A 57,671-nucleotide genomic window follows, 5' to 3' on the forward strand; every position below is an offset into this window, starting at 1 on the left:
GCCCGTCCTTTTTGGACGGGCGGGACGCCCATCCCACAATAACAATTAAAATTGTAAGTTATTTAATTCGCGATCCTTAGCTAAAAATTGCTTTATGGGAAGAAGGGGGAAATTGAGCTTAACTCGATTTCCCCCCTCTTGACAAACGCTTTGTTTTCTGAAGCTTTTTCTCTAACAGACCATCTGTCTCGACTCAATTTCTAGCAAGCGCAGCAGTGTTTCATCGCCCTTGGCTTTGGCTGCTTCCTTTCTACGATCGAGAATATTGCAAATATTCGCCTGATGGACTTGCGCCACTTCCACAACTGTTGGGTAATAATCCACCGCCCCTGAGGCGCGAGCTGCTGCGACATCGCCAGCTTGAGCATCTCGCTTTTTGGTATGGTTTGGGCCGCCGTATTTTCTGGGGTTGGGAATGTGTCTCGGATACCGATAGTTCCAGTTTTGACCCCGATATTTGCCTGCGACTTCCCCTTCGATCATATCGACTGTCGGAATGTCGTACTCGTAGTTTGAACCGCGATAAGTGAGTTTCATATTTTTTGATCCTTATATTTATCGAGATAAAAAGGGCAATCAGGTCAGCTTTGGTTTTTTTCGCTAAAACATTTTTAGTTTCTGTATTCAATTATACTGTTTTTTTAGATAAATCGCTTTTTTTTACAAAAATTAATATTTTGAGGGAGAGACGGCAAGAAAAAACCCGCCGCAGCGGGTTTAATCGAGTTTTTGACTAATTCGAGCAGCACCCGGAGCGAAACTGCTGCGGTTCCGAAGAACTAGCCGACTGTCACCTGATCGGTTTGCACGTTTGTGGCACCTTCTTCAGCAGAGGCGATCGCCACCAACTTGTCGAGAATTTCCTGACTGGGAACTTGACCTTTGAGAACAACCGTGCTGCTGAGCTGAGCCACATAAACAGTCTCGATATCAGCAACTTCTGCATCGGCGTCAAAAGCTAAAGCCACCCGCTTAGCGAGGCCGCTTTCGTCAAAATTTCCGTCTGGGCCGACTTTAGCAGGAGCGATGGATTGCGCTTGGGCTGCTTGCTGTACTACTTGTGCCATCGGTTCAGCCTGGGGTGCAGGCTTTTCGAGTCCGAACAGTCTTTTAAACCAACCCATAGTATTTGAGTCTCCTGAAAATACACTTTTTACACAATAGCTCTAGAATTCCCAAAGACTCGTAATTGTTGCAAAACTCAGCGAAATTTATCAAAATGTTTTCCGGCAGACTTTCACAATCTCAAAAATCCTCTGATATCCAGATGTTTATTTGGCTATTTTATGTATAGGATGCTACGCCTTGGATTGCAGGCCAGTAGTCGAAATAGTTCCCACTTTTACCTTGCAAAAACTTCACAGCGCGCCGGAATACATTCCCGGTTTGTTTAACTACTGGGGACATCTCGTGCTGGTTATCGAAGTGTGTTCACTGATACAGGCGACGCTAAACCCGCGCTTAATTGGAGGTAGCGCTGCATATACGCTGTAAATCTAATTCTTAACTTTTTAGATAATATTGTTCTGCTTCCGACCAATTCAGTTTAAGCAACGAATCATCTCCCCATGTCAGCTTGAGACTTGGCTTAATGGCTGTCACGCCCAAAGCCCTAATAATCTGCGCTGCGACAGCTTTCGCCAATAGTGGCGGTACAGAATTTCCGACTTGGCGAAAACCGTGCCATTTTGTAACGTGAAATCTAAACCAGTCAGGATAAGAATGCAGTCGCGCAGCTTCTCTGACTGTAATGCACCGAGGGGCGATCGGGTGAATCGGCCTCGGCGAAGTATAAGCCCCCCTCGCCCTGTCGGTTCCCGCCCTGAGAGTGTTGCAAACTCCCTGGGGGTGAAGCTTGTAAAAACGGCTGATCGGCTCTTTTTCGCCGTGTTTGGCCGCCTGAAACCTTTCCATACATTCCTGAGAATGTTTAGTTCGCAAACTACAAGAGAGGATTTGTCGATCGTACTCGCGATCGTAGGAATAATCATCATCCAAACCATCAATTCCGCGCATTATACTCGCATAATTGCTGCACTTTCCGTACTCCGCCATTACCCAATCTCGGTGCAGCAACTCGCTGTACTTTTCCACATCCGGCAAATCTCCAATCGCATCCCAAACTGTCGGGACAGCAGGTAAATTAATTTTTTTATAGCGTTTAGGAATTTTAATTTTGGGCAGTATAGTAGTTTGCTGAGGGTATTTGGGTAGCTCATAACCTTCTTTGCACCCAATCAAAAACAATCGTTTGCGAGCTTGCGGCACTCCATAGTGAACAGCGTTGAGAACTTGATAATTTTCTTCTACTTTATAGCCACGTTTCAGAAAAGAGCTAATTAAAACATTCAAGAGTTCTTTGTGTTCTCCTGATGCAATCCCCGGCACATTTTCCATTACAAAAAACTTTGGTTTTAGCTCCAAAACTAAGCGCTGAAAGTGAAAAATTAGAGAATTTCGCGGGTCGTCCACATCGCGCTTACCCATCATGGAGAATCCTTGACAGGGCGAACCACTGATTACTACGTCTATCTCGCGCCGCCCGATCGCCGATTTTTTCCGAATTTCTGAGCCTGTAAGCGCTGTGACATCTTTGCACAGAATAGAACACAGCGGGAAATTAAACTCGTGTGTGGCGCAGTGAATAGGGTCAATTTCAACTGATGCAAGTACATCAAACCCTGCTTGTTCAAAGCCCAGGGTCATGCCGCCCGCGCCGGCAAATAAATCAACAGCGATCGGTCGCTTTTTCCGATTGCTTGGCATAACATTTCAATAACAAAGTTGCTTTAATAGAAATTAAGGAAATCCACCGCGTTTCTGGTAATAAATCGTGGGTTTGTCCACGATCCAGCCACAAAGTAACCGGGTTTATACATAACTTTTAAATACAAAAAATGCTTTAATTTGCTGTATTTAATTTGACATTTTTCATTATTTCCGCAGCGGCCCGATCGCACACACCCACATCTCCGAGACTTTCGCGCATTTCCCGATAACCTGCCAAAGTTTGCTGGCGTCGATCGGCATTTTGCAGCAATTCCAGTGCGTGATTCACTATATTTTCCGCAGTCGCCTCGTCTTGCAGCAACTCCGGGACGATCGGCTTCATTTGCACCAAATTGGGCGGAGACATAAAAGGAATCGAAAATTTCAGCACGTGGCGAGCAATAACAGCCGTAATCGGACTGACGCGGTAGGCGACAACTTGCGGAACGTCGAGCAAAGCTAGCTCCAGATTAACAGTACCAGATTTAGCGATCGCCAGATCGGCAGCAGCCAAGATTTCCAGAGTTTGATTTTCTAACAAAGTAGCCCGCAAACCGTAATTCTTGATCGCCTGTTCAATTTTGCTGCGAAAAGCTTGGTTAGCAAGCGGAATCCAAAAATGAACTTCCGGCAATTTAGCTTGAATAATTTGAGCTGCCTCAAATATAACCGGCATCAGGTACTTGAGTTCTTGGTGTCTAGAAGCGGGAATTAGGGCGATCGACACCTGTTCCGGAACAATTCCCAAAGTTTTGCGGGCAACTTCCCGGCTGGGCGCAGATTGCATTCTATCCACCAAAGGATGACCAACCCAACTCACTTCGGCTCCTTTTTTTTGATAATAACAAGCTTCCTCTGGGAAAATTGCCAAAAGTTGGTCGCAAATACTGACAATCAGATCAGTATTGCGAGGAGAAATCGACCAAACCCATTCTTGAGGTGCGATGTACCAAACCACCGGCAAATCAGGCAAACAGCGGCGGATATAGCTGCCAATACCGAGATTTGGAGTCAAATAATCAATCAATACAACAACATCGGGGCGAAAGTTTTTGAGATATTGTTTAGCTTTTTGCTGAACTTTGATCGTGGGCAAAATATAGGGCACAGATTCTATAAGGCCCATAGAACCAATGCCCACAGTATCGCCTAAAATAGTAGCACCAGCTTCCGCCATACGAGGGCCGCCCAATCCTGTTATTTCTAACTCCAAACCAGCGGCGACAGCGTGACGTTTTAAGGCTGCAACTAACAACGATCCTTGCAAATCCCCAGAAACTTCACCAGTGCTAATAAAAATTTTCATAAACTCCTCAATATCATCGGTAAGGTGCGTCAGACTAAAAAGTCTTTGAGTTACCTCTAGGTGGTGACTGACGCACCCTACAGCTTTCTTCTTCTACTTCTTCTACTTCTGCCTTCGTTTCCTTCGCGTCTTCGCGGTTCAATAATACTAATTCTTCTGGCCTGAAAGAATTAATATAAGCCTCATTCACTTTTTGCCAGGAATCAAACCGCGCCGCCCTTTGGTTATAGACTGCTGCACAAATCTCTGCAGGTGCTGCAAGTGGGGGTTTTCCGGCAACAAATCCAACTGTTCCAAAGCTCGATCTAGAGTGTAGCCAGAACGGTATAAAATACGAAAAGTTTTCTTCAAAACCAGCAAATCTTCTGCGGTAAAACCGGCGCGTTCGAGCCCTATTTTGTTGATTGCTCGCACTCTCGAAGGATTCCCCTCGACTAGCATATAAGGAGGCACATCTCGATCGATCCTGCTCAAGCCACCCACCATAGACAAGCGGCCGATGTGGACAAACTGGTGAACGCCCAAAACACCGCTCAAGCGGGCTTGAGACTCGATTTTAACGTGTCCGGCTAAGGCTACAGCATTGGCGATAATTACTCGATCGGCGATCGCGCAATTGTGTCCCACATGAACATAAGCCATCAATAGATTATGATTGCCAATAGTCGTGCTTTCCCCCGCTCCAGTAGCGCGGTTAATTGTCACGTATTCCCGAATGAGATTGTTGTCGCCAATTTTCACCCTAGTCAGAGAACCCTCGTATTTCAAATCTTGAGGTTCCAAACCAATCGCCGCACCGGGGAAAATTTGATTGCGAGCGCCTATTTCTGTTAGCCCGTCGATAATTGCATGAGCGCCAATCTTAGTCTCCGGCCCGATTTTCACTCTTTCCCCAATTACAGCATAAGCTCCCACTTCTACAGTCGGGTGAAGTTCAGCGCGGGGATGAATCACAGCAGTTGGGTGAATCAAAGTAAGCATTTTTTATTAGTCAGTTTTCAGTTTTCAGTTTTCAGTTTTCATACAAAATCAAGCTTAAATACCCCGTTTATTTCTTAGTCCGCGGCGGACTTCGTTTGTGTAGTAGCGATTTCAATCGCCGAATCATCAAGGAGTAACAAACCAGGATTTAGTATCAGTAGTCCCTTGTCAATTGTCAATTGTCATTGGTTATCAGGAATAGAGAGAAATTCCCAAATAACACATCACCAATCACCAATCACCAATCACCAATCACCAATCACCAACTTAATCTACCATCGAAAACGTCAATTCCCCTTCACAAACTTTTTGTCCGTCTACTTCAGCCAGAGCCTGCATTTTTGCGAAGCGGCGGCGTTTTACCCACAGCAATTCTACAGTCATCAGCAACTGATCGCCCGGTACAACCTGACGACGGAACTTGACTTGATCAATTCCGGTAAACATCCACAATCCTTGCTTGATGTCGGGCAACTGAGCCAGAACAATACCGCCAACTTGAGCCATTGCTTCGACAATTAATACTCCAGGCATAATCGGCCGTCCGGGAAAATGCCCTTGAAAATGCGGTTCGTTGAAAGTCACATTTTTAATTCCTACAGCCTTCTCGGACGGCACGTAATCAACAATCTTGTCAACCAGTGCAAAAGGATAGCGATGAGGCAATAATTTCTGAACTTCTTCGAGAGTAAAAGTAGATTTAACCGCTGGAGAATCTTCACCGTTTTTGGTGGAGACGGATTCAGAATTAGCAGTATTTAGGGTGTTAACTTCAGTCAGCGTAGACATTGCTTGAAGACTTTTGAGTGTGGTATTGCAGAAGGCAGAATGAAGAAGGAAGATGCAATCTTAACAGAAGATCACCTGTTTTTTCCTAACTTTTATCTAGGGTAGCTAGAGCTTCCGATTTCAGGGCTTGGGCGAGTTGGACGTGCAGGTTGTGACTGGCTTTGTAAGCCAAGTAGTGAGCTTTTGGCCAAGTTCCGAGCAGACTGAGGTCGCCTGCTAGGTCTAGGATTTTATGGCGCACTGGTTCGTTGGCAAATCTCAAAGGCGGGTTGAGCCAGCCGGATCGATCGCAAACTAGGGCGTTCTCTAGGGTACCACCTTTGATCAAACCTGCTTGTCGCAATTGGTCAACTTGGCGAGCAAGTCCAAAAGTGCGGGCTGGGGCGATCGCCGTCGCAAAACTTTCTGCCTCTGGCGACCAACTGTACCATTGATTGCCGATCGCCTGTTCCTCAAAATCAATTCCGTAACTAAATCGAGTTTCGGCTGAGGGTAAAGCCGCTGCAAAAGCATCCCCGTGGCGCACCCAAATTGGCTGTTCTACGACGACGAAGGAGGAAGTGGGGTCTTGCTTCGATTCTTGAGGCACTAAGCCGATATGGGCGATCGCCTCTACCCAAACCTGAGCCGAACCGTCCAGCAGCGGCACTTCCGGCCCATCAACCTCTATTCGAGCATTATCCGCTCCCATCCCCGCCAAAGCTGCTAATAAATGCTCTACAGTGCGAATTTGAGCATCGATACCGGCCAGTTCCGTTGAAAGTGCAGTCTGGCAAACCGCCTCAATTTTTGCAGGAATTATCGGAGCACCAGGCAAGTCAATTCTGACAAAATAGCGGCCTTCCCCAACCGACGCCGGCAAAACTCGGACGTGAGTCTGTTCGCCGCTGTGCAAACCGATTCCCGACAGTTCAAATTCAGATTTTAAGGTACGTTGAGTCATTAGTTATTGGGAATTGGGAATTGGGCATGGGCCAAACAGGGAATTGGTTATTGGTTATTGGTTATTGGTTATTGGTTATTGGTTATTGGTTATTGGTTATTGGTTATTGGTTATTAGTTATTAGTTATTAGTTAATTACTACCAATTACCAATTCTAAATGTCCAATGCCCAATACTTCGACTACGCTCAGTACGAGTGTCCAATGCCCAATTTCCCATGTCCTGTTTGGCCAATGCCCAATGCCCAATGCCCAATGCCCAATTAGAATCGCTCACCAATCCCAAAGTGAATTTGATTGTCGCCGGTGTCGTTGATACCGTAATCGATCCGGATCGGCCCTAAAGGAGATTGAACCCGCACGCCGAGACCGTAACCGTAACCGCTACCGGGCTTTTCGCGGATACCTGCAGGGTCGCCTGGGACATCTTTGCCTGTGCCAAAGTCAGTGCCAGCATCCAAAAATAGTGCTCCGCCGATAAACGAAATAATCGGGAAACGGTACTCAACGCTGGCTTCTAGGAAACTGCGGCCGGCTCCCAGGTCGCCTTCGGCGTACCCGCGCACCGAGTTGGCGCCGCCCAAGGCAAAGGCTTCGTAGGGAGGCAAATCTCCGAATACGGTACCGCCCCTAAAACTGAATGCCAGAGTTTGAGGGCCGGCGGTAAAGTTAGTGTACTTGACTGGTAGGTACAAGCTGTAGCTGGCCCGCAGACGGTTTAAGAGGATGCTGCCGGAACCGACAGGAATCGATTGTTCCATGCCAAATCTGAGCAGGGAACCGCTAGTGGGGCGGAGGGGGTCGTTGCGCCGATCGCGTACAACACCTGCTTGCAAAGTTGTCAAGTCATCCGAACCCGAATCGCTAAAACTTAACAGGTTGCCGAGTTCGTCTTCGGACTCGCGACGGCCTTTGCGATCGGTAATTGAGACTCGCTGGTACTGCAAACCTAGTGAAGCAGTCCACTCAGGATCGGCAAAAGGATTGCGCGACAGAGGACGGGTGAAATTGATGCCGGCCCCGGTGCGATTGATGCGGGGTCGATCGTCGTTGGGCAATCTGACTTCCCGTTCGCCGCCGTCAAAAATCACGCTGATCGATCGTCTTCTAAACACATTAATCGTATAAGAAGTCCGGTAAGGATCGCCCGCAATCCAGGGGTCGGTAAAACTCACGTCAAACAGATTTTGGCGTTCCCCGATTTGTACTTCAGCCCCCAATTTCTGGTTCCTACCTCTCAAGTTTTGCTGCTGGTAACTCAGCGTACCGAACAAACCCGTCGCGGAACTCAAACCCGCACCCGCCGCCAGAGAACCGGTATTTTTCTCGATGACGTTGACAATTACCCTTGCCTTGCGGGGGTCAGTCGTTCCCGGTTCCAAGGCAAGCCGCACGTCTTCAAAAATTCCCAAACCAAACACCCGTCTCAAATCCCTTTCCGCCTTGGTGCGGTTAAAGATGTCTCCGGGCTTGAGTTCTACTTCGCGGGTGATGACAAACTGACGGGTGTTGCCTCCGATCGGCTGACCCCTAGCATCTGTTGCCTCTCCCTCCTTGTTCAGGAAGCGGACATCAACGGATTCGATCTGGCCTTCTGCCACTACCAGGGTGACAGTGCCGTCGTCTGCTACTTGCGGGGCATCAGTGATTTGGCCCAAAACATAGCCGTTCTCTTGATACCACGCATTAATTTTTTTCACTCCCTCTTCAAAGCGGCGGAGGTTGAGAATTTTGCCGTATTGATCGCGGAAGCTTTCGTCAATTACGCTTTGGGGCAGCACTTGCTGACCGGTGATTGTCACTCCCCGCAGCACCGGATTTGGCTGCACAATAAAAGTCACCCGGACGCCCAACGGGGTGTCTTCCGGTACTGCCCGCACGTTTCTGAAAAAGCCCGTGGCAAAAATGGCGTTGATGTCTTGTTGCAGTTGGCTGCGGTTGGTTGTGCGTCCCGGTTGGGTGCTGATGACTCGGTAAATTTCGGTTTCCAAGTCTTCCGTCGCCCCGGTGACTGTAACTTCTGCTACTAGCACTTGCGGTTCTGCCGCCCCGGCGGGTGCAGGGGCTTGTCTGGGCTGCGGTGCTGGGCCAGGGGGCAATGGGGGAACCGTGTTAGCGGGCGGTCTGGTCGGGGCCGGTATTGTCGGAACTTGGGCGTTTTGAACGATCGTCCCTGATTCCTCTGGTTTCCCTAGCTCTGCTGCGATCCAGGCGGGCGTTACCGCCGCTTCCGATGGGGGGAGCGAGCTGTCCTGTTGTGCCTCTGGCAGGGCGTTTTGACTGCTAGAGGCGGGGGAGGGGTTGGATGCTAGCTGGGGTTGGAGTTGAAGGAGCGGAGGTGAAACCGGGGAGGGCGGGTCTGTGACTTGGTTTGGGGGTTCCTCGCCTTCTCCTCTGGCAGGTGCCGCAGCTATTTTTAGGGCTTCCCCTTTGCTGGTTTTAGCAGCTTTACGGTTTTGAGGAGGGTTTTGGGTTAATTCTGGAAGGGGGCGATCGGGTAATTCGATCGACGGGGAGGGCCCGGCGGCAGCCAAAGCTTCCTCTGCTGATTCAGAGTAGGATGTTTGGCCGTTTGCAGAATTTGATAACCCGAATGTTGCTGAGGCAGTAAAAACTGCCACCAATACAGCAGATAAACGCATTTTTGTTCACTTTTTTGGGCAATCCACACACCACATTAGTCATTATTCATTAGTCATTAGTCATTAGTTATATAAGTCGGTGGAATTTCGCGCTGACCGCTAATTGATGACTGTTGACCGCTGATTGCTGACATCGAAAACAGAAGGGTGACAAACTGTGCAATTCTAGCGCATTACCAAGGCCTCTAGACTTTCTGGGCGAGAACCCGTTGGAGAACTTGCTGGTAAGCGGTTTCTACCGATCCTAAGTCGCGGCGGAATCGGTCTTTGTCCATAACACGGGCGTCGGGGTCGGCTTCTGCGTTGTCCCAGAGGCGGCAGGTGTCGGGACTGATTTCGTCGGCGAGGATCAGATTTTGATGTTGGTCGATACCGAATTCTAGTTTGAAGTCTACCAGGGTGATGCCGCACTGGCTGAAAAATTCTTTGAGTATTTCGTTAATTTCGCGGGCGGCGATTTCTAGTTGGTCTACTTGTTCCGGGGTGGCTAGCTGCATTAGCAGCAGCCTGTCGCGGGTCAGCAGCGGGTCTCCCAAGTCGTCGTTTTTGTAATAAAACTCCACCAGCGGCGGATTGACAATTGTGCCGAGGGCGAGTCCGGTTTGCTTGCAAAGACTGCCGGCGGCAATGTTTCTGACTACGACTTCCAAGGGCAAGATTTGGACGCGACAGACTCGCATTTCGTTGGGGGTTGGCGTGTCTATGAAGTGGGTGGGAATGCCTTTGGCTTCTAGCATCCGAAACAGGTGGGCGGATACGGCGCAGTTGATTTCGCCTTTGCCGACGATGCTGCCGCGTTTCTGGGCGTTAAAGGCTGTGGCGTCGTCTTTGAAGTGGGTCAGCAAAATTTCGCTGTCTTCGGTGGAGTAGAGGATTTTGGCTTTGCCTTCGTAGAGTTTGCGATCGGCTGACATGGCGATTAATAATGTAGATGAGTTTTAGATTTTACCGTAGCTCGATCGGGCGTTATTGGCGAGTTTTTGGATCTCGGCTGCACCGCTCATTCTCTGACCAAAAATTTCTTGAGGGTACAAGCCCCCAGATTTATCCGTGGAATCAATCCAAAATCTAAAATCTAAAATCCTCAAGCCCCCGCATTTATCCGTGGGGTCGCCTCTAAAATCTAAAATCTAAAATCTAAAATCGAATGAGGGGCGAGTACACCTGTAGGTAGATACCGTCATCGGCCCCGGCATAAATGATTCTTGACAAAGGACAATAGAGATTAAACCTGCTGGGTTCGCGATCCGTGCTGACTAAACCTCGCAAACGAAACGGGCGCTTAAAAAACATCTATAAAATGGCTGATTTATGCAAGACAAAAAAATTCATATTCTCTTGGTAGAAGATGATGAGGTTGATGTGATGAACGTCCGGCGAGCTTTCAAAAAAAATAACATCGTCAACCCCCTCTACATTGCTGCCAATGGATTAGAAGCTCTAGCTATTTTGCGTGGAGAAGGAAAAATAGATCCTCCCATGCCTCAAGCGCGCCGATTGATTTTGCTGGACTTGAATATGCCTAGAATGAGCGGGATCGAGTTTTTGCAAGAATTGCGACAGGATGAATGTTTGAGGTCGATTCCGGTAATCGTCCTCACAACTTCTAATGAAGATAGAGATAAAGTAAAAGCTTATAATTTGAATGTAGCGGGCTATATTCTTAAACCTGTTACTTTTTCTAACTTTGTGGAAGTGATGGCTACCCTAAACAGATACTGGATGCTGAGCGAAATTCCCTAAAGTAGGGAAAATTCAATAAAAAATTTATTTTTTAATGTAGCTTGGTGATTTTTCAGCGCGGCAGTTATTTTAATTCCTTTTTCCAGACTGCTGCTTTTTCGGAGTAATCCACAATTCGCTTGTTATGGACAAAATTCTCACAATTCTGATAGTAGATGACGATGCAGTCGATAGAATGGCGATCAAACGTTCGCTCAAGTCTGCTGGTGTTTCTGCAGAAGTTACTGAAGCAGAAGACTGCGCGGATGCCCTGGTCCAACTCTCGGTCAGCCAAAATTCTATGCAGGCTACAGCGAAACTCTCCAAACAAAATAAATCTCAACCTTTAAGCGAGGTTGAGGAGACAGAAAAGGGGCTGCTATTAAATCAAATATTTGAGTGCAAATTTGACTGCGTATTCCTAGACTACGGATTGCCGGACGGAGACGGACTGAGTTTGGTAAAACATCTACGAGAAGCGGGGCTGAAAGTTCCCTTAATTGTGCTCACAGGTCAAGGCGACGAACAAATAGCTGTGGAATTGATGAAGGCAGGAGCTTCTGATTATATCGCTAAAAACAAGCTTTCTCCAGAAAGTTTGTCTCGCAGTTTGTCCAATGCGATGCGCGTTTACCGCGCCGAATTTCAGGCGTTTCATACCAGTCAAAAGCTCAAGGAAAGTGAGGAACGATACAGGTTAGTTTTAGAGGGAGTGAACGACGGAATTTGGGATTGGGATTTAAGTAAAAATGAGGTTTATTGGAACGATCGCCTTTTGGAAATTATCGGTTTGTCCCGAAAGCAATTTGGCAGGACTATGGAAGCTCTATACAACCGCCTGCACCCCGATGACAAGGAGGGAATTGTCGCGGCGATCGCCGCTCACTTGGAACAAGAAATAGACTATAATGTAGAATTCCGGCTGCTACACTCGAACGGTCTTTACCGCTACTGCACTTCTCAGGGAAAAGCTCAGCGGAATTCCCAAGGAAAACCGCTGCGAATGGCCGGCATGATTAGCGACATTACTGAGCGGAAACAGGCGGAATATGCTCTGGAAAGGGAACGGCAGCAACTGAGACAAATTATTACTTGCGTGCCTGTAGCAATGGCGATGTTCGATACACAAATGCGCTATATGGCTAATTCTAAAAAATGGGTTAGTCAATTTAATTTAAACTTGCCGTCTCTGAATAATTTTAGCCATTACGAATTGTTTCCCGATACACCGAATCGCTGGAAAGTAATGTACCAACAAGCGCTCAAAGGTCAGGTAGTTTCTGTGAGCGAAGATGCCTGGGAACGAGCCGACGGCTCTGTTCTGTACCTGCGGTGGGCTGCTCACCCTTGGTACGATCCAGACGAGAAAGTCGGGGGAATTGTGATGGTTGCCGACAAGATTAATGAGTTGGTGGAAGCGCGGGAAACTGCCTTAGAAGCTAGCCGGGTGAAGTCGCAATTCTTGGCGAACATGAGTCACGAAATTCGCACTCCGATGAATGGGGTTTTGGCAATGGCTCAATTGCTGCTGCGCGCTCCTCTGGAACAGAAACAGCGGGACTGTGCTCAGACTATTTACCGCAGTGCTGAACATTTGCTGAATGTTATTAATGATATCCTCGATTTCTCTAAAATTGAAGCGGGAGAAATGCGACTGGAAAAGGCTAATTTTGATTTGGATAGTTGCCTGGAGTCGGTGATAGAAATCATAGCGCATTTGGCAGAAGAAAAAGGTATTGAATTGAATATTTTAGTTGATAGCTCAGTGCCGAGAAAGTTGGTGGGCGACTCGGGCAGATTGAAGCAAGTTTTGCTGAATTTGACGGGTAATGCCATAAAATTTACGGATAGCGGTCAAGTTCTAGTTCACGTAACTGTGAAACAGGGCAACCGACGGGCAGACGGTAGACAAGAGGCAAGATTGCTATTTTCGGTGCGGGATACTGGCATTGGAATTTCGGCCCAAGGGCAAACAAAGCTGTTCCAATCTTTTTCTCAGGTAGACGATTCTCCTACTAGGCCTTACGGCGGGACGGGTTTGGGTTTGGCTATTTGTAAGCAGTTAGTGGAGATGATGGGAGGGGACATTGGAGTTCGCAGTTTGCTAGGTAGCGGTGCTACTTTTTGGTTTACTGTACCTTTGGAAAAACAGTTACCAGTTGAGCCTCATGATCCCGAACTTGCGGGCAAGAAGCTGTTAGTAATCTCTGGAAGTGCTTTGAGGAGGGCTGCGGTGCGATCGCTCGCTCAAAGTTGGGGTGCGCGCTGCGATGAGGCAGAAACTGCTTCTGAGGCTTGGAGTTGGTTGAAAAATGCCCAGGGCGGGATTTCTCAGAATTCGGGACAGGGGGGAAAAAGCTGGGATGTGGTGCTGGTGGACTTGCAAATGCCGGAGTTGGATGCGGAGGAATTTGCTAGGAAAGTGCGATCGACCTCGACAGTTGGCTCGTTAATCGCTATGAGTGGTTTGCGAGAACAGCCGAAGGCTGAATCGCTTTGCAGTCGGGGTTTTAATGGATATTTGATCGAGCCGGTGCGACCAAGCCGCCTGCTTGAGGCAATGCTTGCGCCGGTGAAGGGAACGGGAGATTTTGGGAGAGTGGAGGCTGCTAATACTGGCAAGTTGCCACCAGTTAATTCTCAATATGTTACTCCCAATTCGCTGTCCTCGCTGAGGATTTTGGTGGCGGAAGACCACCCGATCAATCAACAAGTTCTTGTCGAACAGTTGGCAGTTTTAGGCTATCAGGCTGACTGCGTGGTCAACGGTCAAGAAGCGCTGGATTTGCTGGCAAAAAAAAGCTATGATTTAGTGCTGATGGACTGTCAAATGCCCGTACTTGATGGTTACAAAACGGCGCAAAAGTTGAGGCAAATCGAAGGAAGCGATCGGCATACTTTTGTGATGGCTTTAACTGCTCATGCTATGCCGGGGGAACGAGAAAAGTGTCTGGCGGCGGGGATGGACGATTATCTCAGCAAACCTGTAGATTTAGATGCTTTGGCGGCGGCCCTGAAAAAGTATGAAGCCCTCAAGGTTCAGGGTGACAATAAGTATGGAGTTAAAAGTATAAATTCGGAAAATAAATCTCAATTAGCAACAAATTATACAGAAGTTGTGGAAAAAACGCAGGTTGTGGCTGGGCCGACACCAAGGGCGATCGCACTTCAAACTTGGGAACATAGAGACTACGACGGACTGTTCGACAAGAGCAGATTGGAGCAACTCGGACGAGTTAATATTAAATTGCCAGAGCGACTTTTGCAAGCTTTTGTGGCAGACGCCCAAGCTGATATGGCTGCTGCCAAACTAGCTCTAGAAGCTAAAGATTGGCAAGCTGTGGAATATCAAGCACACCGTCTCAAGGGAACTTCGGCTAATGTGGGAGTTGCTCTGATGTCGGATTTGGCCGCACAATTGGAGCATCAAGCGCGAGGCTTTCAATCTGAACCACCAGAGGTGGAATTGTTAAATATTGAGAGGGTTGAGAACCTATTAGTAAGTTTGTCCAGTCATTTAGCCCGGGTTCAAGAATTTGTGGAAACTCGAATGTTTGGTTAATATCTTACTCGATCATAGTCGATCGTAGTCGGCGATAAAAATCGCCATAACAAAAACGAAGTCTCTTTCTAAGAGGCAAATAAATAAAGCGGTACAGTACGGAGGGTGCATCCTAGATATAAAAATTATAGTAGAGAAAATTTGTTTGTTTGTTTCTTCACTCCGTGTCCTCTGCGTTCTCTGCGGTTAATTAAAAAAACAATTAATTTAGCTATGAATTACGATACCAGTACAAACACTATTTTAGATAGCAATTCATTAGAAATTGATGAAAAACTGCTAACGCCTTTGATGGTTTTTGATCGAGAAGTTTTATTGTACGAAAACGAGGCTCTTGCTGAGCAACATTATGTAAATGCTGTGCCGTGCCCGCTCGATGAAATTAATAACTTTTCTGTTGAGAATTTGGTGGCAAAAGTGGCTCGCTGCTGTCGGGAAAGCAAGGTGGGAAAAAAATTACCGACGGCTTTTTACGTTCACGTTTCGGCTTTGCAGACACTCAACCCTGTCCTCAGAATTTACGAAAATTGTGCCAGACGCACTCTGGAAAATATTGATGAAGCAACTTTAGTTAAAGTTTCACTCCATCAACCTAAAATATCTTATCTTTTTTACCCTGATTTCGATACAGATGCTCATCCTGCTTTGCAAACCAGCATCCAAATTAATCTAGCAACAGGGGAAGTTAAATATTTCGATTACAGCAACAGCGAAAATCCTCCTGTTTTGCATCGTAAGGAAACTTTTGTAGCTGGGGATTATCCCCATTACGAAAAGTTTGCGAGGCTGACTCGCTGCGAGGAAAAGTGGGGGCTGCTTGACAATACTAGCGTTATCGGCACTCGCGAGGGTTGGCTCAAATATTTGGGATATTGCGGTGTAGAAATCCAAGATCATACTGTTGTCGAGCGTTTGAAACAGGAGAATAGTGAGCTATCAATTCCTAAAATCGAGCGACACAAAGCTGCAATGGTACGAAATTCGCTTTCTAAACCTCTGCGTCTGGTTTTAGAAGCTGATTTAGTGAGGGACGGGGCGACTTTTTTTGATTACGGTTGCGGTTACGGCGGGGATATTAAATATATTGCACAAGAGGGTTATGCTATTTCTGGTTGGGACCCATACTATCAGCCGGATACTCCGCGAATTTGTGCTGATATTGTGAATATTGGTTATGTGATTAATGTGATTGAATCTTTGGCGGAACGCCGAGAAGCTTTGCTGAATGCTTGGGAATTAACTAAGAATTTATTAGTTGTGGCGGCTCAAGTTTTGATTGATGATAGTGATCGAGGTCAAATTGCTTACGGGGATGGGGTGATTACTTCTCGCAATACTTTTCAGAAGTATTACGAACAGGAAGAGTTGAAGGTTTATATTGACCAAGTTTTGAGTGTTGATGCAATTCCTGTAGCTTTGGGAATTTATTTTGTGTTTCGGGATGCTGCGGAGGGTGAAGGTTTTCGTGCTTCTCGGTTTCGATCGCACTTATCGACTCCCAGGGTGCGATCGCAAGTTAAGCGGTTTGAGGATTATGCGGATATGTTAGCTCCTTTGATGGCTTTTGTCAGCGATCGGGGTCGGCTTCCGGTTAAAGGCGAATTAGCGGAAGAGTCGGCGATTAAGGAGGAATTTCACAGTTTTAATCGCGCTTGGAGGGTGATTTTGCAAGCAACGGATGCCGATGATTGGGAGAAAATCGCTGACAAGCGCCGCCAGGATTTGCTGGTGTATCTCGCTCTCAACGGTTTGGGCGATCGGCCTTCAATCCGCCGACTCCCAGCTCAAATCCGCAATGATATCAAAGGTTTGTTTGACAATTATCAAAAAGCTTGCACGTTGGCTGATTTAATGCTATATAGTCTGAGCAAAGCTGATATTGTGGCTGACTGCTGCGAAGATAGTGCGATCGGCTACAAACAGCCCGGTACTCTTTCAGTTCACGTCTCTGCATTAGAAGAACTAGACCCTTTGCTCAGGCTCTACGAAGGCTGCGCCAACCGCACAATTGGCAGGCTTGACGGCGCGACAATTATCAAATTTTACGCTCGAAAACCTCAGATTTCCTATTTATTTTATCCCGATTTTGACACTAACCCGCATCCAGCACTTCACACTTCTATGCACATAGATTTGCGCGATCTTTCTGTGAGCTATCAAGACTTTTCAGATGTGTATAATCCGCCAATTTTAGTTAGAAAAGAAGCTTTTGTTACTGCTAGTTATCCCCATTACGACAAGTTTGCTAAACTCACCCGCCAAGAAGAAAAGTTAGGTATTCTCGATCGGGGCGCAGTTAAGAAATATCGGGAATGGGTGAAGTGTTTGGAGGAAAATTGCGTTAAAATCAAGGATCATAAGTTGTTTTGGCGATCGAATGCTGACCCAGAAAAATTGAAAATGCTGCAAAAAGCTGCGTCGGAACGTCAGCCGAAAAAGATTGAGGTTAATGCAGGAAAGATTGAACCAACCGCAGAGAGCGCAGAGGGCGCAGAGGATGGAAAAAAGGTTCAGATTGAAGCAGTTGAGGGTGATAATATTACGATTGAGACCTTGAATTAGAACGGGGCGAGATGCTATATTGAATTGAGGTTCACAGAGCAATTTGCTCTTATTCTTAACTAGGGTATTTTTATGCCTCAAGATTTTGAAAGTGATTTTCTCAAAGCAGCTCGCAAGTTGAAAGAAAAGAACAGAAAGGCTTTAGAGCAAAGAATCCGAAAATTTCTTCTAATTTTTGCTATACTGCTAGTAGCAATAATTCTGCAAGCGAATCCGTATTTATTCACTCATTCATCTCATTCATCTAAGGATTTCATCACTCGCTTAAGATATAATCCCATTCCACCTGCATTAAATTCGCCTTGGGCATGGAAAAATCATGAAACACTTCACCCAATCGTTACCAGCCTGACACCTGATATTGAAAAAAGTATTAAATCTGTTGCTGATTATATTGCTCAACAAGAATCAGATCCTTACTTACGAATTAAAGCATTACATGACTACGTTATTAGCCGACTTACTTACGATTTGAATGTACTTAAAACAGGAATACGACCTGCTCAAGATGCTCAAACTGTTTTTTCAACTCGGAAAGCAGTCTGCGAAGGTTATGCTAATCTCTTCATGGCGTTAGGGCGAGAAATCGGCTTAGAAGTTGTTTATATTCGAGGAAAGGTTCGTCGAGACTTGGCTCCTGTAGGTTTAATTCCCATGACGAGCAGGCTATTGAACTCTAATTATGATTGGACACTTCATGCTTGGAACGCAGTGAAGGTTGCAGACAATTGGCAATTAGTCGATACGACCTGGGATGACAGCGATTCTGGCAAATACAGTGCAGACTATCTCATGCCTCCTCCTGAAGTGATGATTACAAGTCATTTCCCTCAGCAATCAGATTGGCAGTTGTTACATAGTCCTAAAAACCAGGATTCCTTTGAGAAGCAGCTACTTTTAACACCTAAATTTTTTAGAGAAAAGTTGCAAATAATTTCCCCAATGGAGTATCAAACAAATGTTCAAAGAAAAGCTTTAATTGAGGTCAAAAAACCTCCCACATACCAAAATAAAATTGTAGCTTTCTTTGCTGAAAGGAAGAAATTAGGATTTTCAGTTTGGAGTTTGCCAGATAGTAATCCTTTTACACAGGAGAACCGAGCCAATGTAAAGAGATGCCAGAGTCAGTATAATGAAGGAGAAATAACCCAAATCTCCTGTCAATTCCCAGACAGAGGGGATTATCAAGTCATCCTATTCAGTTTGGAACAGGAAAAAGACAATGTTAGAAAAAAGATTAGTCCTATTGTTCAACTTAGATTTAATGTTCTTTGAGTCAATAAGCTGTTCTACATTTAAATTGTCTTTTAAAAAACAATTCCCCGTCTTGTGGGGAGTAGGGGTTGGGCGTCCCGCCCGCCCTGAATATACAATTTAAATACGCGACAGCTTACTCCAGACAGTTTTAAAATAGGGAAGCGATGCCTACGGCAAGCTTCGCTAACGCAGCAGAGCACAGCTAGAAAAAGTCGTTAAGGCAAGGTATTAGCACGGGACTCATGGAGTAAATCGAATCCTGCCTTGGGCAGGCGCAGCGTTTTGAATTGTTCACGGGGCACAAGAGCGATCGCCACATTTGTTTTTGTAAATAACGTATTGACAGAGACTGTTGGCGAATCAATAAACGGCTTCACCCCTCATCCCTAAAAATTTGGAGTTTAGACTAAATGTCTAATTGACCATATAGCTATTAACTACCAATAGTGAAGGGAAATACTTCCTCCCAGAGGTGAGGGGTAACACCCTCGGTGAATTCGCCAACAGTCTCTTGCAATCAAAGGTTTTAGAGCAGAGATGTATAGGTGAAGGGCTGAGTACATACGCGGAGGAGGTACGACCTGGTAGATATAAAAAATGTCTACAAGTATGCCACAGCAACCTATATGAGGCCGATTTGGAGGTTGGTTTTCATGGGCCGTGCTATAAACCCCAGTCAATTAGTTCTTAAAGACCCCAGTCAATTAGTTCTTAAAGACGACAAAACATGAAACTATTGATGTACAAAGCGTTGAGAGTAGTGCGGATAAAAGGACTTGAACCTTCACTCCTTTCGGAACCAGAACCTAAATCTGGCGCGTCTGCCAATTTCGCCATATCCGCATTTTGACATTTAACTACTATAGCACACAACAAAGCGATCGGTCAATCGATTTGAGATTTGAGATTTGAGATTTTAGATGGAAGAAAGCGACCCACTGATAAATCCGCAGGCTGATGACCAAATTGCTCGATCGCCCGATTTGAGATTTGAGATTTGAGATTTTTAGATGGAAGAAAGCGACCCACTGATAAATCCACAGGCTGATGACCAAATTGCTCGATCGCTCAACATCGAGAAACCCGGTCATTTTGGGACACCGGGTTCAATCATGAGTTATCGCCACAGCAATTTTCCGTATTTTTCACTTGTCACTTACTTTTGGCCGAGCGCCTTCCAGGTTGTTTCGTCCACCATGCCGTCAACCGTCAAACCCTTAAATTTCTGAAAGTTCTTGACAGCCGTAGCAGTGCGAGCGCCAAAAATGCCGTCGATCGGGCCCGGATCGTAACCCTGCATTTCCAAACGCACCTGTAGCGTCTTCACCTTGGAACCGACAGCGCCTTTATTTAGGAGAGTTGGAGGATTGCCGGCAACAGCAGCATTGCTCAGAGTTGGAGCATTGCTCTGCACAGTTTCAGGAGCCGACGCTGGATCTGCTGCTAAAGCTGTCCAAGTTTCTTTGTCCACAATGCCGTCTGAGTTCAAACCCTTAGACTGCTGAAAAGCACGAACCGCCGATGTAGTGCGAGAGCCATAGGAACCGTCGATCGTCCCCACCTTGAAACTGTGCACCTGCAAGCGCTGCTGTATGGCTGCAACTTCTGGCCCGTCAGCACCCGCCGAGATAGTTTTTTCCTTTTTCACTGGCGGCTGCTCGCCCGCGTAAAAAGGCTTGTTAAACATATCTGCTTGGGACTTTCCGTCAGGCGATGCTGACGCACCCGGATCGGCGGGAGCCGTAAAGTCTCTGCGGTACTCTTCCTGCACCAAGGGTTCGGAGTCAAAAGCAGCAATTGCCTTTCGGGTTAAGCCGGGAGCGAGCAGAGCGATCAAGCTGAAAATCGTAACAGTAGTCACACGCATAAATTTCATCCTGTTGGTAAGGTTTGACAAGGTTTCCCTGTTTTCTAGTTTCTAAATCTAATTGTATTACCCGGACTGCTTTATGAGACATATAGCAAAAGCAAGAAGGAAGAATGCCTTTCGACTTCGCGATCGGGTAACAAAAAGTCCTAGGGAAGGGGTAATAGACCGCATTGGTTTGGGCCATTAAGAAAGTTCTAAGCGTCTGGCGCGGTTGCTATATCTGCCCCGGTCTCTAGAACTTCGGCAATGGGGACACCAGCACTCAGAAGTTACGTGTTAGAAGTAGGGGCCGGTTCGCACTATTCCTAATAAAGCCAGTTGATTCCGAGATGTTTCGTTACCAAAGCTCATATTTTCGTATAAACCACGTTTTTTAGCCTCAGTCTTATGGTACAAAATCGGCTATTATTCACAAATCTTTACAGGCGGATTTTGTACAAAGTTGATCTATGAAAGGCGAAGTTTTTTCCTTCAATCCTCCCGTAATATCAATTTCGGTTGTATCTGAGATGTTGCACAATTCTCAATTACTTGTTTAGGAACAGGCAAGATTCCTGTTCCACAAGAAAATTCATCTCCTGTGGAATGGGTCGTTTAGGAACAGGCAAGATGCCTATTCCACAAGAAAATTTACTCTTTGTGGAACAGGCATCTTGCCTGTTCTTAAGAATGGTGCAAGATTTAAGTTATATCGGAATTATTAAACCCCTCTGGACGCCGAGGATAGAGAGAAAGGGAAGAGAGAGATGAATAATTCCGATACCAACGGATTTGATATAAAAAGCAAAACTCGGCAGTTATCGGTTGGCGTGTTCTGCCAATAAAGCCTTCGCTCTTGGCTTGTAAATGAGATAAAACAGCGATTCTATGTAGCGGAGCATATCTTCGCGGTTTTCCTTGGACGAGTAGTTCCAGAAACCGTAAGTCCGCGCCAGCGTCAGCAGCTTGGTAGTGTGATTTTTCCAGGTATACGTGCTGTAAACTCGGTCAATTCCTCGCGTTGAAATTTCATACCAATAGTTGGGATTGTGTTCGCATTTCGATAAAAAATCTAGAAGTTTTTGGGCAGTCTCCTGGTGGTTAGTCGGGTTGATATAAAACCCATTTACGCCATCTTGAATAATTTCCAGCGGGCCGCCAAACTGCGTCCCGAAAGTGGGAATGCCGGTAATCATTGCTTCGAGAATTGTCAAGCCGAAAGCTTCAAATAATGCTGGCTGAACAAATATACCTTGGGCGTCGGCGATTACCCGGTAGATTTCGCCGGACAGGCTTTTGGAAAGCCTCACTCCCAACCAGCGAATTTTACCGTGAAGGTTGTATTGGTCGATAATTGCGTAGAGCTTTTTAATTTCTTCTGCTTCTTCGTAGTCTTCGGTTTCTTCGACCCGCAGCTTGCCAGCTACTAGAATTAAGTTGCATTTTTCTTGCAATTCCTTGCTTTTTCCGAACAATTCTGCTAAGCCTGTCAGGTTTTTAATGCGATCGAGCCGCGCCATCGAAAATAAAGGGCGCTTGTGCGGGTCGTCGAGTTTGCCAAAGACTTGTTCGGGGTCTTCTAGAGTAAACAGCAGTTCGCCCGGCCGATCGCGATCGGCTTGCACCCGGTCTTCTATCCGCGTGTAGGGAAAGTACACACTTTCGTTGACTCCCGGCGGTACTACGTTGAATTTAGGGCTGAACAGTTCAATCCCGTTCACAACGTGGTACAAATCCGGCATGGTAAAACAATGGTAAGATTCGTACTGACCGACACTATCGGGTTGGCCCACAATCTCTTGATAGGTGCTGCTGACAATACAATTAGCTGCATTCATGGCAATTAGATCTGCCGTAAATTGCAGGGAAAAATGGTATTTTTCCTCGGATTCTTGCCAGTAGAGATTGCTCAACAAATATTTAGATTTTTCCAGCGCATGGGCAATATTGCACTGAGTAGTTTTGAGTTTGCGAGACAGCAAAAAGGCTACCAAGTTGCCGTCGGAATAGTTGCCGACAATTAAATCTGGTTTGCCCTGAAACTCAGCCAGCAATTCTTTTTCTGCATCGATCGCGTAAGTTTCCAAATAAGGCCAAATCTCGAATCTAGAAATCCAATTTTGAGTGAGTTTGGGATTGAACTCCCGGAAGGGAACCCGCAAAATCCAAGCATTTTCTGTGCCGTGAACTTTTTCCAAACGTTCGTTGCAGCGCGTGCCGTCGCTGTTAGGAATTAACCGGGTGAGAATAATTACTTTAGGTTTGACTCCTAAACTATCGAGACCGGCAAGATGAATGTCTTCTTGCAGTTGTTTCTCTAAACTCTTCGCTTGATCGAGGACATAAACTACCTGACCTCCCGTATCTGGTCGCCCCAAAACTCCTTCTTGGCCGAACCAGCCGTGAGGAGAAACTAGGACGATTTTGAAAATCATCGGGATGCGAGAAATAAATGCTTCTAGGGTTTGCGGATCGGGGGAATCAATTAATTCGTCAAGAATTCCTAGGGTTTCATGCACGCGGGCGGCGGTATTTCCCCAACCTGCCTCTAAACCCATCATTTGCAAAACCAGTCGAAATCTCTCGTAGGGTTCTTCTTCAGAAAGATCGCCGACAAAGGTGAGAGCTTTTTTGACTTGTTCTGAAAGTTGTTCTTGGGATTTTATGCGCTCATTAATTAGTAATTGTACGCCGTTGTAGCGGTGAATTCGCAAGAAATTAAATAGAGTTTCCTGGCACTGTCTGGGGTCTTGAAACAGTTTGCTGGACAGATATCGGTTGAGGAATTGCACTCCTTTGCCGATGTTTTTGGGGTCGCGAATTGTGGGGGAATAATCGTAAAAAGGGCCGAAATCTAGTTCTAGAATGTCGCCTTCTTGGGGGTGAAAGTGGTTAACGAAGCGATCGCGCACGTCGTGCAATTCTTGCACTGTCATCTGCTCAACCGTCAAGTCGTCTGCAACTCGCACAATTTCCATACTAGCAATTTTTGGCCGCAGCAGGACGCCAAGGCTGCCATCTTCGAGAATAATTTCCTGAACGTAGAAAATCAGTTTGCTTAAAAGAGAAGATTGATGGAACTGTTCGGGCTTTTCGTATTTGGTGCAGTAGGCGGCAAAAGCGTTAACTATGTCGTTTCGCAGTAAATAGTTGTTTCCCAAAGCGCGTAAATCGCTGGCAAACTGACGCAAGTCGGCTTTTTCGTCGCTGGCAATCACAGCCTGAAAAAGTTCAGACATACATACTCCCTTATTTAAGACTTTTTATTCCCGCTTCAAAAAAGGGCGATACTGTTTGAGTATCGCCCTTTTTTGAAGCGGCTACTTTTTTTGTAATTTTAAAGTCTACAATCTGAACTTGCTATCCCTCAAATGACATAAAACTCCCCGTATTTGTGACGAATATAACGGATAAAGGGATCGATAGTTAAAGGTGAACCTGTAACGCGATCGATCAATTCGACAGCGGTGTATTTGCGGCCGTGCTGGTAGATGTTTTGTTTGAGCCAGTCGTGGAGTACGGTAAAATTGCCCCGTTCTATTTCTACGGGAATTTCAGGATTAATTTTTACTGCTGTTTCGTAGAATTGGGCGCTCATCAAGTTGCCGAGGGTGTAACCTTGGAACATTCCGCCGATCGTACCAACATACCAGTGAACATCTTGCATCGCGCCTTCGCTGTCGGTAGCGGGGACAACGCCGAGGTCGTTTCTATAGCGTTCGTTCCAGGCTTCGGGGAGGTCTCGGACTGCTAGTTTTCCCTCTACCATTGCCAATTCTAGGTCAAAGCGGATGGCGACGTGGAGATTGTAGGTTACTTCATCGGCGTCGGTGCGGATGAGCGATCGCGAGACTTTGTTAATTGCCCGGTAAAATGCGTCAGTGGATACGTGTCCCAACTGTCGCAAAAATATGCCTTGGAGTTGCGGGTAGAAACATTCCCAAAAACCGCGGCTGCGCCCGACCAAATTTTCCCAAAGTCGCGATTGACTTTCGTGCACGCCGGAGGAAATGCCGCCTGCCAGAAGCGTGCCTTCAAATTCCGGGGAATTTCCCAGTTCGTAGAGGGCGTGTCCGGCTTCGTGGATGCTGCTGAACAGTGCTTGATCCAGGTGGTCTTCATAGACGCGGGTGGTAATTCGCACGTCGTCTATGGAAAAGTTGGTCATGAAAGGGTGCAGGGTAGTGTCTTGCCGTCCCCGTTGGAAGTCGTACCCCATTCGTTCTACGACTTTACGAGTGAATTCTAGTTGCTGGGATTCTGGGAAGTCTTGGTGCAAGCAGGAGTCGTCGGCGGGAGGTTGGGAGGTGATGGCTTCGACTATCGGCACTAATTCTTGACGCAGTTGGGCGAAAAGCGGGCGCAGCAGGGATACTTTCATGCCGTAGTCGCTACGATCGATCAAAGGATCGGCGATGTGTTCGTAGCCGGGGAAAAAGTCGGCGTATTGCCTGCTTAATTCTAGGGTTTTTTCGAGATACGGCTCGACGGCTGCGAAGTTGTTGGCTGCCCTGGCCGCGGCCCAAGCTTCGTAGCAGTCGGCTTGGTGGCGGCAGAGTGCTGACATGAAGGTTGCGGGGACTCTGGCGGCGCGATCGTAGTCTCTGCGGGCTATGCGGATCAGGCTGGCTGCGGTGGAGTCGTAGGGGAGGGTTTGTTCGTAGAAACGCAAGTCTTCTAGGAGTTCACCTATTTTTGGATCTGTAAATTTTTCGTGAGATATTTGTTTGAGAGTAGCCAACTGGCGGCCTCTGGCACTTGCACCTTTGGGGGGCATATAAGTTGATTGATCCCAATGCAGCAGCGACGAGGCTGATTCGATGTCGTTAACTTCTCTGAGATGGGCTGCCAGTTGAGCGAATTTTGCTTGAGTTTTGTCTAGGGTTTGCATGATTGGGGTTTATGGTGCTGTTTTGCCTACAAAGGTTGCAGTGCGGCATCCGTCTCCATCAATCATAGCTACCCTGAAATCAAGCTAAAAACCGCACTTCTTCCCGTATTGTAAGCAATTTAGAGTCATTTTTGCACAATTTCCGGTATTTCTGCGGATTGAGTTCGATCGCCTTGGATAAGTTTTCGATCGCCAGCCGGATGCTGGTAGCTACAAGTTCCTGGCTGTTTGTGAGCTCCCCTGCTTCTTTTTCCAGGGCGTAAAGGCAAGCTTTTTGATAGTACAGGTTTGGATCGTCGGGTGTGAGTGCGATGATTTTATCGTAGGAGGCGATCGCTTCGGTAAATCGTTGAATTTTTTTGAGGGCGACGGCGCGGTTGTACCAGGCTTCGGTGTTGTCTGGCTGCAACTCTACGGTTTTGTCCCAAGAGGCTATTGCTTCTTCCAAGCGTTGTAAGTTGGCGAAGGCTAAGCCACGGTTGTAAAAGGTTTCGCTGTCGTTTGGGTTGAGTGCGAGGGCTTTGTCCCAGGATGCGATCGCTTCTTCAAATTGTCCCATTTGGGCGATCGCCCTGCCGCGTTTGTTCCAGGCTTCGGCGGAATTCGGCCGCAGTTGCAGGGTTTTGTCGTAGGAGGCGACGGCTTCGGGGTAGAGTTTTTCATCGGCTAGGGCTAAGCCCCGGTTGTACCAGGCTTGATGCAAGTCTGGTTTGAGTTCGATCGCTTTGTCGTAAGAAGTGATCGCCGCTGTATTTTGGTCGGATTTTCTCAGGGCAAATGCTTTGTTATACCAAGCTTCGCAGTAGTCTGGTTTGATGGCGATAGCTTTCTCGTAGGAGGCGATCGCTTCTGATAATTTCTCTAAGCTGACGAGGGTGTTGCCGCGGTTCGTCCAAGCTTCGGGGTAGCTGGGATTGAGTTGGATCGCCTTTTCGTAGGATGCGATCGCTTCTGAGAGTCTGTTGAGCTTCCGCAAAACGTTGGCCCGATTATACCACGCTTCGGGATTGCTTGGTTTGATTTTTAGGGATTGGTTGTAGGCTGCGATCGCTTCTTCTAGCTGGCCCAATTTTCGGAGGGCTACGCCTTGGTTGTACCACGCTTCATAAAATTTTGGTTCAAGTTCGATCGCTTCTTCCCAAGATTCGATCGCAGCTTGGAATCGTCCCATTGCTTCTAGGGCGTTGCCGCGTTCGTACAAGGTTTGAGCCTTTTGGGTGTTGACTGCTATGGATTTTTCCCCTGAGTCGATCGGCTTTTCTATGCTGGCTAATTTTTGCAAGGGGTTTCACCTCTTTATTTTCTGTCTAATTGATTCTTTTCTTTTTTATATGCGATCTTTTTCGCCTTTGAGTGCTTTCGATCGCGACTGTTTGGTTATTTATGGCAATTTTACAGGAATTTGGGGACTTTTTCAAATTTTTTCATTATAATTTTAGACCGGGCATTTGTAAGTATAGATTAATACTAATTTTTTATAGGACTGCGTAGAAAAGAGGAAAGGGCGATCGTACTGAGGTGTGAGAAACCTCATCCAAGATATAATTTTCACGTAACCCTTTTGAGCGATCGGCGGTTAAAACCGCGTCTTGTCAAGCGAATTCCGCCTTTGCAGACTCATAAATAATAAGAGTATTTTTGATGCTGTAAGGGCGGGTTTTACCAAGAATAATTGTCTAAAACCGACAATCTCATAAACCCGCCTCGCCCTAGGGCAAATCCCTATTCTTGAATCAAGGCTTGAAACCGAGTATGCGATCGAATGCTGTCAAAATCCGAGTCAGTTTTTGCCATTTCTCGGTATTTGTCAGGATTCAGATTGATGGCTTGCTGCAAATTCTGAATCGCTTGGTCAATCTGACTCTGTAAGGCGTAATAGCAAGCTTTATTATAAAATGCTGGGTGATAATCTGGGTTGATTTCTAAGGCTTTGTCGCAGGAGGATCTCGCTTCTTCCAATCTTCCTAAATTACCCAGTGCAATGCCCCGATTGTTCCAGGCTTCGTATGAATCTGGTTTGATTTCTAAGGCTTTGTCGAAGGAGGCTATGGCTTCTTCCCATCTTCCTAAACCAGCCAGTGCACTGCCCCGATTGTTCCAGGCTTCGTCTTTATCTGGTTTGATTTCTAAGGCTTTGTCGTAGGAAGCGATCGCTTCTTCCCCTCTTCCTAAATTACCCAGTGCACTGCCCCGATTGTTCCAGGCAACGTGTAAATCTGGTTTGACTTCTAAGGCTTTGTCGTAGGAGGCTATCGCTTCTTCCCCTCTTCCTAAATTACCCAGTGCATTGCCCCGATTGTACCAGGCTTCGTGTAAATCTGGTTTGATTTCTAAGGCTTTGTCGCAGGAGGCTATCGCTTCTTCCACTCTTCCTAAATTACCCAGTGCAGTTCCCCGATTGTTCCAGGCAACGTGTAAATCTGGTTTGATTTCTAAGGCTTTGTCGCAGGAGGCTATCGCTTCTTCCCATCTTCCTAAATTACTCAGTGCATTGCCCCGATTGTTCCAAGCTTCGTATGAATCTGGTTTTAATTCTAAGGCTTTGTCGTAGGAGGCTATCGCTTCTTCCCATCTTCCTAAATTACTCAGTGCATAGCCCCGATAGTACCAGGCTTCGTCATCATCTGGTTTGATTTCTAAGGCTTTGTCGAAGGAGGCTATCGCTTCTTCCAATCTGCCTAAATTACCCAGTGCAATGCCCCGATAGTACCAGGCTTCGTGTAAATCTGGTTTGATTTCTAAGGCTTTGTCGCAGGAGGCTATCGCTTCTTCCAATCTTCCTAAATTACCAAGTGCAGTTCCCCGATTGTTCCAGGCTTCGTGTAAATCTGGTTTGATTTCTAAGGCTTTGTCGCAGGAGGCTATCGCTTCTTCCAATCTGCCTAAATTACTCAGTGCATTGCCCCGATTGTACCAGGCTTCGTATGAATCTGGTTTGATTTCTAAGGCTTTGTCGAAGGAGGCTATCGCTTCTTCCACTCTTCCTAAATTACTCAGTGCATTGCCCCGATTGTTCCAGACTTCGTATGAATCTGGTTTGATTTTTAAGGCTTTGTCGTAGGAGGATCTCGCTTCTTCCCACCTGCCTAAATTACCCAGTGCATTGCCCCGATTGTTCCAGGCTTCGTGAAAATCTGGTTTGATTTCTAAGGCTTTGTCGTAGCAGGCTATCGCCTTTGCATATTCTTCAGCAGAGTCATGCAATAAACCTTGTTCAAAAAACAATTTAGCTTTTTGTTCGGGTATTTGCCCATCCTCATCAATTAAAGATTGAATCCTCACCAATTCCCATTTTCTTTCTTGGGGAGTCAAAGCTAGATAATCTTCTTGCTTCCATCTTTCCCAACAAGCTTGCATTGATTCCACTTGCAGCAGTTCTTTATCCATTGACAACTTAAATAAACTCGATCGCCAATCAAAGAAATCAGGTGCCCGCTGAATAAAATAATCAATAGCAAACTTAGGCAACAGAAAAACAAAACAGATTTTGAAATTATCTCGAAATCGTTCTCGCTGCTGGTTTAAATTAATTAAAATAGGCGGCACTCCCCGCCAACTGTAAGAGTAAATATCCTTACTTTCCCAGCCGATATCCTTTTTCTCTTGTTCGTATTCATAAAGTGAATATTCTAAACCTTGGACAAAGAGGACATTGATGCGATCGCGATTTGGCAACTCTTCAATTAGATTGTAAAAATCATAAACCGATTCCTTCAGCCGCAAAACCTCAATATTTTGCTGCGGAATATCTGTTTTAACTCTAGTAATCCAGCGTTCTCCCTCCGCCGGTGAACACTCCACAAACAACAAGCTAAAGCCATCTGTCCGCTTGAGAGTGCGTACCAGAGTTAGATATTCTTCCTCCGGTTCTGCCGGTGGCAAATCTTCGTCCCAATCAATTGCTTCTGGTTTCATGGCTGAAGTAGAGCGACTGCTTCCCTAAATTCCTGAATGCCTTTAATTAGCGGATGAACATCATACCAAGGCTGCATTTCTCCTTCATCATCAAAATATCGGTATTCCAAAATACAGCGGTTAAATAGCAAATTGCGGTGCTTTTCTTCATTAAGTATCCGGTGAGAAATAGAGACTTTTGCTAAAATTGACCATTCATCTTGTCCGGGAGTTTTGCGGTAGACATTCCGCTCTTTCGTGATTGCTCTTTGGGCCGCTTTGGCAGTAATTGGCAAATTTTGTGTTTGATTCACAGCTTCTCGCATCATCTTCATCAAATCCCTAACGTGACCTCCACTCATCAAGCACAGCCGTTCTAGGGTTTCTTCGGTGTCAAACAATCCTGTTTCTAAAGATAGATTTGGATCTATTTTTTGCACGCGCTTCTTAATCAACTCTTTAATTTTAGCAAGTCCCGGTTGGTGAGCGCTACCATCTAGATTCTGTACCAGAATCATTGGCAGCACTTGCGGAGTATTGTACTTATCGCTTAAATCAGCAGCGCGGTTAGAATGCACCATCGAAATCGGTACAGTGTAAACGACGTGACAATCTAAAGCTTGGAGTTGTTCGCTGCGGTCTAAGAAAATTTGGTCTAGATTGCTGCGTCCTCCTGCGTCTGTCGCAGAAAATGGCACAATCCGGTCTAAATTATCGGCAATCGCTACCAGTTGCGAATATTTATTGGGCAACTTTTTTTTAGCGTCGCCAATAAACTCATTTAGCGCATCAATCAGCGTTTGTGTTTGGGGCTCAACTTTTTCTCGGATTTTTTGACGCAGACTCGGTTGAGTTCTCACATTCGCCGTCAACTTGGCAAACTGACTAATTTGCGCCTCTAAGCTCAATTTTTCAAAAGATATTTCTGTTAGCCCTAAATCTTTTAAATCGTCCCAGCGGTCTTTCATCCAATTGACCAAAGGCTTGGAGTCAGCCTCTTTAATTGCTTCTAATAAGTGTCTGGTGCAAGCTAGCAAAATATCTGTATATTCAGTATCTTCGGGATTGATATCTTCGGCGTCAGCCGCGAAATAAACTACAAAATAACCTTTGTTGTTCAAGTGTTGCTGTAGCCGCAGCAATTCGGTTGATTTTCCAGCACCGCGATGTCCTGCATACAACTGGCAAGTCATCGGTTCTGAACGCTCAATGTTGAGGCCCAAGTCTAGGGTAATATTGTCATCTCCTCGCACTTCCCCACAGTCAACATATTGCGGGTCGCCTGCTGGTAAAGGAGAAGATGGGTTAAAGGCGTTGTAGAGGTCTTTTAGTAGTTTTTCTGTATTTTGAGTCATAAATTTTTTTTAGTATTTTTGGTTTTTTATAGGCTCAACCGCAGATTTAAGGCAGATGAACACGGATAAACGCAGATAATTATAAGAAGAGCGATCGAATCTATGCAAAACGCTGGGTGCACATCGCGCACCCAACAATCACTACTTTTAGGCTTGATATTTTTTCAGAATAGCAACTTTTTCGGGGAAGATTTCGATCGCCATTTTGTCATCATAACGAGTCGCGAGCGATCGCCTCACTTCGCCCAAAAACAGCGGCTGCGACAGCCCAGGTTCAGGATGTACAACTGTACGAACCCGGATTGTCATGTAGTCTCTGCCCCTTCCAGAGCGCCCTGGAGAGTACAAATCCGCCGCCGCTTGCCGCATCGTTGCTTCTAATTCCGATTCCGTGATCGTAGGTGGCACAGTAACTACTGTTTGAGCGCCGCCAGTATCGTAAACTAAAGAATAGCGAACTGCACCGGGAATTTCTGTACGGGAAAACAGTCCCAAACCCAGACCAAATATACTCGCAGCAATTACTCCCATAAAGCTTGTCACTCCTACCAATCGGAAGCGAAAACCCCATTTGAAGATAAATGCTATAACAGTTAGAATAGCCAAGGCTGCTGTTAGAATTCCCGCCCATTGGGCGTACATTAAAAGGTTAGAATTTACGTTCATTTGATGATTGGTTGACTGTTGACTGTTGACTGTTGACTGTTGACTGTTAACTGTTAACTGTTGACTGTTGACTGTTGACTGTTAACTGTTGATATTAGTTACCGATACCCGATACCCGATACCCGATGCCCAATGCCCAATGCCCAATGCCCAATGCCCACTGCCCAATGCCCAATGATTAATTAAGCGTTTCGGGCCACAAGCAGATAAGTCATCATATCGCCTTTCCCCTTCACTGGAATCACGCCGCGCTCCTCAAAAACGTACTTACCCCGCAAGCGTTCGTAGGTAGCAACTGTCACCTGAATGCTGCCGGGGACGCCTTGAGATTCCATCCGGGAAGCTGTATTTACCGTATCTCCCCACAAATCGTAAGTAAATTTTTTAGTACCGATTACCCCAGCTTCTACCGGGCCTGTGTGGATGCCGATGCGAATGCTGAGCGGCTGACCTCCCTTGGTACGCATCTTAGTCATTGCTGCTTGAATTTCCAGCGCCATTTCCGCGATCGACTCGGCGTGATCCTCGCTGGGCGTCGGCAAACCGCCAACCACCATATAAGCATCGCCGATCGTCTTAATTTTCTCAAGTCCGTAGCGCTCGGCCAACTCGTCAAAAGCCGAAAAAATCTCGTTGAGCAACTCCACCAATTGGGCCGGCGATAAATGAGCCGAAAGCTTAGTAAAACCGACCAAATCGGCAAACATCACTGTTACCTCAGCGAAACTGTCTGCGATCGTAATTTCCCCGTGTTTGAGGCGCTGTGCGATCGCCTTCGGTAAAATATTTAACAGCAAACGCTCGGACTTTTCCTTTTCCTGAGCCAACTCATGTAAATACGCCTGTTCCTTATCCCGCAGTCGCTTCTTTTCCAGACAAGCGCTAATCCGAGCCTTGAGCAATACCGGATTGAACGGTTTAGAAAGATAATCCTCCGCCCCCAACTCTATACACCGGACAATACTGTCGATATCGTCCACCGCCGAAATCATAATCACCGGGATGTAGCGCAAATTATCGTCCGCCTTCAGACTTTCGAGCACTTGATAGCCGTTCATTTGCGGCATCATAATGTCTAGCAGAACCAAATCAAAAGGAACGCTTCGCAACATTTCCAGAGCTTGGAGACCATCTTCAGCAACAGTCACCACATGGCCTTGACGCTGAAGCCGGCGGGCCAGCAAATCGCGGTTTACCTCATTGTCGTCAACAACCAGCACGCTGCCCTCGTCACCTTTCATGTCAGGGCCTCTTTCAGAAGAGTTTCAATTTTACCCAAAAGTCGAGGAAACTCGACCGGTTTAGTGTCATAGTCATTGCAGCCTGCAGCAAGACACTTTTCACGATCGCCCGCCATTGCGTGAGCCGTCAGCGCAATCACCGGAATCCTGCTAGTTTCAGGAGCCGCCTTAATTTGCTGCGTTGCTTGCCACCCGTCTAGAACCGGCAGACTCATATCCATCAGAATCAAATCTGGTACTTTCGCGAGCGCCATCGACACTCCCTCAGCACCGTCAACAGCAATAAAGACCTCGTGTCCCTTGCGGGCCAGACGCCTGGAAAGCATATCCCTATTCATTTCGTTATCTTCGACCAACAGGATTTTAGCCATTGGTGTTCTCCTTGCCTTTCGAGTCGTACCTGCGATCGAACCTGTCATTGACTATAGAGCGAACATCGCGCAACAAACTATCGCAACTGTAGACTCCCTTTTGTAGCACCCGCTCGACGTAGCCGTTTAGTTGCTGGCTTTCGGCCGGTGTCAAGTTTTTCCCCGTGATCACAACAATCGGTATAGGATCTCCCGAATGGGATTTGCGAATTTCGCTGATCAACTCAAAACCATCCATTTCTGGCAACATCAAATCCAGTAATATCAGGTGCGGGCGAGCAACTTTTAGCCGATCGAGAGCAGCGCGTCCACTGTCAGCTTCCGTTACTGCCCAGCCTTGTGTTTCTAGTACGCATCGCAGTATTTCGCGCGTGGCAACGTCGTCTTCCACAATTAGAATCTGACAGGTCAAATTGTTACTTGCAACGCCGTCTTGGTCGCGTCGGTACTTGTTCAACAAGGCAGCCAGCCGTTTGCCGTCCACTGGTTTGGTGAGGTAGTCCGAGGCACCCAATGCAAAGCCGAGGCTTTTGTTGCCCACAAAGGATAGCAGGATTACGGGAATTTCGGCAAGGTCAGGATCTGCCTTCAGCGCTGAGAGTACCGCCCAGCCGTCCATTCCGGGCATGATCACATCCAGGGTAATGGCATCTGGCCGTAGTTGCTTAGCCAGCCGGAGAGCTTGCTCGCCACTGCCGGCGACTTCTACGTGCAGTCCTTGGCGACTGAGGGTGCGCTCGATTAAATCCCGCGAGATCGGGTCGTCGTCCACTACCAGCACCGTGCCGACAGCGGGGGCGTCGGGAGGGCTAGTGCTGTCGTGAACTTTGTTGGGGATTTCCGGCTGTTTGATGGCTTTGGGCAAGAGCACGGTGAAAGTGGTGCCTGCGCCCAAGGTGGTGCTGACCTCAATGCTACCGCCCATCATCTGACAGAAGCGCTGGCTGATTGCTAGTCCCAAACCTGTGCCACCGTACTCGCGGGTAGTCGAGGCATCAGCTTGGGTGAAAGGTTGGAAAACTCGCTCCAATTGCTCTTGTGTCATGCCGATGCCGGTGTCGGCGACGCGGAAACTTAAAAATTCGGAGTTGGAAATTAAAATTTGGGAAGATTCCTCTTGATTTTTCATTTTTAATTGTTCATTTTTAATTCTTTCCACTCCGATCGCAATTCTCCCGTTTTTTGTGAACTTGGCAGCGTTGCTGAGCAAGTTAAGCAGCACTTGCCGCACTTTTGTCATGTCCGCGTGCATGGTGTCGAGGTTGTCTGGACAGTACACTTCTAGGGTATTACCGTTTTTCTCGACCAGTGGCCTGGCCGTGGCAACAGCACTTTCAATTAAGTTATGGATGTCGAAGCTTTCTAAGTAGAGCTCCATTCGGCCTGCTTCAATTTTAGAAATATCTAGGATGTCGTCAATCAGGGACAGCAGATGTTTGCCGGCGCTGCAGATTTTTTCGAGGTCGGGGACGGATTCGCAACTCCCCAATTCTTCGGCTTCTTCTTGAAGCATTTCGCTGTAGCCGATGATGGCGTTGAGGGGTGTGCGAAGTTCGTGGCTCATGTTGGCGAGAAATGTGCTTTTTGCCCGGTTGGCTGATTCTGCTGCTTCTAGGGCCAACTGCATGGCGGATTCTGCCTGTTTGCGATCGGTGATGTCTTGGACTGTGCCTTCGTAATACAAAACGCTGCCGTTTTCGTCGCAGATGCTGCGCGCGTTTTCGGAAATCCAGATTGTGCTACCGTCTCGGCGGTATATTTGGGATTCAAATTTTGACACTTGGTGGCGCGCGCCCAATTCGGCCATAAACTCGGCGCGCCGATTGGGGTTAACGTAAAATTGACGGTTGATATCGGTGAGTTCGGCGAACATTTGGGTACAGGATTCGTAGCCGTAAATTCTGGCTAGTGCGCGATTGCCGCTGAGGTAGTGCCCGGTCGGCGTTGTCTGGAATATGCCTTCGACTGCGTTTTCAAAGATGCTGCGGTATTTTGTTTCGGATTGTCTCAAGGCGGATTCTGCTCGCTTGCGCTCTAGGACATTGGCGAGCATTTCTCCTATCATTTTTAGCTGTGTGGATATTGTGGATATTTCGGTTGCTCGACCTGCTGTTGGCTTTAAGCTATCGAAGCCGAGAAATCCTACTAGGTTTTTACTACTACAAATTAGGGGAATAATTATCAGCGATTTAATATTTTTTAGCTGTTTTTTAAATTCTAAATTATTTAGGGAAGCGCCACTCGAAGGTATTGAGGCGGTTGCTGTTTGATTAACTGTTTGGGATGGGGAGTCTGTTTGGAATTGGGCTGAATTTTGACCGATCAAATAGACAATTTCGGCGATTGCTGGGGGCGGGAGTTCGCCGATTTCGGGAATATAAAGGCATTCGGCGCGATCGAGTTTTTCTGCAATCCAAGGGATTTGTGCGATGTCTATTGGTTTGTCGGTGCTGTCTTTGACTGCCGGAATGCTTTCGCCACACCACTCGTAGGTTTTGTCGGCGCGGGTTTTGTCTTCAGATAACAGGTAGATGTAACTGCGGTCAAACCCGCTCAAGGTGGCTATCGCTTCCAGGGCTTGAGCGATGCCTGTGTCTATTTCTGATAAGGGCTGGCTGATGAAATGGGTTGACAAACTGGCAATCAACTGAGCAAATTCTATTCGATCCTGCAAAGATTGTTCTACTTTTTTTAGTTCGGTAACGTCTCGAAAGCTCCAGACTCTACCGACTGTTTTCGCTCCTACTTTTGATGGCAACGAATTTAATTCAAGAATTTTTCCGTCTTTAAATTCTAATAATTCGCTGATTTGAGTATCTGGATCTGCCGACACTTTGATCACGTTTTCGAGAAATCTTTGCGGGTCTTTTAATTGTTCCCTGTCGAAGGGGAATCCTGTTTGGATCGTGTTTTTGACTGTGCCGAAGGTCGATCGGCTCAACGTTCCTTGGCTGGCGGACAAACCCCACATCTCAAGAAATTTCTGATTATAATTACATATATTGCCGTTTCTGTCAACCGCCAGAATTCCTGCATCTGTAGATTTTAGAACTGCTTGCAGTATCGAGAGCGATTGCTTGTCTTCTCTAATGTCAAAAAACACCAAGACTGATATTTCGCTGCCCTCAACTGCGGGATGGAAAAAATAGGAAACTGGTAAAATCTTGCCGTCGCGACACAAAAACTCGTCGTCCCAATTATTGCAAGGTTGACCGGAAGCGATCGCCTGTTGTAAATCTAGTGTAGGTGCGATCGCCGCATCTTCACTCTTGCTTGGCGACTGTTTCGGAGCAGTCAAAACTGGGGATTTGTTGCCTTTGTTTTGCTTCCCGATGCGCTCTAGCAGACAAACGCCTGCAAGTTCCGACTCTCGCCACCCCAGCAAGCGTTCGGCCTCTGGATTCACCGAGATTACACAGCCCTTCGCGTCAAGGATACACAATCCTGCCCCCAAACTGTTGACACTCGCCCGCAGTCGATCGAATTCTGAAGCTGTTGGAGAGTCTTGAGGGGACTGGCGCGAGTCAGTTAAATCCTTTAATACCACCGTCTCCAAGTTAAAAGAATCTTCCTGCTGAAGTTCTTGCTGACTCTGAGCTCGGTCATAGCTACAGCTTACCTGCTCTAAGAATAGCTGCCACTGCTCGGCAGTGGGAGGGGGAGACTCGCTAGCTAAACCGAGGTGTTCGAGTTGGCGCTGGAGGTGGGGGTGCATATTTTCTGGCGCTTTGTAGGCAACTTTCTACAGTATATCTTTTTAATTAATAATATATATACGTAGGTATACGGTTAGGGTAAAAGTACGCGATTTAAGTCTATAACAGGTTTTCTTGAGAAGCCGAGGGATCATCTCTGCTATCCACAATCTTTCAAACTTCGCTAATTATATTTATATCCTAATGGCTTTATTGATTTGGCTATATGTGGAAAATTTCGATACGTGATAGCGGAATAATCAGCAAATTGCGGAGACCAATAAGATTGGCAACGCTCGAAAAGAAATGTCAATAAATTATGATTTATCAGAATTTTCAGTTGACATTGAAAGGTCGGTGAAAATAGCTGGCAGCCGAATGGTAAAGGTAGAACCTTTGTCGATCTCGCTGAATGCGGTAATGTCTCCGCCCATCATTTCGCAGAATTTCTTAGTAATCGTCAGCCCCAAGCCAGTGCCGCCGTACTTTTTAGTAGTTGAAGAATCGGCTTGCGTGAAAGGCTCAAAGATTCTGGCTAACTGTTCGGGACTCATGCCAATGCCGGTATCTTTGACCGTAAAAATGATCCAATCTTGAGCGGAAGATAAGAGAGACAAGCTATTTTCAGGTTGGCCACCTTCTCTATACGCTCCCAGTTTTTTGCCTTTCTTTGCAGCGTCGGCGGGGGTTCCGACGGATCGGGTAACGGCGAAGGTAATCGCGCCGGAGCGAGTAAATTTCGCGGCATTGCTGAGGAGGTTGAGCAGAGACTGCCGGAGTTTAGTCAAGTCGGTCTGCATCGAGCCAATATCCTTGGGGCATTGTATTTCTAGGATATTGCTATTTTTGTCGGCCATCGGCGCGATCGTGGCAACTACTTCTTCAACCAGAGTTGAAATGGTGAACGTTTCAAGGTCGAAGTCGATGCGGCCTGCTTCAATTTTGGTCAAGTCGAGAATATCTTTAATCAGCGCTAGTAGGTGCTGGCCGGCCGTGTTAATTCTCTGGAGGTCGTCGATGAACTCTTCGGCACCGAGGTCTCGCGCGTCTTCTTGCAGGATCTCGCTGTAGCCGATGATGGCGTTGAGGGGGGTTCTGAGTTCGTGACTCATGTTGGCGAGAAAAATGCTTTTGGATCTATTTGCAGCTTCGGCGGCTAATGCGGCCCGACGGAATTCTTCGGAACGCAAGCGTTCGGTGATGTCGGTGGTCATGATTAAAACGCACTGAGTGCTGCCGAGGTGGATGAGCTCCACTGACATCAGCCAGTCGCGCACTTCGCCGGCTTTGGTGCGAATTTTGATTTCTTGGTTGCTGATCGAATTTTGTGATTGCAAAATCTGGGAGAGTCGCCCCCCGTCTTCTGAATTGACAAATATTCCTAAGTCGCTGGGAGTGCGGCCGATAAATTCGTGCCGCAGCCAGCCTAATGAGCGCAAAAAGCTTTCGTTGGCATCGAGGAAGCATCCGTCTGTGAGGGTGCAGATGCTGATCCCGACTGGGGAGGCGTGAAAGGCTTTGGAAAATCTTTCTTCTGAAGAACGCAGGGCGGCTTCGGCTTGCTTTCTGTCTGTGATGTCTTGGACGGTGCTGGTGATGTAGAGGGAGGTGACGGCGGCTTGTTCGTAGACTGTGCGGTTGCTGCCGTCGGGGAGTATGAGCCTGTAGTCGATGCTGTAAGGCTGTTGCTGAAATAAAGCGGCTTCGATCGAGGTTTTGACTAATTCTCTGTCTTCAGGGTGCACGTATTCCAAGAAGGCTTCCAGGCTGGGTTCAAAACTTCCCGGTTGCTCTCCCAGGATGCGGTAAATTTCCTCTGACCATCGCAATTGCTGGGCGTTGCGGTCTAAGTCCCAGTTGCCTAGCTGGGCGATGCGTTGGGCGTTAGCGAGGCTGGCTTCGCTGGCGCGCAGGGAGACTTCTGCTTGGTGGCGTTCGGCGACAGTGGCAGCTAAGACTAAGCCAGTGACGGCGATGACGGCGATGAAGGCTTGCAGGGATAACAGCGCTTGGGGGATACTGCTGGCGTGTTTGAGGAAGGGGCCGCTGCCTCGGGCTATACCCCAGATGGCGAAGCCGCAGAGGATGAAGTTGGAGAGGGCGGTGTAGTGCTGACCGAATCGAAAGGCAGCCCAAACTACTAGGGGAAATGGTAAGTATTCGAGGGGATAGCGGGCGTAGGCGGCGCGGGTGCGGGAGCAAAAGACGAGCCAGCCGACTGCTAGTAGCAGCAGCAGCCAAATCGCTCGTTCAGCTATCTGTTTGGGACGTGTGGGGGATTTGGGCAATTGTTGCCACGTCAGCAGCAGCGGGGCGACGAGCACAATTCCCATAGCGTCTCCTACCCACCAAGTCCCCCAAATCGTGCCAAAATTGCTCCAGCTAGATAAACCGGTCAGGCATACGAGGATGCTGCCGATGCTGGAGTTGATCAGGGTAGATCCCAAGGCTGCTAGTCCGACTATTCCTAAAACGTCTTTGAGCCGATCGAGCGCGGCGTTAAAGTTAATGCCCTGGAGTAGATAAGTTCCCGTCCAGGCTTGCAGGGTTCGGGCGCCAGCCGAGATTAATGCCGTGCCGATGTTGGCCGACGGTACGCTCATACTGAACAGGAAGCCTCCGATCGCGATTCCCGGCCACAGTTGCCGCCCAAACAGCAGCAGGGCTGCTTGGGCAATTCCTGCTGCTGGCCACATCGGGTAAATTTCTGAACTGAGGGTGAGGCTGGAAATGGCGAATTGCGACGCCCAATAGTAGACCAGGGCGATCGCGCCTACTGCGAGGAAGTACCGCCAGGAATGTCCTTTGATTGCGTTAAGGAACTTTGTCTGCATGGTCGTTTGGGGAAAAGGTGGACTGTTGTTGGGGTCTCAGTAGGTGGCACGGGACAGGCAGAGGGTAGAGAAAATATTTCTATTAGGTGATGGTAGGTCATGGGTGGTAGGTACTGGGAGAAGCTTTTGAGCTAACTTTTTGTGGTGCCGTTGAGGGAGCGGTTTTTTTGTTCCATCAAATCTGCCCATGAATTTCGGGAGTATCGCTTTTTTGTAAATATATCTCTAATGGCTAAGCAATTGGTTTGTAAATTTTTGGTTTTTGTTAAAAATTTATTACCGAGCTACAGCGGGTGTCTTTTTGTGTCGGGCGATCGTAACTCTATTCACCCTAACATCTTGCACCATGCTCAATAATACCTAAAATACCTAAAATACCTAAAATACCAATAACAGCAACGTAAAATCTCTGCTTTTAGGTAAGTTTGGGGCAAGCAACACGGTTTCTGATTAGAAGTGCAGGTTGTAGAAATTTTCACTAGATTTTTAATCAATCAATCGATGCTTCAAGTCTTTCGCTCGAATACAGTGAAAGCGGATAATTTACAGCTAATATTTTTTTTTCTGGTCTATTTCTCTTTGGCTGTTGCAATATCTAAGGTTAGTGTCAAACGCTCTTGAGATTCTTTAAGAGCGTCTTGGGGGTTGCGGCCGAGAAGGGTTGCCTCTATGGCGCGACCGAGGTTTTCTGATAGGCGGGAGTAACCTGATATAATGGGTCGCGCTCTGGCTGAGTTCATTTGTTCTAAAAATACTTGCAAAACAGGGTTTTTTTCCACAAAGCTTTGATAAGCTTGGCTCTGTCTCGATTTTAAGTTAATGGGTAAATAACCTGTTCCCAATGCCCATGCTGTTTGGAATTCTTCACCTATAACGTATTCTAAGAATACTAGGGCTGCTCGCTCTCGTTCTGGCGAAGTTTTCATTAAAAATAGGTTTTCACCCCCTACGACGGCTGCGGGGCGTTTGAGGATCGGTAAAGGCATTGCTGCGTAGTCGATCGCGCTTTGCTGCAACTGTGCTAGCGTCCACGGCCCGGTGATTTGCATGGCGACTTTCCCGGCGATGAAATTGTCGAGTTCGTAGCCTCGTTCGGGTGCTGACAATATTCCTGAACCTTCTTTTAACAAGTCTCTCCACAATTCTAAGGCGGCGTGAGAACCGGGATTATCTATTTGGGGTACAGGACTTTGAGGTATTTCGCCTTTGAGTTCGCCACCTGCGCTGAACATGAATGGCAGCCAGGTAAATACTGTCCATTCTCCTTTGCCTAGGGGGAGCACTATGCCGTGTTGGTCTGTGCGGCCGTCTCCGTTGGTGTCTCGCGTGAGCGATCGGGCTGTTTGCTTTAATTGCGCCCAATTCTGTGGCACTTCTTTGATTCCTGCTGCTGCAAATAAGCTGGGACGGTAAAAGATGGCGACGTTGTTTGTCGCTAGGGGAACTGACCAAGTGTGCCCGCCGAGTTCCATTGACTCGAAGAGTGCCGGGTAGATTTCGGCTTTCCGGGGCGATTTGTCTAGCCAGTTTTCTAAAGGTTCAATGGCGTTGAGTTCTGCTAGTTTTCCTGAAATTGTGGCAGCATTCCACAGCAAATCCGGCGGTGCGTTTCCCACTATTGCTGTTAGTATTTTTGGCAGTTGTTGGTCGGGCTGGCCGATGTAAACTGGTTTGATCTGGATGTTGGGATGTGTTTTGTTGAATTGGTCTGTGAGGGTTTGAAATACGTCGCGATTTGGCGGGGGATTGATGCCATGCCAGAGTGTGAGTTCGATCGGTTCGCCGTTTTTGGATGCGGGTGTTGTGCTGTTTTGACAGCCGCTTAATATTAGCAGATTTAAGGTAAGTAAAATGCCGACAGCGAGTTTGAGTGGTCTTTTAATTGCTTTGGATAATTTGGATAATATCATTTTTTAGTTGGATTCAGGGAAGAAGATTTTTTTTTACCGCAGATGAACGGGGATGGAGGCGGGTAGTTAGAGGTTGGTAAAACGAGCTAAATCTAGAAAATCTGCTGGTAGCTGATTTCTCTCTCCATCCGAGGTGTTTTGAAACAAAACGGTGAAAGCTCCTGCTCCTAGTCTATCTTGCGGCCACATCCGATAGCAAGGAATTTCTGTCAGGTGCGATCGATATTTTTCTAAATGAGGAACAGTGACTGGCCGAAATTCGGGGAATTTGCTTAACAGCCATTCGCTGACTTGTTCATTTTCTGCGGTTGAATAAGTGCAGGTCATGTATGCAAGATAACCTTGGGGCGCTACAATTTTAGCAGAATTGGCTAAAATTCTTTTTTGGCGGTTGGCATTGCTGTTGATGGTGACATGATGAAAGCAGCCTGGTGCTTTGTCTCCTTTTGCTAAGAGTGATTGACCAGTACAAGGAGCATCTACTATTACTAAGTTAGCCGTTTGTGGCATCTTTTCGGCAAGTATTTTTGAATCGACGTTGGCGGCGGCGGATGGGTTAATTTGGCAGCGTCTTAAATTAGAGATCAGCATTCCCATGCGTTTGCCTATGGCTTCATTGCACAACACAAATTCTGGCTTTAAGGTTTTCCACGCAAATATACTTTTTCCTCCGGGGGCGGCGCACATATCTAAGATTAGTTTGATTGGCTGGGGTATTGTTAACAATGTGGAGGCGGCGAAGATTGAGGAAAAGTCGAGACAGTAGTAATGTCCGGCTTGATGTAAAGAATGTTTTCCCGGTTGGGATTCTAAGGCCAGTCTATCTACAAATTCTGGTTGCCAAGCAACTGGAATTTCGAGATTAAATGGGTTTTCTGTAGGTTTTGGTTGCACCCACAAGATAGCAGGATTAAAAGCTTGGGGAGTGGTGACGGCATGAATAAACTTTTCTTGTTCGGCGGTGTCGGCAAATAAGCTGCGGCTGAGTTTAAGCAGGAGATTCGACGGTTTTTCCATGTTCGAGGAGATATGATAAGATTGAGATTAGCAGTGACAAAGGTATATTAGAGGATAATTATTAGTGTAAAACAGTTATAGTTAACTTGGGAAGCATGGATGCAAATGTTGTTGCGTTTATCAAACTCATTGCTTTTGAGCGTTCGAGTCGGGCTGCACCTGAGTATCAATCGAGATTTTTTTTGCCGATCGCACAAGTCGGAACTATTGTCAAAGTGTATAATCTAGGAGCCAACTACTATTGTTTGAGCTGACAAATAAACATTACATGAGTCCGGAAGGTAAAAATACTCATAAAGTCGCTTGTATCATAGCTGCTACGCGCTGAATAGTCTGTATAATATACTAGGGTTTTTTGCCATTACTTACTTGATGACTAATGAGTAATGACTGAGGACTACTTACTAATAACGAAGAATCTATGAAAATTGTTTTTTTTGGCACTCCCGATTTTGCTGTTCCTACTTTATCCAGTTTGCTAAGTCACCAAGAATTTGAGGTTGTGGGTGTGGTGACTCAGCCGGACAAACGCCGGGGAAGAGGCAATCAATTGATGCCTTCACCTGTAAAAGATGTGGCTTTAAATCACAGTCTCCCAGTTTGGCAGCCGCGCCGAATTAAGAAGGATGCGGAAACGCTTGCTAAGTTGCGGGAAGCGGAGGCGGATGTTTTTGTGGTGGTGGCTTACGGCCAAATTCTGTCTCAAGAAATTCTGGATATTCCTAGTTTGGCTTGCGTTAACGTTCACGGTTCAATTTTGCCGAAGTATCGCGGTGCCGCGCCGATTCAGCGCTGTCTTTTTGACGGGGAAAAGACAACAGGAATTACTACTATGCTGATGGATGCTGGGATGGATACTGGGGCGATGCTATTGAAGGCTTTTGCTGGTATTTCACTGTTGGATAATGCTGATTCTTTGGCGGATAGGTTGGCGGAAGTTGGGGCGGATTTGTTGATAGAAACTTTGGTGAAATTGAGGGACGACAAAATTGAAGCTGTTGTTCAAAATGATGCTGAGGCGACTTACGCGCCGATGATTAAGAGTGCGGATTATGTGCTGGATTGGTCGAAAAGTGCGATCGACCTTCACAATCAAGTTAGGGGCTTTTTCCCGGATTGCACAACCAGTTTTCGCGGCAATTCTCTGAAGGTGATAGCTACTGTGCCCGTCGGGCCGGAATATTGGCTGCAAATGCCAGCGGATTTGAGAGTTTTGGAACGCGAATGGCCTGTTTTAGCCCAGTTGTCGGGCGCGAATGGGGAAGTTGTTAAGGTTGTGAAGGGGTTGGGGGCGATCGTCCAAACTGGCGATGGTTTATTATTGTTGCGGGAGGTGCAGTTAGCAGGGAAAAAGGTGCAGTCTGGGGTGGATTTTGCCAATGGAACTCGGTTGGTTGTAGGCGAAGTTTTTGGGAATGCGGGAGTTACAGGTTAGATAGAATCTCGAAGGGTTTATTAGTTTGTTCCCATGTCTGAATAGATATATAAAGTTGGGTCTCTCGGAAATGAGCAGACTCATAGGCAACCCTTAAATATTTTTCTAGTACATTTGGCTCGACTTCCTTAGAGTTGCACGAACCTAATGCTTTGCAAAGTGCGATCGACAAAATAGCAATCATATCGTGACCGCAACAAACGTGCCACATATCTTGACTATCTGTTTTTAAGTTCTCCATATTTGCTCTAATTTCGGGTTCGTCAAGTCCCGGCTTTTGAGAGTGGTTTTTCACAGTTTGAAGCAACTTCGATTCATTTAATATTAATGTGCGATCGTCCACAAATTTCTTAAAAGCTAAATCTTCAAACTTTAAACAATGATCAAACTTCAGCGAAGCCCATCGCAAATAACCGATAATCTTGGCACTTTCCAATAAAGTCTGGCGAATATCTTTACCAAAACTCTTGATTTTGTCTTCCGAACCGTGCTCCAAAAGTACCTTTTCAAGTGCTGGCGACTTCAGCAGCATAGTTTCCAAATCGTGAGTATCTGTAAACAGCAAGTTGGGACTAAGTGGAACAGTTCCTTCTAATATATCAAAATCAGCATCAACAACAGCCAAAACACCAGCAAAGTTACCTTGTTCAAGGATATTTAGCACTTGCACAGCTTTATCTTTATTGTAGGCATTCTCTACACGACACTTTGTGGAGTGTACCAAGTTTGTCCATACCCGCGCATCTGTATCTCCCTCAACAATTAAAAAAGATCCAGTGTATTGAGATTGAGTTCTCAGCAGGCGAATTCTGTTGGCAATGCGATCGGGCTTAAGGTTTTGTGGATCGAGTTTAAGGTTTTGGGTCATTCAACTGGCCCTTTTAATTCCACTGTCAAATTCCAGCTATCGTCAATAATATCTGGAGAATGAGTTGCTAATAAAACATCAAAGTTTGCCAGCTTAATAATTGCTTGCAAATCTTTGAGAAACTCGACTTGCCATGCTATATGCAGCGAAAGTTCGGGTTCGTCAATGAGAACAAGCGAGTTAGCTTGAACTTTGAATAACAACTGGTAAAGCATTACCAGTTCATGCTGTTCTCCAAAAGATAAGTCTGTCGGCGACAAAGGCTTACCATCCGCCGTTGTAAAGGTAAAACCTTTCTCTTTACTGATGCTCATGTTTTTATAGAGAAATCGCTGTTTAATAATTCCTTTGAAAAGTTCTATTTTAGTAGCAAGTTCCTTGAAAACCATGAGTTTTTGTTCTACATCTTCAACATAAACTGACAGAATGTTTTTTGTGACTCCATCAATATTTTGTTCTACTTGGAAATCAGAATTCTCGTCTTTATCTAAAAGACCAGTTTCTCTGAGACGAGAACGCTTTTCCTCAATTTCATTTAATTTGTTGCGAAGTGTTTCCTCTGTTATATCCGAGGGTGCTTTGTTGTTGAAAATTCTCGCAGGAAACGTTCTTTCAAGAGACTGAGACAATGCACCGTATTCAGCTAGTTTTGCTTGAATCTCTTCTACGAGTTCCTGAGAATATATATTAACTGAGGGAATCATTAATGGATGTTTTGTGTCTACCGCTGCTTCAGGAATATTTGAGGGAGTTAACAAGCGCTGAGTTTCTATAAAACGAATATCAATCGAGCTTTTTAGTTCTGATAGCCACTTTGGTTCTTTATTAACTTTTCTTGAGATTAAATGTTTAGTCAAGTCAGTCAGGGCCTTGGCAAGATTTTGAAAGGCGATTGATTCCGAATTTTTAGTTTGTGTTTCTATACCACCTGATGACTGTAGTCTCTCCTCTGTGATATCCAAAGAAACATTTGTTTCTGCCAATGAATCTATTAATAGATTAGGTAAAAATATCTCTGCTTCTGCACCAGGCTTAGAAAAATAAAATGTCAAATCTTTATCTTTTTTATCTTCACTGGTATCAATAGATTTAGTTATTTGCAGATAACTGCCATCATCAAAGTCTATTCTAAATTCTTCAAATGGAATAGTCCGAATTTCTGAGTAACGTGAATTAAAGAATCCATTAATCAGCCTAAGTAATGCTGTTTTACCAAATCCATTCGGACTATGAATAATCGTGATTCTATCTTCCATATTGAGCGAAACCGGATGGTTGAACACTCCAAAAAGTTTAGTGACAAAAATTTTATTGATTCTCATTTTTCCCTCTAGTTATATCAAATCCGTTAGTATTGGAATTATTCATCTCTCTCTTCTCTTCCTCTGTGCTCTGAAGCGTTCTCTGCGTTTAAATCATTCCCATACCTAAAATTCTACCACAACCTCCTCTTTCCCTCCCAACAAACCCTGGGCCGCCTCTAACATACTCTCCGCAACATCTTTCAAATCTTCGCGACTTGCCAGATAAGTTTTCAAAGCTTCTAACGGTTCTATACTATTATTAGCATTCAATTCTGGCAACCGCGGCCTCGCTAGCTGACTGACTAATTCCGGTTGAATTGTGTAGCTGTGCGCTTCGCCCAAAAGTGCGTGTAATTCTGCGTTGTCGATTAAATCCAATTGTTCCGATCGCAATTGGTAAATTAATCTCACAACCGAGTCTTGTATCTCTTTCTTGCCAATAGCTTTAACTAACTCGGATTGCGGATTTTCCGATTCGGAAACATTGACTTTAATCGTCTGAAACACCCGCACTGGCAAAGTGCAAAATTCCCACTCTGCTTTTCCCCGTTCTAAATTAACTAACACAAAACCTTTATCTTCTTTCTCTTCACTAAAGTCAACTCGTTCGATACTTCCGGGATAAATTACGGGCGGATTGTTGGAAGCATTGAGGTTTTGGTGTTTGTGAACGTGGCCGAGAGCAACGTAATCAAAACAAGGGCGAGTTAGCATGGAAACGGGTATGTTAAAACCTTTACCAACTGCTAAAAAACGTTCGGCGCCCAGACTCGCTTTATCTGCCATTAAATGCGCTAAAAGTACGGTTGGTATGTCGGGGTTGAGACGGCGAATTTCGCCTTCCATTGCGATCGTCAGTTTTTCGGTTAATAATTGGTTAACATCGCCCATAGACAGGCTTTCAGTCTCGGAACGTGTCATTAAGGTCGATCGAGTCAACCAAGGCAATGTTACCACCTGTACGGGCCCGCTGCGGGTTTGAATCAGGTGAGTGTCCAGGCGATCGCCTACAATAAACTTAGGTATCCCCAAAGTCCGGTAAATTCCCAAACTCGCGCCGCCTTGTCCCTGAGAATGTTGATCGTGATTTCCTACTAGCAAAACAGTCGGAATTTGCGCCTCCACCAAGCGGCTGAATTGGCGGGCAAAAGCCTCTTTGACAAAGGGTGGAGGCGTCGAATCCGGGAAAGCATCGCCGCCAAATACGACTAAATCTACGGGTTCAGAAATTGCTCTATCCATACATTTACTCAGCGTCGCCGCGAAGTCTTCCAGCCGCGTATTTAAACCTGTTTCGGGATTAATCCGGCCGTGGGAAAAGCCGCTACCCATGTGAATGTCTGAAAGGTGTAAGATTTTAATCATTGTTTTTTTCTTGGTAACTTATCATTTCGGTTCGTAGTAACAAGTTCAGTATTGAGCGGTTTGTAATTAGGACTTTCGTCCTGATTTAGCTTGTGAATAAAAACTAAACTATTTACTACTACGAACTTGGTTTAAGATTCTTGGCCAGCTAGATACGAGACAAATTTACTACTAAAAATCTGGTTTCATACATCACAGTACCATGCCTGGTACTTTTTGATAAACTTGTGCGATCGGGCAGCGAAAATCTATACTCGTTAACTCTAACTCCTCTCCTTGTCGGTAAGTCTGAGAAACCCAATTTCCCTCAGCGTTGACGCGAAAACACTCGATTTTAATCTCAGATTGAGTGATGAGTACGTATTCTTGCAAACTCGGAGAAGTTTGGTAATCGGCAAATTTATCGCCTCTGTCGAAAGCTGCCGTTGAGGGCGACAATACTTCAACAACTAAAGATGGATATAAAATAAAATCTTCAGTAGTTAAGGTATCCCTTTCGTCGCAAGTCACCGCTACATCAGGATAGTAATAGCAATTTGCCTCTTCCAGTCTGACTTTTATATCTGATGGTAAAACGATGCAGTTGGTGTCATCAAGATGATTTCCCAGCCGCCTTACTAAGTTACTCGCAATAATGATATGGGGCTTTTTTGCCCCTGTCATTGCATAAACGTGTCCGCGTCTGTACTCATGTTTGATCGGGCTTACTCGCTCGCCTTCTAGGTACTCTTCTGGAGAAATGTAGAAATTGTTTTTGCTGATAACCATTGATTTTTACTCCGATGATTTTATCTGATACTATGTGTTTGAACTCACATATTCGGGGAAGGAAACGGCACTGCCGTTTCCCTACAAATTTAACAAAACTCCAGAAATCGTGCGTGCCATAATTTGCCACTTTCCGTCAAACCCTGCGATCGCACTTTAATTTTGACACTTTTGGGGTTAGCCTCGTAGAGTCGGGCAATTTCCTGCATTTCCTCCCCGCTAAACCCGGTTCCCACGGTTCCTACTGGGACTAATTTGCCATCAATTTCTTGCGCTACTTTGACGGCACTAAACGGCCGGCCAGCAACTTTTGTCGCCGTCAAACCCACAATAAATAAATCGTGTTCTTGACAGTATTTAGTTCTCACCATCGAATATTTTTTAACATCTTTTCCGCCGACATATTGGCAGTTGTGTAATACCCAAACTTCGCCTTCTTTATTTTCAGATTCCTGCTGATTTGCCAGGGCGAGTTTTTCGGCGGTGGTGCGAAATGTCGGTACAACTTCAAAGGCTGGGGATATATTTTCCAGAATTTCGCCAACTTCAACTCCCGCTGCAATTCGTTCGGATTCAGCCACGGTAGTTAAATCATTGCCTTTGAAAAACAAACTTTTAAAAATGGCATAAATTGCGCTGGGCTGGATTGTCGGAAAACCGCTTTCAATATTAACTGTAGCAGCTTGCGCCCCCGTGCGGTGTTCGCTGCCCGTACAGCTTTTGTAATACAGTTCGCCGTCTAAAATAAAGATGCCAATTTTAGTGGCTATGTCGATTAATGTGCGATCGATCTCAATCGATGCCTGTTGCCGCAGGTTAGTCGATCGCGATTGGTAGTATACTTTATCGGGCGTCGCGATGACAACTACTCGATTGCCGTCGCGCTTTGGCTGTCCCCAATAATCAGGATTTTCGATGTAATAAGAACGTTCACTGGGCGCGTCTACTGGCTGCATGGTGACAATCCTTCCCGGTTGCAAATGCGGTGGTAATTCGGGAACAATCGGATTGTAAACAGTCTCTATTGTGGCAGCGTTAGTTGATTTTGCAGCAGGAGCAAGATTGGTGCTAGATTTGTTTGGAGGATTCACGGCGATCGGCTTTTCTCCGGTTTCCAATTCAAACGCTCTTTTCCAAAAACCGATCGCCATTTCGGGGTATCCTTCCGACTCCGCGCACAGTGCAAAACCAATAACTTTTGCCGTACCAATTCCGCGCCCGTAATCAGCTAAATACTGCACTGCCCCTGCTTCTCCCATCAAGTGCAATCCTCGCGTCACGATGCGATTGTTCCAGCGTTCTCGAATGTCGGCGCTAATTTTTTTAGCTGCTTTTCGCTTGGCTTCTGCGTATTCGGTGCAGTCCATACTGCCTCCTTTATGTAGGGCTATTTATATACTATACTAAAGATTGATTTATTAGTCAAGGTTGAGTTTACAATTAGGTTATGTGAATAAATTTAACTCTTTCATTTGTGAACTAGATTTATTTTTTAACCGCAGAGGCGCAGAGGGCACAGAGGAAGAGAAGAAAGAGATAGTCAAGCGCGGTAATCTGTTGGCTGCCAATGCTAAGATAACTTCGATCGCGCATTGCGACCAATAAAGCCGTGAGTTGTGTCTTACTCGCGTTGGGTTCGCCAACTGGCGATCGCGCGTTTGAGAATTTAAGATCGAGTTTAATCTTACTGTTATGATGCGATTGATTTTGTACAGCAAACCCGGATGCCACTTGTGCGAAGGGTTACAAGAAAAACTCGAACAGATTGAAAGCCTGAAGTTTCAACTCGAAGTCAGAGATATTACCGAACGCGATGACTGGTTTCAAGCTTATCAGTACGAAGTTCCAGTTTTGTTTAAAGTGCAGCCCCAGCCAATAAATTCTGCTGGCGAGGCTGCATTCTCCCCTGAAGAAGTGTTACCCCGTCCTTCTCCCCGCTGTAGTGTCGCCCAATTGGAGCAAATGTTACAGAAATATTTGCAAATTGATCGGTCACAATAATACGATTCACCCAAAAACTCAGGTTTTAATCCTGACTTCGGGGTGCTCGGTGTGCAGCTTACTCTAGGCCGATAGATTTTACAGCGCGCATATAAAAACCCCTAGGGTTTGCACCGCGCACAGCAAAAACCTGTAGATAGTGGCTCAAACAATGTGTTCCGCCAGTCATATTCAAGACATCCAAGTGAGGAGTTTTTCAGATGAAATTGAGAGAATTATTAGCAGCAGTTCCCAGCATTTCCTTTGATGCCAAACATCCCGCCCTCGATGCCGAAGTCAAGGGTTTATCCACTAATTCCCACGCTTGTCAGGCGGGGGATTTGTTTTTGGGAATGCCGGGAACTCGGGTTGATGGGGGAGATTTTTGGCAAAGTGCGATCGAATCTGGTGCAGTTGCTGCCATAATTTCCACCCAAGCAGCCGAGAAGACACCTTCCGAAGACGGGGGTAGTTGCGTCATCGCAGCAGCGGATATGGCTCAAGTTTGCGGTCAAATAGCAACTGCTTTTTACGGCAATCCAGCTAGCAAATTAAAACTTGTCGGCGTTACCGGGACTAATGGCAAAACTACAACCACTCATTTAATCGAATTTTTGCTCAATGAAACGCAGTTGCCGACGGCAATTTTCGGTACGCTTTACACTCGCTGGCCGGGCTTCCAACAAACTGCACTTTACACCACACCTTTTGCAGTTGACCTACAAAAACAATTAGCAGAAGCTGTAGCAGCCGGATGCAAACATGGCGTGATGGAAGTCAGTTCCCACGCTTTAGCGCAGCAGCGAGTTTTGGGGTGTAGTTTTGAAGTTGCTGTGTTTACAAATTTGACTCAAGACCATCTCGATTATCACCGCGATATGGAAGATTATTTTGAGGCAAAATCGCTTTTATTTGGTTCTGATTACCTCAAGAAGCGCGCTATAATTAATATTGACGATCCCTACGGGCAGCGGATAGTTGAAACCCTCAAATCTGACCTTGTTTGGAGTTACAGCACAGTTCTGAAAACGGCAGATTTGTATGCTTTTGATTTGGAGTATCAGCCCAATGGAGTTAAGGGAATGCTGCACACTCCGAAGGGTGAAACAGCTTTTTCTTTGCCTTTAGTCGGTCAGTTCAATTTATCAAATATGTTGGCTGCTGTTGGTGCTGTTTTAGAATTGGGTTTAGATTTGTCCGCAATTGTGGAGAAATTATCTCAGTTTTCGGGAGTTCCGGGACGGATGGAACGGGTGCAAATTAGTCCCGACCAAGATATTAGCGTTATTGTGGATTACGCGCACACTCCAGACAGTTTGGAGAACTTGTTGAAGGCGTCGCGGCCGTTTATTCCGGGTCAGATGATTTGCGTGTTTGGCTGCGGTGGCGATCGCGATCGCACTAAGCGGCCGATCATGGGTAAAATCGTTGCACAATTAGCCGATTTAGCGGTTGTTACTTCCGACAATCCGCGCACTGAAAATCCCGATCGCATTTTGGAGGATGTTTTAGCAGGAATTCCCGCCACAGTAAAGCCGATCGTGATGTGCGATCGAGCCGCTGCAATTCGCACTGCTATTATGGATGCTAAACCGGGAGATGGCGTGCTGATTGCAGGGAAAGGACACGAAGATTATCAAATTTTGGGCACCGAAAAAGTCCATTTTGACGATCGAGAACAAGCGCGAGATGCCTTAAAAGCCAGAATGAATTCAGTTAAATGAATTCGGTTAACTGTTAACGGTTAACCGAATTCGGTTAACTGTTAACGGTTAGCTGTTCGCGGGCTGCGAAATTTGTTATATTTTTAAGTATTAATACGAAGCTAGAATCTGATTTGCACTAGATTATAATAGTAAAACAAAATATTTTAACAGCAAAATAATTATTGTTATGATAGAACTAACTGGCTATCAAATTCTCGCTCGAATTTATTCAGGCACTCGCACCCTAGTTTATCGCGGAACGCGCCTCTCGGACCAAAAACCGGTCGCCATCAAAGTCTTGCGAAACGAGTATCCCAGCTTCAGCGAACTCTTGCATTTTCGCAATCAATACACGATCGCCAAAAACCTAAATTTGCCCGGAATCATCCAAACCTACAGCTTGGAACCCTACCGCAACGGCTATGCGCTGATTGTGGAAGACTTCGGGGGAATTTCTCTGAAGGAATGGACGGGGAAAGGAAAAACCGTGCAATCTCTGGTTGATTTTTTCCAAATTGCGATCGACCTAAGCAATACATTAGATATACTTTACCGCCACCGCATCATTCACAAAGACATTAAACCCGCCAATATTTTAATAAATCCTGAGACTAAACAAGTCAAACTCATTGACTTTAGTATTGCATCTTTGCTGCCGCGAGAAACTCAAACACTGATGAGTCCCAACGTAATTGAAGGAACACTCAGCTATCTATCTCCCGAACAAACAGGAAGAATGAATCGCGGCCTTGACTACCGCACAGACTTTTATTCATTAGGTGTAACCTTTTATGAATTGCTGACAGGAAAATTGCCATTTCAATCTACAGATCCAATGGAATTGATCCACTGCCATATTGCCCAGCACCCACCATCTGTACGTGAAATTAATCCTGAAATACCCCTTGTTCTCTCGGAGATGGTCAGCAAATTAATGGCAAAAAATGCCGAATGTCGCTATCAGAGTGCATTAGGACTGAAAGCAGATTTAAAAACTTGTTGGCAACAACTCAATGAGACAGGTAAAATAGAGAGTTTTGCCATTGGGCGACGAGATTTTTGCGATCGCTTTATCATACCTGAAAAACTCTACGGTCGAGCAACCGAAGTTGCTGCATTATTAGCAGCATTCGATCGAGTAGCAAACCCCTCTAAATCTCGTTCTACAGAAGAGCCTGCAACCGAGAAGCAAGAGGTAAAAGAAGACCTCGCCTTGATTAATGAGGACTGGCGTGACTCGAACTTATCCCGCAGCGAAATGATGCTAGTAGCCGGATTTTCCGGCATTGGGAAAACCGCTGTAGTCAACGAAATTCACAAACCCATAGTTCGGCAACGCGGTTATTTTATCAAAGGCAAATACGACCAATTTCAACGTAACATTCCCTTTAGTGCTTTTGTGCAAGCCTTCCGAGATTTAATGGAGCAATTACTCTCAGAAAGCGACGCTCAGCTAGAACGATGGCAAAGGAAAATTATCAATGCTCTTGGCGAAAACGGTCAAGTTATTGTAGAAGTAATTCCCGAACTGGAACGAATTATTGGGAAACAACAGCCTGTCTCTGAACTTTCGGGAAGTGCCGCCGAAAATCGTTTCAATTTACTATTTCAAAAATTTATCTCTATTTTTGCCACAAAAGAACATCCCTTAGTGATTTTTTTGGATGATTTGCAATGGTCAGATTCAGCATCTCTGAAGCTTTTGCAAGTCTTGATGAGTGAAAAAGATAGTCAGAATTTGCTGGTAATTGGGGCATATCGAGATAACGAAGTATCTCCGGCTCATCCATTTATGTTGGCAGTAGCAGAGATGGAAAAATCCCAAGTAACGGTAAATACTATTACCTTGGAACCTCTGAGTAAAGCCGATATTAACGATCTGATAGCAGATACGCTCTCGTGCGAGATCCTTCTTGCTCAGCCATTAACCGAGTTAGTTTATCAAAAAACCAAAGGCAATCCATTTTTTGCCACGCAATTTCTCAGGGCGCTACAGGAAGATGGGCTGATTGTGTTTGATCCCACCCCCCTTACCGAGGGGGGAGAGGAAGCGGTAACATCCCCCCTTATCAGGGGAGAACACAGGGGGGTAACAGGGGGGTGGCAGTGCGATATCGCCAAAGTCAAAGCCCTAACTATCACAGATGATGTAGTGGAGTTTATGGCGGTGCAATTGCAGAAGTTGCCGCCAGAAACTCAGGATGTGCTGAAGTTGGCTGCGTGCATTGGAGCGCAGTTTGATTTGAATACATTGGCGGTAGTTAGCGAGAAGTCGCCGGAAGAAACTGCTGCGGATTTATGGAAATCCTTGCAAGAAGGATTCATCTTACCAACCAGTGAAATTTACAAGTTTTATATAGGAAAAGAAGAGCGGAGAACCAGCCCCGCATTGCCCACAACAGCCGCTCAATTACCTCACTACAAGTTTCTCCACGATCGGGTTCAGCAAGCTGCTTATTCATTAATTCCTGATGACCAAAAGCAAGCCACCCATCTCAAAATAGGACAGTTACTTCTGCCGAATTTCTCTGAAGTTGAAAGAGGAGAAGAAGTGTTCGATATTATTAATCATTTTATCATTGGCTCGGAGCTAATAACCCAGCAAGAAGAACGCACCAAGCTCGCTAAGATTAGCCTTTTTGCAGGGCAGAGAGCCAAACTATCAACGGCTTATGAATCGGCGACAAAGTATCTCGCTTTTGGTTTAAGTTTCCTACCCAGGAACAAATGGAAATCGGTCTATGAATTAACATTTACGATGTATTTAGAAAGCGTCGAGTCTGAATTTTTGGCAGGTAGTTTTGAGAAAGCAGAAAAGTTGATAAAAATTGCCTTTAGTTCTGCCAAGTTTAGTCTAGATCGAACCAAAATTATTGCTATTCAGCTCACTCATTATCAAAATAAGGCTTTGTATCAAAAGGCGATTCAGGTAGGAATAGAAGGGCTGAAACTGTTAGGCTTAGAACTAGCGATTATGCCAAGTGAAGCAGAGTTAGAAGGGATGGCTCTGGAAGTTAAAAAAACCTTAAATCAGCGCGCAGTTGCAGGACTAATCGACGCACAACTCATTGTCGATGAAGAACGCCAGATGCTGATCAAACTACTAATGAACATGGTGCCGCCAACTTACCTAATTAATCAGGAGTTGTTAGTGTTGGTTGTGTTACACATGACCAATCTCTGTTTGCAATACGGGAATACCAATGTGGCGGGTTTTGTTTATGTTTGGTATGGAACAATTCTCTGCCAACGCTTTCAAGACTATGAATTGGGCTATGAGTTTGGACTTTTAGGGTTAAAGGTGAATGAAAAATTTCATAACACCAGCCTGAATGGCAAAATTTATATGTCCTTCGGCAACTTTATCAACCATTGGCGCAAGCACGTCAGTTCCAATCTTGTTCTGCAACAAGCTGCTTATCAGGGGGCAATGGAGGTAGGGGATTTTTCTTGGTGTCATCACAGTGCTCTGTTCAGTTTCTGGCAGCAGGCGATCGTATCAAGCGATATTCACAGTTTGCTGGCTCGACATGAAAAGTACATCAGCTTTGCGGAACGAACGGAGATTACGACAGCCTTTGCCCTAATTCTTCAGTGCAAGCTCCTAGAGAATTTGCAAGGGCTAACGATAGGGAAGTATAGCCTTAGCTCTGAAACATTTGATGAAGAGTCGGCGCTAGCAACGTTCAATGAAATTGGCTATGGCTATGGCAGTAGCACTTACTATTTCGCTAAAGCCTTTTTGTTTTTCACCTATGGTGAGTATGCTAAAGCTTATGAAATGTTAGTAGCGGCGGCAGAGTTTTCTAATACACTTTTTGGACAGTTTCAACGTATTTTACATTGTTTTTATCAGTCCTTGAGTGTATTGCAACTTAATGGGAGAGGGCCGGAAAAACCACCAAAAGATTATCAAGAAGTTGTTCAGAAGAATCGCGAACAACTTCAAATTTGGGCAGAGAACTGTCCTGAAAACTGTTTGTCTAAATTTCTGCTTTTAGAGGCGGAGATGGCTCGTGTTGCTGAACAAAAATGGCAGGCTGCTGAGTTGTACGATCGCGCCATTCAACTCGCTAAAGAAAACCAATTCCTCAACGAAGAAGCCCTCGCCCACGAACTGGCCGCTAAATTCTACCTCGGTTGGGGGAAAGAAAAAGTCGCTGCAGGCTATATGCAGGAAGCCTACTATTGTTACGCCCGCTGGGGAGCAAAAGCCAAAACCGATGACCTAGAAAAACGTTATCCCGATCTGCTGCGCCCCATCTTACAACAGTCCGCCCAACCCCTCACTATTTTAGAAACCCTATCCACCCTCACCAATCCCACCTACTCAATTCATTCGAGCACCCACCACACTACCTCAAGCACCTCCATTAACCAGGCTCTAGATTTTTCGACTCTGCTGCAAATCTCCCAAATGATCTCCAGCACGATCGACCTGGATGAGTTGCTGCAAATTCTGAGTCAAACCATGCTACAAAACTCTGGAGCCGATCGCTGTGCACTGATGCTGTGCCAAGATCAACAATGGCAAGTGCGGGCGATAGCTACCTGGGAAAACATTAGCCTGCAAACGGAACCCCTAGAGAACAATCCCACCGTTCCCGTTAAATTAATCCAGTATGTCAAAAACACCCTAGCAGCAGTTGCCATCGATCACCTCAAAACTGATCTGCCTGTGATTGACGATTATTTAGAGCACCACCAACCAGAGAGTTTGCTGGGTTTGCCAATTCTAAATCAGGGGAATTTGGTCGGCATTTTGTATCTAGAAAATCGGATAACCAGTGGAGTGTTTAGTCGCGATCGCCTGCTAGTGCTGAATTTTCTCTCTAGTCAAGCGGCGATCGCTCTGGAGAATGCCCGTCTCTATCACCAAGTGCACCAGACCTTGAATGAACTTCAGCAAACTCAGATGCAAATGATCCAAAGTGAAAAGATGTCAGCATTAGGTAATCTAGTGGCGGGGGTTGCCCATGAAATCAATAACCCCGTTGGTTTCATTGCCGGGAACATTAATGAAGCTCATGCTGGAGTCCAAGACTTAATTGATTATTTGCGCCTCTATCAAGAAAAATTTCCGCCATCCGAAGCAGAATTGATTAAGAAAGCAGAGGCAATAGATTTAGATTATTTAGTAGAAGATTTACCCAAAATGTTGAGTTCCATGAAAATAGGATGCGAGCGCATCAAAAGCATCAGCACCTCCCTCCGCACTTTCTCTCGCGCCGATACGGCCCATAAAGTTGAGGCTAATATCCACGAAGGTCTCAATAGCACTTTGATGATTTTACGCCATCGCCTGAAAGCGAACGACAAGCATCCTGAAATTAAAGTCATTAAAGACTACGGCAATATTCCCAAAGTAAAATGTTATTTGGGACAATTAAACCAGGTATTTATGAATTTGTTAGCAAATGCGATCGATGCCTTAGAAGAATCGAATCAAGGACGAAGTTTTGCCGAAATTAAAGCCCATCCCAATCAGATAACTATTCGGACAAAAGTAGAAAGTGAAAAGGTAAAAATTTCCATCGCCGATAACGGAAAAGGAATGTCGGAAGAGGTGAAAAATCGTATCTTTGACCATCTATTTACCACTAAAGATGTGGGCAAAGGAACTGGGTTAGGACTAGCGATCGCGCGTCAAATTGTAGAAGAAAAACACGGCGGCAAACTGAGTTGTTTTTCTACACCGGGAGAAGGAACCGAGTTTGTTATTGAGATTTTAATTGACTAAAGATTAGTTGTCCGTTGTTAGTTGTCGGTTGTTGAGCGATATTATTAATCTCTCTCTCCTCTTCCTCTGCGTTCTCTGCGTCCTCTGTGGTTAAATCATTCCGATGCAACCGGAATTGATGTAACAACCGACAACTGACAACCAACTACGGACAACTGACTACTATTGCAGCGGCAAAAATACCGTCATCACCTCGCCCTTTTGGGGTCGCTGGCGAATTACCAACTTCCCGCCAGCAGCCCGAAATAAA

39 protein-coding genes and 1 tRNA gene (1 of these 40 running past the window's edge) are annotated in these 57,671 nt (G+C 46.0%); 9 read left to right on the forward strand and 31 right to left on the reverse strand.

Annotation, left to right across the window (positions count from 1 at the left end; genetic code table 11):
• Window positions 1–171: 171 nt before the first annotated feature.
• The 10 genes from QUA83_RS04895 to purC form a co-directional block, all read right to left on the reverse strand.
• Window positions 172–537 (reverse strand): DUF4278 domain-containing protein, encoded by a 366-nt coding sequence (locus QUA83_RS04895; RefSeq protein WP_333291909.1) that lies wholly within the window; start codon window positions 535–537, stop codon window positions 172–174.
• A 242-nt stretch (window positions 538–779) separates the two neighbouring features.
• Window positions 780–1,124 carry a BON domain-containing protein gene (locus QUA83_RS04900; RefSeq protein WP_333082559.1) on the reverse strand — a complete coding sequence of 115 codons (345 nt, stop codon included), beginning with the start codon at window positions 1,122–1,124 and terminating at the stop codon, window positions 780–782.
• A gap of 379 nt (window positions 1,125–1,503) precedes the next feature.
• Entirely contained in the window at window positions 1,504–2,766 is a 1,263-nt protein-coding gene (locus QUA83_RS04905; RefSeq protein ID WP_333291910.1) for a DNA cytosine methyltransferase, read from the reverse strand.
• Between the two features lie 136 nt (window positions 2,767–2,902).
• Window positions 2,903–4,075 carry a lipid-A-disaccharide synthase gene (gene lpxB / locus QUA83_RS04910; RefSeq protein WP_333291911.1) on the reverse strand — a complete coding sequence of 391 codons (1,173 nt, stop codon included), beginning with the start codon at window positions 4,073–4,075 and terminating at the stop codon, window positions 2,903–2,905.
• A gap of 34 nt (window positions 4,076–4,109) precedes the next feature.
• Window positions 4,110–4,265 carry a hypothetical protein gene (locus tag QUA83_RS04915; RefSeq protein ID WP_333291912.1) on the reverse strand — a complete coding sequence of 52 codons (156 nt, stop codon included), beginning with the start codon at window positions 4,263–4,265 and terminating at the stop codon, window positions 4,110–4,112.
• Window positions 4,262–5,056, reverse strand: a complete 795-nt coding sequence (gene lpxA, locus QUA83_RS04920; protein ID WP_333291913.1) for an acyl-ACP--UDP-N-acetylglucosamine O-acyltransferase — start codon at window positions 5,054–5,056, stop codon at window positions 4,262–4,264. Before lpxA ends, QUA83_RS04915 begins: the two co-directional genes overlap by 4 nt.
• 267 nt (window positions 5,057–5,323) lie before the next feature.
• Window positions 5,324–5,845 carry a 3-hydroxyacyl-ACP dehydratase FabZ gene (gene fabZ / locus QUA83_RS04925; protein WP_333163518.1) on the reverse strand — a complete coding sequence of 174 codons (522 nt, stop codon included), beginning with the start codon at window positions 5,843–5,845 and terminating at the stop codon, window positions 5,324–5,326.
• Window positions 5,846–5,930: 85 nt separating this feature from the next.
• Window positions 5,931–6,788: a UDP-3-O-acyl-N-acetylglucosamine deacetylase gene (gene lpxC, locus QUA83_RS04930; protein ID WP_333291914.1), complete on the reverse strand. Its 858-nt coding sequence runs from the start codon at window positions 6,786–6,788 to the stop codon at window positions 5,931–5,933.
• Window positions 6,789–7,050: 262 nt separating this feature from the next.
• On the reverse strand, window positions 7,051–9,429 hold the full coding sequence (locus QUA83_RS04935; RefSeq protein WP_333291915.1) for a BamA/TamA family outer membrane protein: 2,379 nt from the start codon (window positions 9,427–9,429) through the stop codon (window positions 7,051–7,053).
• 185 nt (window positions 9,430–9,614) lie between these two features.
• Entirely contained in the window at window positions 9,615–10,343 is a 729-nt protein-coding gene (gene purC, locus QUA83_RS04940; protein ID WP_333291916.1) for a phosphoribosylaminoimidazolesuccinocarboxamide synthase, read from the reverse strand.
• 397 nt (window positions 10,344–10,740) lie between these two features.
• Here purC and QUA83_RS04945 point away from each other — a divergent pair, with 397 nt between their 5' ends.
• The 4 genes from QUA83_RS04945 (at window position 10,741) to QUA83_RS04960 (ending at window position 18,550) form a co-directional block, all read left to right on the forward strand.
• Window positions 10,741–11,172, forward strand: coding sequence for a response regulator (locus QUA83_RS04945; protein ID WP_333291917.1), 432 nt, complete (start codon window positions 10,741–10,743; stop codon window positions 11,170–11,172).
• A 124-nt stretch (window positions 11,173–11,296) separates the two neighbouring features.
• Entirely contained in the window at window positions 11,297–14,713 is a 3,417-nt protein-coding gene (locus QUA83_RS04950) for a response regulator (RefSeq protein WP_333291918.1), read from the forward strand.
• Between the two features lie 213 nt (window positions 14,714–14,926).
• On the forward strand, window positions 14,927–17,275 hold the full coding sequence (locus tag QUA83_RS04955; RefSeq protein WP_333291919.1) for a DNA phosphorothioation-associated putative methyltransferase: 2,349 nt from the start codon (window positions 14,927–14,929) through the stop codon (window positions 17,273–17,275).
• Between the two features lie 72 nt (window positions 17,276–17,347).
• Window positions 17,348–18,550, forward strand: coding sequence for a transglutaminase domain-containing protein (locus QUA83_RS04960; protein ID WP_333291920.1), 1,203 nt, complete (start codon window positions 17,348–17,350; stop codon window positions 18,548–18,550).
• 743 nt (window positions 18,551–19,293) lie between these two features.
• Here the strand turns inward: QUA83_RS04960 and QUA83_RS04965 are convergent.
• The 15 genes from QUA83_RS04965 to QUA83_RS05035 form a co-directional block, all read right to left on the reverse strand.
• Window positions 19,294–19,375 (reverse strand) — tRNA-Leu (locus QUA83_RS04965).
• Between the two features lie 17 nt (window positions 19,376–19,392).
• The gene (locus QUA83_RS04970; RefSeq protein WP_333291921.1) at window positions 19,393–19,623 is read right to left on the reverse strand and encodes a hypothetical protein; all 231 of its coding nucleotides are present in this window, start codon (window positions 19,621–19,623) and stop codon (window positions 19,393–19,395) included.
• Window positions 19,624–19,688: 65 nt separating this feature from the next.
• Window positions 19,689–20,399: a peptidoglycan-binding protein gene (locus QUA83_RS04975; protein WP_333291922.1), complete on the reverse strand. Its 711-nt coding sequence runs from the start codon at window positions 20,397–20,399 to the stop codon at window positions 19,689–19,691.
• A gap of 800 nt (window positions 20,400–21,199) precedes the next feature.
• Entirely contained in the window at window positions 21,200–23,620 is a 2,421-nt protein-coding gene (locus QUA83_RS04980; protein WP_333291923.1) for a sucrose synthase, read from the reverse strand.
• 128 nt (window positions 23,621–23,748) lie between these two features.
• Entirely contained in the window at window positions 23,749–25,272 is a 1,524-nt protein-coding gene (locus QUA83_RS04985; RefSeq protein ID WP_333291924.1) for a carboxypeptidase M32, read from the reverse strand.
• A gap of 79 nt (window positions 25,273–25,351) precedes the next feature.
• Window positions 25,352–26,554 carry a tetratricopeptide repeat protein gene (locus QUA83_RS04990; protein ID WP_333291925.1) on the reverse strand — a complete coding sequence of 401 codons (1,203 nt, stop codon included), beginning with the start codon at window positions 26,552–26,554 and terminating at the stop codon, window positions 25,352–25,354.
• Between the two features lie 440 nt (window positions 26,555–26,994).
• Entirely contained in the window at window positions 26,995–29,187 is a 2,193-nt protein-coding gene (locus tag QUA83_RS04995; protein WP_333291926.1) for a tetratricopeptide repeat protein, read from the reverse strand.
• Complete coding sequence (locus QUA83_RS05000; protein ID WP_333291927.1) at window positions 29,184–30,521, reverse strand: ATP-binding protein; 1,338 nt, start codon at window positions 30,519–30,521, stop codon at window positions 29,184–29,186. Before QUA83_RS05000 ends, QUA83_RS04995 begins: the two co-directional genes overlap by 4 nt.
• Window positions 30,522–30,668: 147 nt before the next feature.
• Window positions 30,669–31,187 carry a Ycf51 family protein gene (locus tag QUA83_RS05005; RefSeq protein ID WP_333291928.1) on the reverse strand — a complete coding sequence of 173 codons (519 nt, stop codon included), beginning with the start codon at window positions 31,185–31,187 and terminating at the stop codon, window positions 30,669–30,671.
• A gap of 182 nt (window positions 31,188–31,369) precedes the next feature.
• Window positions 31,370–32,428, reverse strand: coding sequence for an adenylate/guanylate cyclase domain-containing protein (locus QUA83_RS05010; RefSeq protein WP_333291929.1), 1,059 nt, complete (start codon window positions 32,426–32,428; stop codon window positions 31,370–31,372).
• A complete protein-coding gene (locus tag QUA83_RS05015) occupies window positions 32,425–32,799 on the reverse strand; it encodes a response regulator (RefSeq protein WP_015177895.1) in 375 nt (124 codons plus the stop codon). Before QUA83_RS05015 ends, QUA83_RS05010 begins: the two co-directional genes overlap by 4 nt.
• Window positions 32,792–36,514, reverse strand: a complete 3,723-nt coding sequence (locus QUA83_RS05020; RefSeq protein ID WP_333291930.1) for a response regulator — start codon at window positions 36,512–36,514, stop codon at window positions 32,792–32,794. Before QUA83_RS05020 ends, QUA83_RS05015 begins: the two co-directional genes overlap by 8 nt.
• A 297-nt stretch (window positions 36,515–36,811) precedes the next feature.
• Window positions 36,812–39,328: an MASE1 domain-containing protein gene (locus tag QUA83_RS05025; protein ID WP_333291931.1), complete on the reverse strand. Its 2,517-nt coding sequence runs from the start codon at window positions 39,326–39,328 to the stop codon at window positions 36,812–36,814.
• A gap of 569 nt (window positions 39,329–39,897) precedes the next feature.
• Entirely contained in the window at window positions 39,898–41,238 is a 1,341-nt protein-coding gene (locus QUA83_RS05030; protein ID WP_333291932.1) for an ABC transporter substrate-binding protein, read from the reverse strand.
• Between the two features lie 66 nt (window positions 41,239–41,304).
• Window positions 41,305–42,255 (reverse strand): RsmB/NOP family class I SAM-dependent RNA methyltransferase, encoded by a 951-nt coding sequence (locus QUA83_RS05035; protein WP_333291933.1) that lies wholly within the window; start codon window positions 42,253–42,255, stop codon window positions 41,305–41,307.
• 95 nt (window positions 42,256–42,350) lie between these two features.
• Between QUA83_RS05035 and QUA83_RS05040 the strand changes: the two genes are divergently transcribed.
• Entirely contained in the window at window positions 42,351–42,509 is a 159-nt protein-coding gene (locus QUA83_RS05040) for a hypothetical protein (protein ID WP_333291934.1), read from the forward strand.
• A 167-nt stretch (window positions 42,510–42,676) separates the two neighbouring features.
• On the forward strand, window positions 42,677–43,690 hold the full coding sequence (gene fmt / locus QUA83_RS05045; RefSeq protein ID WP_333291935.1) for a methionyl-tRNA formyltransferase: 1,014 nt from the start codon (window positions 42,677–42,679) through the stop codon (window positions 43,688–43,690).
• Here the strand turns inward: fmt and QUA83_RS05050 are convergent.
• The 5 genes from QUA83_RS05050 to QUA83_RS05070 form a co-directional block, all read right to left on the reverse strand.
• On the reverse strand, window positions 43,680–44,558 hold the full coding sequence (locus QUA83_RS05050) for a DUF4435 domain-containing protein (protein ID WP_333291936.1): 879 nt from the start codon (window positions 44,556–44,558) through the stop codon (window positions 43,680–43,682). The genes fmt and QUA83_RS05050 overlap by 11 nt on opposite strands.
• Entirely contained in the window at window positions 44,555–45,880 is a 1,326-nt protein-coding gene (locus QUA83_RS05055; RefSeq protein ID WP_333291937.1) for an AAA family ATPase, read from the reverse strand. Before QUA83_RS05055 ends, QUA83_RS05050 begins: the two co-directional genes overlap by 4 nt.
• 105 nt (window positions 45,881–45,985) lie before the next feature.
• A complete protein-coding gene (locus QUA83_RS05060) occupies window positions 45,986–47,227 on the reverse strand; it encodes an exonuclease SbcCD subunit D (RefSeq protein WP_333291938.1) in 1,242 nt (413 codons plus the stop codon).
• A 192-nt stretch (window positions 47,228–47,419) separates the two neighbouring features.
• Window positions 47,420–47,995, reverse strand: a complete 576-nt coding sequence (locus QUA83_RS05065; RefSeq protein ID WP_333291939.1) for a Uma2 family endonuclease — start codon at window positions 47,993–47,995, stop codon at window positions 47,420–47,422.
• Window positions 47,996–48,084: 89 nt separating this feature from the next.
• Entirely contained in the window at window positions 48,085–49,362 is a 1,278-nt protein-coding gene (locus tag QUA83_RS05070) for an ATP-dependent DNA ligase (RefSeq protein WP_333291940.1), read from the reverse strand.
• A 328-nt stretch (window positions 49,363–49,690) separates the two neighbouring features.
• On the opposite strand from QUA83_RS05070, the gene QUA83_RS05075 reads away from it, so the two are divergent.
• The 3 genes from QUA83_RS05075 (at window position 49,691) to QUA83_RS05085 (ending at window position 57,421) form a co-directional block, all read left to right on the forward strand.
• A complete protein-coding gene (locus QUA83_RS05075) occupies window positions 49,691–49,996 on the forward strand; it encodes a glutaredoxin family protein (protein ID WP_333153234.1) in 306 nt (101 codons plus the stop codon).
• A gap of 200 nt (window positions 49,997–50,196) precedes the next feature.
• Window positions 50,197–51,699 carry a UDP-N-acetylmuramoyl-L-alanyl-D-glutamate--2,6-diaminopimelate ligase gene (locus QUA83_RS05080; protein WP_333291941.1) on the forward strand — a complete coding sequence of 501 codons (1,503 nt, stop codon included), beginning with the start codon at window positions 50,197–50,199 and terminating at the stop codon, window positions 51,697–51,699.
• A 169-nt stretch (window positions 51,700–51,868) separates the two neighbouring features.
• Window positions 51,869–57,421: an AAA family ATPase gene (locus QUA83_RS05085; protein WP_333291942.1), complete on the forward strand. Its 5,553-nt coding sequence runs from the start codon at window positions 51,869–51,871 to the stop codon at window positions 57,419–57,421.
• A gap of 162 nt (window positions 57,422–57,583) precedes the next feature.
• Here the strand turns inward: QUA83_RS05085 and QUA83_RS05090 are convergent, their stop codons facing one another.
• On the reverse strand, window positions 57,584–57,671 hold the 3' portion of the coding sequence (locus tag QUA83_RS05090) for a HAMP domain-containing sensor histidine kinase (protein ID WP_333291943.1). 1,529 nt of this gene lie beyond the right edge of the window; only the last 88 of its 1,617 coding nucleotides appear in the window; its start codon lies beyond the right edge, outside the window — the gene reads right to left on this strand; the stop codon is at window positions 57,584–57,586.

Source organism: Microcoleus sp. K1-B1, assembly GCF_036704705.1.
Classification (GTDB): Bacteria; Cyanobacteriota; Cyanobacteriia; order Cyanobacteriales; family Microcoleaceae; genus Microcoleus.

Excerpts from the sequence above, each read along its gene's own strand:
- QUA83_RS05075 (WP_333153234.1), top strand. The coding sequence starts at position 49,691 with ATGCGATTGATTTTGTACAGCAAACCCGGATGCCACTTGTGCGAAGGG.
- QUA83_RS04985 (WP_333291924.1), bottom strand. The coding sequence starts at position 25,272 with ATGCAAACCCTAGACAAAACTCAAGCAAAATTCGCTCAACTGGCAGCC.
- QUA83_RS04960 (WP_333291920.1), top strand. The coding sequence starts at position 17,348 with ATGCCTCAAGATTTTGAAAGTGATTTTCTCAAAGCAGCTCGCAAGTTG.
- fmt (WP_333291935.1), top strand. The coding sequence starts at position 42,677 with ATGAAAATTGTTTTTTTTGGCACTCCCGATTTTGCTGTTCCTACTTTA.
- QUA83_RS04950 (WP_333291918.1), top strand. The coding sequence starts at position 11,297 with ATGGACAAAATTCTCACAATTCTGATAGTAGATGACGATGCAGTCGAT.
- QUA83_RS05060 (WP_333291938.1), bottom strand. The coding sequence starts at position 47,227 with ATGATTAAAATCTTACACCTTTCAGACATTCACATGGGTAGCGGCTTT.
- QUA83_RS05070 (WP_333291940.1), bottom strand. The coding sequence starts at position 49,362 with ATGGACTGCACCGAATACGCAGAAGCCAAGCGAAAAGCAGCTAAAAAA.
- QUA83_RS04935 (WP_333291915.1), bottom strand. The coding sequence starts at position 9,429 with ATGCGTTTATCTGCTGTATTGGTGGCAGTTTTTACTGCCTCAGCAACA.
- lpxB (WP_333291911.1), bottom strand. The coding sequence starts at position 4,075 with ATGAAAATTTTTATTAGCACTGGTGAAGTTTCTGGGGATTTGCAAGGA.
- QUA83_RS05065 (WP_333291939.1), bottom strand. The coding sequence starts at position 47,995 with ATGGTTATCAGCAAAAACAATTTCTACATTTCTCCAGAAGAGTACCTA.
- QUA83_RS04980 (WP_333291923.1), bottom strand. The coding sequence starts at position 23,620 with ATGTCTGAACTTTTTCAGGCTGTGATTGCCAGCGACGAAAAAGCCGAC.
- QUA83_RS05055 (WP_333291937.1), bottom strand. The coding sequence starts at position 45,880 with ATGAGAATCAATAAAATTTTTGTCACTAAACTTTTTGGAGTGTTCAAC.
- QUA83_RS05030 (WP_333291932.1), bottom strand. The coding sequence starts at position 41,238 with ATGATATTATCCAAATTATCCAAAGCAATTAAAAGACCACTCAAACTC.
- lpxA (WP_333291913.1), bottom strand. The coding sequence starts at position 5,056 with ATGCTTACTTTGATTCACCCAACTGCTGTGATTCATCCCCGCGCTGAA.
- fabZ (WP_333163518.1), bottom strand. The coding sequence starts at position 5,845 with ATGTCTACGCTGACTGAAGTTAACACCCTAAATACTGCTAATTCTGAA.
- QUA83_RS04970 (WP_333291921.1), bottom strand. The coding sequence starts at position 19,623 with ATGACCGGGTTTCTCGATGTTGAGCGATCGAGCAATTTGGTCATCAGC.
- QUA83_RS05015 (WP_015177895.1), bottom strand. The coding sequence starts at position 32,799 with ATGGCTAAAATCCTGTTGGTCGAAGATAACGAAATGAATAGGGATATG.
- QUA83_RS04945 (WP_333291917.1), top strand. The coding sequence starts at position 10,741 with ATGCAAGACAAAAAAATTCATATTCTCTTGGTAGAAGATGATGAGGTT.
- QUA83_RS04975 (WP_333291922.1), bottom strand. The coding sequence starts at position 20,399 with ATGCGTGTGACTACTGTTACGATTTTCAGCTTGATCGCTCTGCTCGCT.
- purC (WP_333291916.1), bottom strand. The coding sequence starts at position 10,343 with ATGTCAGCCGATCGCAAACTCTACGAAGGCAAAGCCAAAATCCTCTAC.
- QUA83_RS05025 (WP_333291931.1), bottom strand. The coding sequence starts at position 39,328 with ATGCAGACAAAGTTCCTTAACGCAATCAAAGGACATTCCTGGCGGTAC.
- QUA83_RS05080 (WP_333291941.1), top strand. The coding sequence starts at position 50,197 with ATGAAATTGAGAGAATTATTAGCAGCAGTTCCCAGCATTTCCTTTGAT.
- lpxC (WP_333291914.1), bottom strand. The coding sequence starts at position 6,788 with ATGACTCAACGTACCTTAAAATCTGAATTTGAACTGTCGGGAATCGGT.
- QUA83_RS05040 (WP_333291934.1), top strand. The coding sequence starts at position 42,351 with ATGGATGCAAATGTTGTTGCGTTTATCAAACTCATTGCTTTTGAGCGT.
- QUA83_RS04905 (WP_333291910.1), bottom strand. The coding sequence starts at position 2,766 with ATGCCAAGCAATCGGAAAAAGCGACCGATCGCTGTTGATTTATTTGCC.
- QUA83_RS05035 (WP_333291933.1), bottom strand. The coding sequence starts at position 42,255 with ATGGAAAAACCGTCGAATCTCCTGCTTAAACTCAGCCGCAGCTTATTT.
- QUA83_RS05000 (WP_333291927.1), bottom strand. The coding sequence starts at position 30,521 with ATGACTCAAAATACAGAAAAACTACTAAAAGACCTCTACAACGCCTTT.
- QUA83_RS05050 (WP_333291936.1), bottom strand. The coding sequence starts at position 44,558 with ATGACCCAAAACCTTAAACTCGATCCACAAAACCTTAAGCCCGATCGC.
- QUA83_RS05085 (WP_333291942.1), top strand. The coding sequence starts at position 51,869 with ATGATAGAACTAACTGGCTATCAAATTCTCGCTCGAATTTATTCAGGC.
- QUA83_RS04995 (WP_333291926.1), bottom strand. The coding sequence starts at position 29,187 with ATGAAACCAGAAGCAATTGATTGGGACGAAGATTTGCCACCGGCAGAA.
- QUA83_RS05020 (WP_333291930.1), bottom strand. The coding sequence starts at position 36,514 with ATGCACCCCCACCTCCAGCGCCAACTCGAACACCTCGGTTTAGCTAGC.
- QUA83_RS04895 (WP_333291909.1), bottom strand. The coding sequence starts at position 537 with ATGAAACTCACTTATCGCGGTTCAAACTACGAGTACGACATTCCGACA.
- QUA83_RS04955 (WP_333291919.1), top strand. The coding sequence starts at position 14,927 with ATGAATTACGATACCAGTACAAACACTATTTTAGATAGCAATTCATTA.
- QUA83_RS05010 (WP_333291929.1), bottom strand. The coding sequence starts at position 32,428 with ATGAAAGGTGACGAGGGCAGCGTGCTGGTTGTTGACGACAATGAGGTA.
- QUA83_RS05005 (WP_333291928.1), bottom strand. The coding sequence starts at position 31,187 with ATGAACGTAAATTCTAACCTTTTAATGTACGCCCAATGGGCGGGAATT.
- QUA83_RS04900 (WP_333082559.1), bottom strand. The coding sequence starts at position 1,124 with ATGGGTTGGTTTAAAAGACTGTTCGGACTCGAAAAGCCTGCACCCCAG.